General features: G+C 74.2%; 35 protein-coding genes. 16 read left to right on the plus strand and 19 right to left on the minus strand.

The features are described from left to right. Positions 1–303: 303 nt before the first annotated feature. The 4 genes from ACIA79_RS32760 to ACIA79_RS32775 all read right to left on the minus strand — a co-directional run bounded on the left by ACIA79_RS32760 (position 304) and on the right by ACIA79_RS32775 (position 3,828). On the minus strand, positions 304–678 hold the full coding sequence (locus ACIA79_RS32760; protein WP_026278069.1) for an RNA polymerase-binding protein RbpA: 375 nt from the start codon (positions 676–678) through the stop codon (positions 304–306). A gap of 255 nt (positions 679–933) precedes the next feature. Then, complete coding sequence (locus ACIA79_RS32765; RefSeq protein WP_399432063.1) at positions 934–2,286, minus strand: MFS transporter; 1,353 nt, start codon at positions 2,284–2,286, stop codon at positions 934–936. 52 nt (positions 2,287–2,338) lie between these two features. Next, the gene (locus ACIA79_RS32770; RefSeq protein ID WP_399432064.1) at positions 2,339–3,103 is read right to left on the minus strand and encodes a glycerophosphodiester phosphodiesterase; all 765 of its coding nucleotides are present in this window, start codon (positions 3,101–3,103) and stop codon (positions 2,339–2,341) included. Further along, the gene (locus ACIA79_RS32775) at positions 3,100–3,828 is read right to left on the minus strand and encodes a YitT family protein (RefSeq protein WP_399432065.1); all 729 of its coding nucleotides are present in this window, start codon (positions 3,826–3,828) and stop codon (positions 3,100–3,102) included. The genes ACIA79_RS32770 and ACIA79_RS32775 overlap by 4 nt, the downstream gene beginning before the upstream one ends. Before the next feature lie 103 nt (positions 3,829–3,931). On the opposite strand from ACIA79_RS32775, the gene ACIA79_RS32780 reads away from it, so the two are divergent. Further along, positions 3,932–5,437, plus strand: coding sequence for a PLP-dependent aminotransferase family protein (locus ACIA79_RS32780; RefSeq protein ID WP_399432066.1), 1,506 nt, complete (start codon positions 3,932–3,934; stop codon positions 5,435–5,437). 164 nt (positions 5,438–5,601) lie between these two features. Here ACIA79_RS32780 and ACIA79_RS32785 read toward each other — a convergent pair whose 3' ends face one another. Further along, positions 5,602–7,182: a hypothetical protein gene (locus tag ACIA79_RS32785; protein ID WP_399432067.1), complete on the minus strand. Its 1,581-nt coding sequence runs from the start codon at positions 7,180–7,182 to the stop codon at positions 5,602–5,604. Between the two features lie 41 nt (positions 7,183–7,223). Next, the gene (locus tag ACIA79_RS32790) at positions 7,224–7,418 is read right to left on the minus strand and encodes a hypothetical protein (RefSeq protein WP_017949565.1); all 195 of its coding nucleotides are present in this window, start codon (positions 7,416–7,418) and stop codon (positions 7,224–7,226) included. 350 nt (positions 7,419–7,768) lie between these two features. Between ACIA79_RS32790 and ACIA79_RS32795 the strand changes: the two genes are divergently transcribed. The 3 genes from ACIA79_RS32795 (at position 7,769) to ACIA79_RS32805 (ending at position 13,724) form a co-directional block, all read left to right on the plus strand. Next, positions 7,769–8,161: an ankyrin repeat domain-containing protein gene (locus tag ACIA79_RS32795; protein WP_399432068.1), complete on the plus strand. Its 393-nt coding sequence runs from the start codon at positions 7,769–7,771 to the stop codon at positions 8,159–8,161. 231 nt (positions 8,162–8,392) lie between these two features. Beyond that, on the plus strand, positions 8,393–9,811 hold the full coding sequence (locus ACIA79_RS32800; RefSeq protein WP_399432069.1) for a HEAT repeat domain-containing protein: 1,419 nt from the start codon (positions 8,393–8,395) through the stop codon (positions 9,809–9,811). Positions 9,812–10,118: 307 nt separating this feature from the next. Then, positions 10,119–13,724 (plus strand): hydantoinase B/oxoprolinase family protein, encoded by a 3,606-nt coding sequence (locus tag ACIA79_RS32805; RefSeq protein WP_399432070.1) that lies wholly within the window; start codon positions 10,119–10,121, stop codon positions 13,722–13,724. Positions 13,725–14,058: 334 nt separating this feature from the next. Here the strand turns inward: ACIA79_RS32805 and ACIA79_RS32810 are convergent, their stop codons facing one another. Genes ACIA79_RS32810 through ACIA79_RS32825 form a run of 4 tightly spaced genes read right to left on the minus strand, consistent with a single transcriptional unit; the run spans position 14,059 to position 17,627 of the window. After that, entirely contained in the window at positions 14,059–14,922 is an 864-nt protein-coding gene (locus tag ACIA79_RS32810) for a biotin-dependent carboxyltransferase family protein (protein ID WP_399432071.1), read from the minus strand. Further along, positions 14,919–15,560, minus strand: coding sequence for an allophanate hydrolase subunit 1 (locus tag ACIA79_RS32815; protein ID WP_399432072.1), 642 nt, complete (start codon positions 15,558–15,560; stop codon positions 14,919–14,921). Before ACIA79_RS32815 ends, ACIA79_RS32810 begins: the two co-directional genes overlap by 4 nt. Further along, a complete protein-coding gene (locus ACIA79_RS32820) occupies positions 15,557–16,321 on the minus strand; it encodes a LamB/YcsF family protein (RefSeq protein WP_399432073.1) in 765 nt (254 codons plus the stop codon). Before ACIA79_RS32820 ends, ACIA79_RS32815 begins: the two co-directional genes overlap by 4 nt. Positions 16,322–16,346: 25 nt before the next feature. Next, entirely contained in the window at positions 16,347–17,627 is a 1,281-nt protein-coding gene (locus ACIA79_RS32825; protein ID WP_399432074.1) for an MFS transporter, read from the minus strand. Between the two features lie 181 nt (positions 17,628–17,808). Here ACIA79_RS32825 and ACIA79_RS32830 point away from each other — a divergent pair, with 181 nt between their 5' ends. The 4 genes from ACIA79_RS32830 to ACIA79_RS32845 all read left to right on the plus strand — a co-directional run bounded on the left by ACIA79_RS32830 (position 17,809) and on the right by ACIA79_RS32845 (position 26,153). Then, complete coding sequence (locus ACIA79_RS32830; RefSeq protein ID WP_399432075.1) at positions 17,809–18,525, plus strand: GntR family transcriptional regulator; 717 nt, start codon at positions 17,809–17,811, stop codon at positions 18,523–18,525. 219 nt (positions 18,526–18,744) lie between these two features. After that, a complete protein-coding gene (locus tag ACIA79_RS32835; RefSeq protein ID WP_399432076.1) occupies positions 18,745–20,271 on the plus strand; it encodes a hypothetical protein in 1,527 nt (508 codons plus the stop codon). A 223-nt stretch (positions 20,272–20,494) separates the two neighbouring features. Continuing rightward, on the plus strand, positions 20,495–21,397 hold the full coding sequence (locus ACIA79_RS32840) for a hypothetical protein (protein WP_399432078.1): 903 nt from the start codon (positions 20,495–20,497) through the stop codon (positions 21,395–21,397). Between the two features lie 31 nt (positions 21,398–21,428). Beyond that, entirely contained in the window at positions 21,429–26,153 is a 4,725-nt protein-coding gene (locus ACIA79_RS32845; protein ID WP_399432079.1) for a hypothetical protein, read from the plus strand. Between the two features lie 150 nt (positions 26,154–26,303). Here the strand turns inward: ACIA79_RS32845 and ACIA79_RS32850 are convergent, their stop codons facing one another. Then, positions 26,304–26,807, minus strand: a complete 504-nt coding sequence (locus tag ACIA79_RS32850) for a hypothetical protein (protein ID WP_399432080.1) — start codon at positions 26,805–26,807, stop codon at positions 26,304–26,306. Positions 26,808–27,198: 391 nt separating this feature from the next. On the opposite strand from ACIA79_RS32850, the gene ACIA79_RS32855 reads away from it, so the two are divergent. The 4 genes from ACIA79_RS32855 to ACIA79_RS32870 are packed head-to-tail and all read left to right on the plus strand — an operon-like array spanning position 27,199 to position 31,646. Beyond that, positions 27,199–30,177, plus strand: coding sequence for a nitrate- and nitrite sensing domain-containing protein (locus tag ACIA79_RS32855; protein ID WP_399432081.1), 2,979 nt, complete (start codon positions 27,199–27,201; stop codon positions 30,175–30,177). Further along, entirely contained in the window at positions 30,174–30,611 is a 438-nt protein-coding gene (locus ACIA79_RS32860; RefSeq protein WP_399432082.1) for a roadblock/LC7 domain-containing protein, read from the plus strand. The genes ACIA79_RS32855 and ACIA79_RS32860 overlap by 4 nt, the downstream gene beginning before the upstream one ends. Before the next feature lie 11 nt (positions 30,612–30,622). After that, entirely contained in the window at positions 30,623–31,051 is a 429-nt protein-coding gene (locus ACIA79_RS32865) for a DUF742 domain-containing protein (protein WP_399432083.1), read from the plus strand. Continuing rightward, a complete protein-coding gene (locus ACIA79_RS32870) occupies positions 31,032–31,646 on the plus strand; it encodes a GTP-binding protein (RefSeq protein WP_399432084.1) in 615 nt (204 codons plus the stop codon). Before ACIA79_RS32865 ends, ACIA79_RS32870 begins: the two co-directional genes overlap by 20 nt. 42 nt (positions 31,647–31,688) lie before the next feature. On the opposite strand, the gene ACIA79_RS32875 is transcribed toward ACIA79_RS32870, so the two are convergent. The 3 genes from ACIA79_RS32875 to ACIA79_RS32885 all read right to left on the minus strand — a co-directional run bounded on the left by ACIA79_RS32875 (position 31,689) and on the right by ACIA79_RS32885 (position 34,323). Continuing rightward, positions 31,689–32,912, minus strand: a complete 1,224-nt coding sequence (locus tag ACIA79_RS32875) for a lipid-transfer protein (protein ID WP_399432085.1) — start codon at positions 32,910–32,912, stop codon at positions 31,689–31,691. Further along, entirely contained in the window at positions 32,873–33,304 is a 432-nt protein-coding gene (locus ACIA79_RS32880; protein ID WP_399432096.1) for a Zn-ribbon domain-containing OB-fold protein, read from the minus strand. Before ACIA79_RS32880 ends, ACIA79_RS32875 begins: the two co-directional genes overlap by 40 nt. 203 nt (positions 33,305–33,507) lie before the next feature. Continuing rightward, entirely contained in the window at positions 33,508–34,323 is an 816-nt protein-coding gene (locus ACIA79_RS32885) for a M15 family metallopeptidase (RefSeq protein ID WP_399432086.1), read from the minus strand. A gap of 44 nt (positions 34,324–34,367) precedes the next feature. Here ACIA79_RS32885 and ACIA79_RS32890 point away from each other — a divergent pair, with 44 nt between their 5' ends. Then, entirely contained in the window at positions 34,368–34,874 is a 507-nt protein-coding gene (locus tag ACIA79_RS32890; protein WP_399432087.1) for an NUDIX domain-containing protein, read from the plus strand. A gap of 154 nt (positions 34,875–35,028) precedes the next feature. On the opposite strand, the gene ACIA79_RS32895 is transcribed toward ACIA79_RS32890, so the two are convergent. Beyond that, entirely contained in the window at positions 35,029–35,238 is a 210-nt protein-coding gene (locus ACIA79_RS32895) for a hypothetical protein (RefSeq protein WP_399432088.1), read from the minus strand. A 189-nt stretch (positions 35,239–35,427) separates the two neighbouring features. After that, a complete protein-coding gene (locus ACIA79_RS32900; protein ID WP_399432089.1) occupies positions 35,428–37,803 on the minus strand; it encodes a glycoside hydrolase family 31 protein in 2,376 nt (791 codons plus the stop codon). A 216-nt stretch (positions 37,804–38,019) separates the two neighbouring features. On the opposite strand from ACIA79_RS32900, the gene ACIA79_RS32905 reads away from it, so the two are divergent. Next, a complete protein-coding gene (locus ACIA79_RS32905) occupies positions 38,020–40,005 on the plus strand; it encodes an acetoacetate--CoA ligase (RefSeq protein ID WP_399432090.1) in 1,986 nt (661 codons plus the stop codon). A gap of 9 nt (positions 40,006–40,014) precedes the next feature. On the opposite strand, the gene ACIA79_RS32910 is transcribed toward ACIA79_RS32905, so the two are convergent. After that, on the minus strand, positions 40,015–41,334 hold the full coding sequence (locus ACIA79_RS32910) for an aminotransferase class I/II-fold pyridoxal phosphate-dependent enzyme (RefSeq protein ID WP_399432091.1): 1,320 nt from the start codon (positions 41,332–41,334) through the stop codon (positions 40,015–40,017). Between the two features lie 47 nt (positions 41,335–41,381). Between ACIA79_RS32910 and ACIA79_RS32915 the strand changes: the two genes are divergently transcribed. Together ACIA79_RS32915 and ACIA79_RS32920 are read left to right on the plus strand one after the other, a co-directional pair. Then, complete coding sequence (locus ACIA79_RS32915) at positions 41,382–42,662, plus strand: MFS transporter (RefSeq protein ID WP_399432092.1); 1,281 nt, start codon at positions 41,382–41,384, stop codon at positions 42,660–42,662. 13 nt (positions 42,663–42,675) lie between these two features. Next, a complete protein-coding gene (locus ACIA79_RS32920; RefSeq protein WP_399432093.1) occupies positions 42,676–43,569 on the plus strand; it encodes a hypothetical protein in 894 nt (297 codons plus the stop codon). Positions 43,570–43,640: 71 nt separating this feature from the next. On the opposite strand, the gene ptsP is transcribed toward ACIA79_RS32920, so the two are convergent. Continuing rightward, entirely contained in the window at positions 43,641–45,311 is a 1,671-nt protein-coding gene (ptsP, locus tag ACIA79_RS32925) for a phosphoenolpyruvate--protein phosphotransferase (protein WP_399432094.1), read from the minus strand. 85 nt (positions 45,312–45,396) lie between these two features. Continuing rightward, the gene (locus ACIA79_RS32930; protein ID WP_399432095.1) at positions 45,397–45,846 is read right to left on the minus strand and encodes a PTS glucose transporter subunit IIA; all 450 of its coding nucleotides are present in this window, start codon (positions 45,844–45,846) and stop codon (positions 45,397–45,399) included. Positions 45,847–46,314 lie beyond the last annotated feature (468 nt).

Below are 46,314 nucleotides of genomic sequence, written 5' to 3' on the forward strand. Positions count from 1 at the left end.
CCGGGGTCGAAACCGCCGCGCGGATCGGTGTTCCACAGCCGGTACGTGCCGTTCCGCAGCCGGGGCCCCGACGGCCCCCCCCCCCCCCCCCAGAACCCCCCGGGGGCCCGCCCCCCCGGGCGCGGCCCCCCCCCCCCCCGGGCCCCGCGCCCCCGCGCCCCCCCCCCCCCCCCCCCCCCCCCCCCCCCCCCCCCCCCCCCCCCCCCCCCCGCGCCCCCGGCCCCCCCCCCCCCCCCCCCCCCCCCCCCCCCCCCCCCCCCCCCGCGGCTCTTGTGTGTTCCGTGCTGGTCGCGGTATCCGCGATCAGGCGGACTTCCGGCTGTCGCGCGGGTGCACGGCGATGTTCATGGCGCCGGACCGCAGGACCGCCAGCCTTTCGGCCAGCACTTCCTCCAGCTCTTCGCGAGTGCGCCGCTCCATAAGCATGTCCCAGTGCGTACGCGCCGGCTTGCCCTTCTTCTCCTCGGGGCCGTCCCCGTCCACCAGGAGTGCCTGGCTTCCGCAGACCTTGCACTCCCACTCCGGCGGAATCTCCGCCTCGACCGAGAAGGGCATCTCGAAACGATGCCCCTTCTCGCATGCGTACTCCACCGCCTGGCGCGGGGCCAGATCGATGCCGCGGTCGGTCTCGTAGCTGGTCACCACGAGGCGCGTGCCGCGAAGAGCTCGCTCACTCATGAATCGTGCCTCCCGGGCTTGTCGCCCACAGGACAGGTGTCGCTGTCGTCGTCATCCGGTCAACGTCCGGTCGGCGGTAAAGATTCCCGTTGCGGGTCATGCGTCGCCCGTCGTGCCGCCCCTTTTTGTACCCACCAGTGCCCGGTTTGTCACATCTGACAGAAGATGTCACCCCGCGTCGTCATTTCTCCGGCGCGCAGTAACGGTCCGCCTGGCAGGCCAAAGGCGTACACTACCGGCCTTTGACGGCCGCGTCTAAATCCGGTCCGGTACGGGGTTTCCCGCGGCGGCCACCGCGCGGCGCACCGGCACCCGCGCCAGCAGCACGAAACCCAGCGCGAAGAAGACCACCAGGGACACGATGGCGTCCCGGTAGCTGCCCGTCAGCTGGTACGCCAGCCCGAACACGAGCGGCCCCAGCCAGCTCAGACCCCGGTCGCTCATCTCGTAGGCCGAAAAGTACTCGGCCTCCTTGCCACGCGGCACCAGATGGGAGAAGAGGGACCGCGACAGGGCCTGGCTCCCGCCGAGCACGAGCCCGATCGCCGCGGCCAGCACGAAGAACCAGACCGGCGCGCCGGCCGGCAGGAAGTACCCGCCCGCGAGGATCAGCGTCCATACGGCCAGCGACCCGAGGATCGTGCGCTTGGCCCCGTAGGAACGCGCCAGCCGCCCCATCCCCAGGGCCCCGGCCACCGCCAGCACCTGCACCAGCAGCACCGCGGTGATCAGCGTCGTCTGGTCGAGGCCGAGCTCCTCCGAGCCGTACACCGACGCCTGGGAGATCACCGTCTGCACGCCGTCGTTGTAGATGAGATACGCCAGCAGGAAGGACAGCGTCAGCGGGTGCCGGCGCATGTCCGCCAGGGTCGCCCACAGCTGGCGCCACCCCGACCCGACCGCGCCCTCGCCGTCCGGTGCCACCCGCCGGTCCCGCAGCCTGCGCAGCGGTACGAGCGTGAAGGCGCCCCACCACAGGCCGGCCGACGCCAGGCAGATCCGCACCGCCTCCGGCTCCGACACCCCGAAGGAGTCGTGGCCCGTGTACAGGACGAGGTCGAGCACGAGGACCAGGGCCCCGGAGGTGTAGCCGAAGGCCCAGCCGCGCGAGGAGACCCCGTCGCGTTCCTCCGGCTCCGCGATCTGCGGCAGGTAGGCGTTGTACAGCGCCATGGACACCGCCAGGGAGGCGTTCGCCACGATCAGCAGGAACGCGCCCAGCAGATAGCGATCCCCCTCCAGGAAGAACAGTCCCGCCGTCGCGGCCGCCCCCAGGTACGCGGCGGTCGCCAGCAGCGGCTTCTTGCGGCCCGTGCGGTCCGCCACCGCGCCCGCCAGCGGCATCACCAGGACGGCCAGGACGACCGACAGGGACACCGCGTACGCGAAGACCGAGCCGGCGCGGACCGGGATGCCGAGCGGGTGGACGAAGCCCTCGGCGTCGGCGGCCGCCCGGGCGACCGAGGTGAGGTACGGGCCGATGAAGACGGTCAGCACGCTGGTCGAGTAGACCGAGCACGCGAAGTCGTAGAAGTACCAGCCCCGCTGCTCACGTCTGCGGTCGTGGCCGGGCTTCCGGGCGTCCTGGCCGGCGGTCTCGGCGGTCATCGCGCGCCCCCCTTGTTCGTCCCCGTGGCGAGGCGACGGCACGGCGGGAACCTCAGACCCACACTCCCCGGTCGGTCAGCACCGTACGCAGCGTCTCCAGATGATCGGTCATGATGCCATCCACCCCCATGTCGGCAAGAGCGGCCATCCGCTCCGGATCGTTCACCGTCCAGACGTGGACCTGGAGCCCCCGCTCGTGCGCGGCCCGGATGAAACGGCGGTCCACCACCCGCACCCCGTTCTGGGTCTCGGGCACCTGGGCCGCCACCGCCCCGCGGCGCAGCGCCGCCGGAATCCCGTACGAGCGCAGCCGCAGCGCCAGGACCCCTGCCACGCCGTACGAGGTGGCCAGGCGCGGTCCCGCCAGCCGCAGCGCCCGGGTCACCCGGCCCTCGTTGAAGGAGCCGACGCACACCCGGTCCCAGGAGTCCGTCCTGCGGACCAGCTCCACCAGCGGTTCGAGGGCGGACTCGGCCTTGATGTCCACGTTCCAGCGGGCCTCGGGGAACTCCTCCAGCAGGTCCTCGAAGAGCGGCAGCGGCTCCTTGCCGGCCACGCGGGCTTCCCGGACCTCGCTCCAGGGCAGGTCGCCGATCCGGCCGCGGGCGTCCGTCACACGGTCCAGCGTCGCGTCGTGGAAGGCGACGAGCCGCCCGTCGGCGGTGGTGTGCACATCGGTCTCGAAGTAGCGGTAGCCGGCCGCGGCGGCCCTCCGGAAGGCCGTCGCGGTGTTCTCCAGCCCGTCCGCCGCCCCGCCGCGGTGGGCGAAGGGTATGAGGGACGGGTGGTCGAGATACGGGTGGCGAACGCGAGTCACCGCCGCAGTATCGCCTGCTCGGGCTTGCCGGAGGCAACCACGGTGCTGCCGGCCGGCCCGGCCGGAGCGCCCGGGACGGTGAAGACCCGCAGGAAGAACTGGGCGAGCGGGCCGATCGCCAGGGCGTACAGCACCGTCCCGATCCCCAGGGAGCCGCCCAGCAGGAACCCGGTGAGGACCACCGTGAGCTCGATGGTGGTGCGGATCAGGCGGAGGGAGCGGCCGGTGAGCCGGTGCAGGCCCGTCATCAGACCGTCGCGCGGGCCGGGGCCGAAGCGGGCGGCGATGTAGAGGCCGGTGGCCACGCCGTTGAGCACGATCCCGCCGGCCATCAGGGAGACCTGGGCGGCCGCGCCGCGCACGTCCGGGACGGACCACAGGGTGGCGTCCATCGCGAAACCGATGACCAGGACGTTGGAGACGGTGCCCAGGCCGGGCCTCTGGCGCAGCGGTATCCAGAGCAGGAGCACGGCGGCGCCCACGATGGTCAGCACGACACCCATGCTCAGACCGGTCCGCTCGGCCAGCCCCTGGTGCAGGACGTTCCACGGCTCCAGGCCGAGTCCGCTGCGGACGAGCAGCGCCGAGCTGATGCCGTAGAGGGCGAGGCCCAGGTAGAGCTGGACCAGCCTGCGCGTGAGATGGCGGGGCGTCGCGCCGGCCACGGTGGCGGCGGCGGTGACAGGACGGATGACGGGCTCCGGTGTGCCGGATGTCGTCGACATGGGTTGTGCCCCCCGAAGTGGTGGTGTGGACTGGCTCATGTCACCCTGTGGCATGGCTTTGGACGCCAACCAGGTCCAATTCGAGGAAGGTGGACTGAATTCCATGACTGAATGGACTTCCGCGGTGGGCGCCGCCCAACTGGCCCGGCAGCTGAACGCCCAGCAGCCGCGGCCGGCCGGCCCGGGCACCCGTAAGCCGCCCGCCTACCGCGCGCTCGCCGACGGCATCCGGCTGCTGGTCCTGGAGGGCCGCGTGCCCGTCGCGGCGCGTCTGCCCGCCGAGCGCGAACTGGCCCTGTCCCTGTCCGTCAGCCGCACCACGGTCGCGGCCGCGTACGAGGCGCTGCGTGCCGAGGGCTTCCTGGAGTCCCGGCGCGGCGCCGGGAGCTGGACAGCCGTCCCCGCGGGCAACCCGCTGCCCGCCCGGGGCCTCGAACCCCTGCCGCCCGAGTCCCTCGGATCCATGATCGACCTGGGCTGCGCCTCCCTCCCGGCGCCCGAGCCCTGGCTGACCCGGGCCGTCCAGGGCGCCCTCGTGGAGCTCCCGCCGTACGCCCACACGCATGGCGACTACCCGGCCGGGCTGCCCGCGCTGCGGCAGATGCTCGCCGACCGCTACACCGCGCGGGGCATCCCGACGATGCCCGAGCAGATCATGGTCACGACCGGCGCGATGGGCGCGATCGACGCCATCTGCCACCTGTTCGCCGGTCGCGGCGAACGGATCGCCGTCGAGTCGCCCTCGTACGCCAACATCCTCCAGCTCATGCGGGAGGCCGGCGCCCGGCTCGTGCCCGTCGCGATGGCCGAGGGGCTGGCCGGCTGGGACCTGCCCCGCTGGCGGCAGGTGTTCCGGGACGCCGGGCCCCGGCTGGCCTACGTGGTCGCGGACTTCCACAACCCGACGGGCGCGCTCGCCGACGAGGACCAGCGGCGCCAGCTGGTGGACGCCGCCCGTTCCGCCGGGACCGTGCTCGTCGTCGACGAGACCATGACGGAGCTGCACCTGGAGGACGGGCTGGAGATGCCCCGGCCCGTCTGCGCCTTCGACCCGGCCGGCAGCACCGTGCTCACGGTCGGCTCCGCCAGCAAGGCCTTCTGGGCCGGGATGCGCATCGGGTGGGTCCGCGCCGCGCCCGACGTCATCCGCTCCCTGGTCGCCGCCCGCGCGTACGCCGACCTCGGGACGCCGGTCCTGGAGCAGCTGGCCGTCACCTGGCTGATGAGCACCGGCGGCTGGGAGGAGGCGGTCGCCCTGCGGCGCACGCAGGCGCGCGAGAACCGGGACGCGCTGGTCGAGGCGGTCCGCAGGGAGCTCCCCGGCTGGGAGTTCGACGTCCCCCTCGGCGGGCTCACCCTGTGGGTCCGCACCGGCGGCCTGTCCGGCTCCCGCCTCGCCGAGGCGGGCGAGCGCGTGGGCGTGCGGGTGCCGTCGGGACCGCGCTTCGGTGTGGACGGAGCCTTCGAGGGCTACGTACGGCTGCCGTTCACGGTCGGCGGCCCGGTCGCCGACGAGGCGGCGGCCCGCCTCGCCGCGGCGGCCCGCCTGGTGGAGTCGGGTGCCACGGGGGGCATCCCCGCGGAGACGCCGCGCACGTTCGTGGCGTGACGGCCGCCGGCCGCGCGTGGGTACGGCCGTGATGTCGCCGCGTCCGTTCGTGGCGTGGGCCGGCCGCGCGCGGAGCACGGCCGCCGAGTCGCCGCGTCCGTCCGTGACCTGGCCTGCGGGGGTGCGAACGGGCGCTTCGGCGGCCGCCGGTGGGTGGGACCCGGTCACCCCGTCGTTTCGTGGCGCCGGCCGGCGATGCGGTCCATCTCCAGCGCGTCGGCCGCCGTCCGGTGCTCCGGGAGCAGTTCCAGGACCGCCTGCCGGTGTGCGTCCGACGTCGCCTCGTCGTACGGGTCCGGCGTCGCCGGCACCTGGAGCCTGAGCACCGGCCCCGTGCCGAGCCGGGCGTAGCCGCGGCCGGGCGGCACGCCGGGGACGGGCGTCGTGTGCGGCGCCCTGCCGAGGACCGCCTCCGCCTCGTCGCGGGTGGCGGGCCCGAGGACGACCCGCGCGCGCGTGTGCGTGCGGACCGCCTCGCTCAGCGTCTCGGCGCCGTCGAACTGCTCGGCCACGACGACCGTCACGTGCGCCGCCCTGCCGTGCCGCAGCGGCACCTGGAGCAGGTCCTGGGGGTCGGGCCGGCCGTCGGCCGCCGCGAGCTGCGCGAGGACACCGGGCCGGTCCATGAGGATCCACAGCGGCCGCTTGGTGTCGCCGGGCACGGGCCGGCCCGCCTGCCGGGCGCGGTTCGCCGCGATCAGCCGCCGTTCCGTCTCGTGCGCCGCCCACTCCAGGCTGGTGAGCGCACCGGCCGCACCGCACTCGACGCCCAGCACACCGGAGCGCCCGGTCAGGGAGGCGTACTCCCCGGTGCCGCTGCCCTCCACGATCAGGATGTCGCCGTGCTCCAGCGCCTGGAGCGCGATCGAGCGCAGCAGCGAGGTGGTGCCGCTGCCGGGCTGGCCGACGACCAGCAGGTGGGGTTCCGTCGAGCGCGGGCCCGTCCGCCAGACGACCGGCGGGGCGTCACGCCGTTCGTCCCCCTCCCACACCGGCATGGTCCGCTGCACGGCGTCGTCGTCCGTGAAGCCGAGCACCGTCTCGCCCGGCGCGGTCACGAACCGCTGCGCCGCGATGGAGGTCGGCAGCGCGGGCAGCACCCGCATCAGCAGCTGGTTGCCCTCCTCGTCCCAGTCGAAGAGGTACTCGCGGCCGCGCCCCGACTTGGCGTGCAGCAGCCGCTCGACGCGGGCCCTGGAGGCCGCCTCCCCGTCCGGGAAGTACGCCGGGTACGCGATCCTCAGCCGCACCGGCCGGCCGTCGCCGTCGAACGCGAAGTCGCTGAAGACCTTGCCCCACTCCCCGCCGTGGAAGAAGAGCGGAGCGGGGTCCTCGGGCACCGAGAAGTGCGGCACCAGGGCCTCGTACAGCGCCTTGAGCCGCTCGGTCTCCGCCTCGTCGGGCCCGGTCCTGACGACCGGGCGTTCCCGTCCGTGCCACGCCGCCGCGCCCATCAGGGAGATCAGGGCGAGGAGCGGGCCGTACGGGAGGAGGGCGACGACCACGACGCAGGCCGCGGCAAGGAACAGCGCGGGACCGCGCCGTTCCTTGGGGGTCGCGGCCCACTTCGCGCGACCTGCAGCGGCCAGCCTCCGCAGACCGCGGGTGACCGTGATCAGCGGATGGAGCACGTCCGAGGCGCCTTCGGCGGCCGTGCGCGCGATCTCCCGGCTCCGCGCGATCCGGTCGCTGCCGCTGCTGAGAACGCGGGGAATCGGGATGCGGGGGAGCGGTCGCCGGGCCACGTCGTACTCCTGTGGGGGTGGAAGAGGGGTCGCGGGCGGCGTCAGAACTTGATCCCGCCCAACAGGCTCGCGAGGCTCGCGCCGCCCGCCGTGATGCTCGGGGCGATGGCGGTGCCCGCGAGGTAGAACCCGAAGAGGGCGCAGACGAGGGCGTGGGAGGCCTTGAGCCCGTCCTTCTTGAAGAAGAGGAAGACGATGATGCCGAGCAGGACCACGCCGGAGATGGACAGGATCATGAGTTTCTCCTGGGTGAGGGGACAATCACCTTGAGTACTTCCAGCCTCACAGCAAGTATCTATGCGGCAAAAGGTGCAATCGGGTGAATAAGCTGAGTTTTCACTTGAATGGCGGATGCCGGATTCCCGCCGCACCCCGATGTGACGCGCAGGCGCGTGCCCGCGACCCTCGGCCGACGCGGTCCGGGTGATCTTTGCCACCGAGGGGCCGGGTCATGCCCCGGCACGGGCAGTACCCTGTCGGTTCACTCGCACGGCGGCCCTCGCCGTGCGTACCGGCCCTCCCGGGTCCCTGCAGGTCAGCGCGGCCGGCGCGGCCCGGGTCAACAAGGTGAAAGGCGGTCCGTCCGATGAGTGAGACCCCGGACCCCGAGGTGATCGAGCTGGCGTCCAAGGTGTTCGACCTGGCGCGCCACGGTGACGCGGACGCACTCGCCGCGTACGTGGACGCCGGTGTGCCCGCGAACCTCACCAACGACAAGGGCGACTGCCTGGTGATGCTCGCCGCCTACCACGGCAACGCGGACGCGGTGACCGTCCTGCTGGAGCGCGGCGCCGACCCCAACCGCGTCAACGACCGGGGCCAGACCCCGATCGCCGGAGCGGTCTTCAAGGGTGAGGACGACATCGTCCGCGCCCTCCTGGCCCACGGCGCGGATCCGGAGGCAGGCACTCCGTCCGCCGTGGATACCGCGAGGATGTTCGGGAAGGCACACCTCCTGGAGCTGTTCGAGTCCCGGTGAACGGGCACTGAACTCCAGGTGGGAGCGGCACGGTAAATGTGGTCGCGGTGGCGAAATGGCTGGGTCATCATGACGTCGGGCCTGCAGGAGGCCACCGACGAGAGGCAGAGGAAGATGGTCGACACCAAGCGGAAGACGACGGGCGGCTCCACATGTTGCTGCGCGGCCTAGGCACCCACCGGTCCCCGGGATCCCGGGGTTGCGTCGACAGCTTGATGTGAGGCATTTTCCATGTTCGATCCAGTCATAGCGCCGAGCGGCACCTTGCTCGGCCTGCTGCAGAGGGGCCGCGGCGACGGCACGCTGCACGCGCTCGCCGCGCCGCGCACCGAGGCCCTCGCCGCCCTCGACCACTGCGTTCTCCACGACCCCCGCCAGGACTGGCAGGTCGAGAACCGCTCCCTCTACTACGCACGCCTGTACCTGGATCTGCACGGCGCGCTCGACGCCATCGAGGCCCACCTCTTCTGCGCCGAGGACCACCTCGACACGGACGAGTCACGCACCGGGCTCGCCCTCGCCGTACTCGGCCACCTCGCCTCGTACGGCCGCGAGGACGCCCTCGCGCTGCTGCGCAGGTACGCCGCCACCGGAGCCAACTGGGCCTGGGCCCTCGACGAGCTCGCCCTGCGCGACGACGACTCCGCGCTGCGCACCCTGGCCGTGCCCGTGCTCGCCCGCTTCCCGGCCACCCCGGCGGGCGACGCCGAGCTCGCCGTCGCCGTACGCGATGCCTTCGAGCCCCGTCCGTGGCGGCTGTGGGCCGAGGACCGGCGGGACGCCGTCGGCGCCCGGGTCCGCGCCGCTCAGGAGCGCGGCTGCTTCGACCGCTGGCAGCGCCAGATGCGCCCCAGCGGGCCCCGCCCCGGCTGGAGCGTGCGAGCGGTCTTCGACTGGGCCCAGGAGGGCCTGGACCGGGGCGCCGTGCTCCATGTGCCGGCCGCCCGCTGCCTGAACGCCGTCGCCGGCCCCGAGGACCGGCCCCTGATCCTCGAAGCCGCCCGCAGCGGATCCGACGGCGCCCGCTGCGCGGCCCTCCACTACCTCGCCGAGGTGCAGGACCCCGCAGTCCTGGACCTGATCGAGGCGGCCGCTGCCGCCGGCTCCCGCACCGTCGCCGAGGCCGCCGTCGCCGCCTTCGAGCGGATGTGCGGCGAGGCGGCCGTCGACCGTGCCCGCGGCTGGGTGCACCGGCCGGACGCGCTCGGCGCCTCGGCGGCCGGCGTGCTCGCCTGCCGGGGCGGCGCCCAGGACGCCGGCCTGGTGCTGGGAGCCCTGCGCGAGGCCGTACGGGCCGAGGGCCCCGACGCGCCCTCGCTCTACCCGCTCGTCGACGGGACCGGCCGGCTCGGCATCGCCTGCGCGGCGCCCGTCCTGCGTCACGTCTACCGGGAGACCGCGGCCTCCCAGCTGCGCGGGCGCACCGCCCGCGCCCTCGCCGCGACCGACCCCTCCTTCGCCACCGGCTTCGCCGTCGAGTGCCTGTGGGACTGCGAGGAGACCACCCGGGAGATCGCCGCCCTGCACGCCGAGACCGGTGACGTACGCGTCGCCGAGCGGCTGCGCCGCCTCGCCGCCGACCCGGCCGAGGAGGACGAGGTGCAGACGGCCGTCCGCAGCCGGATCGGCCCCGACATGCCCGCGGTCTGATCTTCCGGAGCCGGCCGCCCCGGCTCGTCGCGGCGCCGCGACGGCCCCCGCCGCCACGACCGGCTTCCGGGCGGTGACCGGCGGCCGCGCCTGGTTCGGCCGGTCCGGCCGGCGGGCGCCGCGCGGGCGCCCCGGCCCCCGGGCCGCGGAGCGCGCGGGGTGTGGAAGCGCGCCACGGGGCGACGGATACGGGGCGACGGGTCCGGGGCCGGAGGTGAGGAACGCGCGGGACGGGGCGCGCGGGGGTACCGGGCGACCGGCTCCCCGTCCCCGCGCCCGGGAGCCCTCCCGGCGCCAGAATGGGGGAGTGAACGGGCTCTGGGAGTTCTGGATCGACCGGGGCGGCACCTTCACCGACATCGTGGCCCGCCGCCCCGACGGGAGCCTGCTCACCCGCAAACTGCTCTCCCACGACCCGGAGCGCTACCGCGACGCCGCCGTCGCCGGGATCCGGCTGCTGCTCGGGACCGGCCCCGGCGAACCCGTGCCCGCGGACCGTATCCACTCCGTCAGGATGGGCACGACGGTCGCCACCAACGCCCTGCTGGAGCGCCGGGGGGAACCGACCGTCCTGCTCATCACCGAGGGGTTCCGCGACGCCCTGCGCATCGCCTACCAGAACCGGCCGCGCCTCTTCGACCGCCGCATCCTGCTCCCCGAGACGGTGTACGACCGCGTGATCGAGGTGCCCGAACGCCTCGACGCCCGCGGCGAGGTCGTCCGTCCGCTCGACCCGGCCGCCGTGCGCGCACACCTTCGGGCCGCCCGCGCGGACGGCCTGCGCAGCGCCGCCGTGGTGCTCCTGCACGGCTACCGCCACCCCGGCCACGAGGTGCGGGTCGCCGAGGCGGCGCGGGAGGCGGGCTTCACGCAGATCAGCTGCTCGCACGAGGTCAGTCCGCTCATCCGGCTCGTGCCGCGCGGTGACACCACGGTCGTCGACGCGTACCTGTCGCCGATCCTGCGGCGGTACGTCGACGAGGTCGCCACCGAACTCGCCGGCGTGCGGCTGATGTTCATGCAGTCCAACGGCGGGCTGCGGGAGGCCGCGCACTTCCGCGGCAAGGACGCCGTGCTGTCGGGCCCGGCGGGCGGCGTCGTCGGCATGGCCCGCACCTCCCGGCAGGCGGGCTTCGACCGGGTCATCGGCTTCGACATGGGCGGCACCTCCACCGACGTGTCGCACTACGCGGGTGAGTTCGAGCGGGAGCTCGGCACCGAGGTGGCGGGGGTGCGCATGCGGGCGCCCATGATGAACATCCACACCGTCGCGGCGGGCGGCGGCTCGGTCCTCCACTTCGACGGCCGCCGCTACCGGGTCGGCCCCGACTCCGCCGGCGCGGTCCCCGGACCGGCCTGCTACCGGCGCGGCGGCCCGCTGACGGTGACCGACGCCAACGTGATGCTCGGCCGGGTGCAGCCCGCCCACTTCCCGGCGGTCTTCGGCCCGGACGGGGACCAGCCGCTCGACGCCGAAGTGGTCCGCGAGCGGTTCACCCGACTCGCCGCGACGGTACGGCGCCACACCGGCACCACCCCCACCCCGGAGGACGTCGCGGCCGGCTTCCTGGAGATCGCCGTCCTCAACATGGCGAACGCCGTCAAGAAGATCTCCGTACAACGCGGCCACGACATCACGCGGTACGCCCTCACCAGCTTCGGCGGCGCGGGCGGCCAGCACGCCTGCGCGGTCGCCGACGCCCTCGGCATCGACACGGTCCTGGTCCCTCCGCTGGCCGGAGTGCTGTCCGCGTACGGCATCGGCCTCGCCGACGCCTCCGCCATGCGGGAACGCTCCATCGAGGCGGAGCTCGACGAGGGCACCTGCGCGCGGGTGCGCGAGGCGTGCGACGCACTCGCCCGGCGGACGAGCGGGGAACTGCGCGCCGAGGGCCTGCCGGACCACGCGATCAGCACCCGCGCGCGCGTGCTCCTGCGGTACGCCGGGACCGACGCGAGCCTGCCGGTCCCGCTCGGCTCCGCGCAGGACATGAGGTCGGCCTTCGAGGCGGCCCACCGCGCGCGGTACGCCTTCACCACGGACAAGCCCCTGGTCGTCGAGGCGGTCTCGGTGGAGGCGGTCGGCACGGCGGGCCCCCACGGGCCGGCCGGCGCCGCACAGGCACCCCGCGACGGCGCACCGGAGCGGCACGCCACGGTCGGGATGACCGTCGCCGGGAAACAACGGGACGCCCCGCTGTACCGGCGGGAGGACCTGCTGCCCTCCGACACCGTCGCCGGCCCGGCCGTCATCGCGGAGCCCGACGCCACGACCGTCGTCGACGACGGCTGGCAGGCGTCCGCGACCGGCACCGGGCACCTGCTGCTGACCCGGTCCCGCTCCCGGCCCGGCCGCACCGCGGTGGGCACGGACGTGGACCCCGTCCTCCTGGAGGTCTTCAACAGCCTCTTCATGGCCATCGCCGAACAGATGGGCGTGCGCCTGGAGAACACCGCCCACTCCGTCAACATCAAGGAACGGCTCGACTTCTCCTGCGCCCTCTTCGACGCCGACGGCAACCTCATCGCCAACGCCCCCCACATCCCCGTCCACCTCGGCTCGATGGGGGAGTCCATCAAGGAGGTCCTGCGCCGCAACCGAGGGGCCCTCCGGCCCGGAGACGTGTACGCCGTCAACGACCCGTACCACGGCGGGACGCACCTGCCCGACGTGACCGTCGTGACGCCCGTCTTCGGACCCTCCGGAGACCTGCGCTTCCTGGTCGCCTCCCGCGGCCACCACGCCGAGATCGGCGGCATCACGCCCGGCTCCATGCCCGCCTTCAGCCGCACGGTCCACGAGGAGGGCGTCCTCTTCGACAACTGGCTGCTCGTCCGGGACGGCCGGCTGCGCGAGGACGAGACCCGGCGCCTGCTCACCGAGGGCCCGTACCCCTCCCGCGACCCCGGCACCAACCTGGCCGACCTGCGGGCGCAGATCGCCGCCAACGAGAAGGGCATCGAGGAACTGGGCCGCATGGTCGACCAGTTCGGCCTGGACGTCGTCCACGCCTACATGCGGCACGTCCGGGACAACGCCGCCGAGTCCGTACGCCGCATCGTCGCCGATCTGCGCGACGGTTCGTACCGTTACGAGACGGACGGCGGCGCGGTCATCCAGGTCGCCGTACGCGTCGACCGGCAACGCCGCAGCGCGGTCATCGACTTCACCGGCACCTCACCGCAGCAGCCCGGCAACGCCAACGCCCCCACGTCCGTGGTCATGGCGGCGGTGCTGTACGTCTTCCGGACGCTCGTGGACGACGACATCCCGCTCAACAGCGGCTGCCTGGAGCCGCTGGAGGTAAGAGTGCCCGAAGGGTCCATGCTGGCGCCCGTCCACCCGGCGGCGACGGTGGCCGGCAACGTCGAGACGTCGCAAGCGGTGACCGGGGCGCTGTACGCCGCGCTCGGCGTGCAGGCGGAGGGCTCGGGCACCATGAACAACGTCACCTTCGGCAATGACCGCGTGCAGTACTACGAGACCGTGGCCAGCGGCTCCGGGGCGGGCGACGGGTTCGACGGAGCCGACGCCGTCCAGACGCACATGACGAACTCCCGGCTCACCGACCCCGAGGTCCTGGAATGGCGCCACCCGGTCCGGGTGGACGCCTTCGCGGTACGGCGGGGCAGCGGCGGCCCCGGCCGGTGGCGCGGCGGCAACGGCGTGGTCCGCCGCATCCGGTTCCTGGAGCCCATGACCGTTGCCCTGCTGACCGGGCACCGGCGCGTCCCGCCGTACGGCATGGCGGGCGGCGCTCCGGGCGCGCTCGGCGAGAACAGGGTGGAGCGCGCCGACGGTGCCGTGGAGCCGCTCGGCGGCGTGGACATGGTCGAGGTCGGCCCCGGGGACGTCCTGGTCGTCGCCACCCCCGGGGGCGGCGGCTTCGGGCATCCGGCCGTGGACACCTGACCGTCCCCGGTGGCCAACCGGCTCCGTGGTGACCGGTCGTGCCCAGCGGTCGATCGGCCCGGCGACTGGCCGTGCCCCGCGGCCGTTGGCCCGGCGGCGGTCGGCCGGCCCCCGGTGGCCAATCGGCTCGGTGGTGGCCTGGTCACGCCTGCGGCTGACCGGCCCTGCGGTGGACCGGCCGCGCTCGGAGGCGTACCGCCTCCGTGTTGACCGATCGGCCCGGCGGTGACCGGCTGCCCCCGCGGTGACCGAATGCGCCCGGTACCGGCCGGCCCGCGGCGGTCGGGGCCCCGCGGACTTCGTGGCGGAAGCCGGGCACCGTCGCAGGCGCGGCTCACCCCAGGGGCACGAACCGCACCGGTGTCCCCGGTGCCGCCTGCGCCGCCGCCGCCAGGTCGCCGCCCCGGACGACGGCCACCACCGGGTAGCCACCGGTCGTGGGGTGGTCCGCCAGGAACACCACCGGCCTGCCGTCCGGCGGGACCTGTACCGCGCCCGTCACCATGCCCTCGCTGGGCAGTTCGCCGGGGACGGCACGCTCCAGCGCCGGCCCTTCGGTGCGCAGCCCGATCCGGTTGCTCGCGGGAGACACCCGGTACCCGCGCGTGGCGAAGGTCCGCAGCGCCGCGGCCGTGAACCAGTCGTGGCGCGGGCCCAGCCGTACCCGCAGGACCAGCTCCCGCGGGGGAGCGGGCCAGGGCGCCGCATCGAACCCGGCCGCGGCGCACGGCGACGGCCCCAGCGGCAGCACGGCGCCGTCGCGCAGCGGTGCCGGGCCGAGGCCCGACAACAGGTCGGTGGAGCGGCTGCCCAGGACCGGCTCGGCCGCCACACCACCGGCGAACGCCAGATAGGAGCGCACGCCCCGCACCGCCGCTCCCGCTTCGAGCACGGCGCCCGCCGGAACGCGCACCGCGGCTCCCCAGGCCACCGGCCGGCCGTCCACGGTGACGGGGCACGGCGCACCGCCCACCGCGATCGTCACGGCACAGCGGGGACGCACCGCGCAGCCGTTGACCGTGGTCTCCAGGACGGCCGCGTCGTCCGGGTTGCCGACCAGCCGGTTGACGAGCCGGCTCGCGTACGGATCGAGGGCTCCCGACCGCGGCACGCCCAGGTGCGCGTGGCCGGACCGCCCGAGGTCCTGCACCGTGGTCAGCGCCCCGGCCCGTACGACCGCGAAGGCACGGTCGTTCATCGCCGCCCCACGCTCCGCGCCGCAGGACCCTCGGGCACGAACCGCACCCGCGTCCCCGGCGACAGCAGCGCGGCCGGCTCGCGCGCCGGGTCCCACAGCACCGCGTCCGTCGTCCCTATCAACTGCCAGCCGCCCGGCGACGAGCGCGGGTAGACGCCCGTGTACGTGCCCGCCACCGCGACCGAGCCCGCGGGGACGGCCGTGCGCGGCGTGGAGCGGCGCGGCACCTCGTACCGCGCGGGCAGTCCGGTCAGGTAGCCGAAGCCGGGCGCGAACCCGCAGAACGCCACCCGGAACTCCACCCCCGCATGGATGCGGGCCGCCTCGTCGGGTTCCACGCCCCACAGCGCCGCGACCACCGCCAGGTCCGGCCCGTCGTACCGGACCGGTATGTCCACCACGGGCTCCGCGCGCGCGTGCAGCGGTTCCACCTGCCACCCGCTGACCAGCGCGGCGAGGCGCCCGGGGTCCTCCACCCCGTCGAGCAGCACCGTCCGGGCCGCCGGCACGATCTCCCGTACGGCGGGCAGCGCACCGGACGCACGGCGGCGCAGCAGCTCGGCGTGGAACGCCTGCGCCTCCTCACCGCTGCCGAGCTCCACGAGCAGGGCCCGTTCCCCCACCGTCAGGGTCCTCATGCGAAGGCCTCCACCCGCACACCCGCGTCCTCCAGCCGGGTGCGGACCCGGCGGGCCAGGTCCACCGCGCCCGGCGTGTCCCCGTGCAGGCACAGCGAGCGGGCGCGCACGGCGATCGACCGACCGCACCGGGAGGTGACCACACCGGAGCGCGCCAGCGACACCGAACGCTCCACGACGGCCTCCGGGTCGGTGATGACGGCCCCTTCCTCCCGGCGCGGCACGAGGGTGCCGGCGGCGGTGTACGCCCGGTCACCGAACGCTTCCGTGACGACCGGGAGTCCGGCGCTCTCCGCCCTCTCGTGCAGCCGCGAGCCGGGCAGGCCGAGCAGCGGCAGCCGCTCGCCCGCCAGCAGCACACCGTCCACCACGGCCTGCGCCTGCTCCTCGTCGTGCACGACCCGGTTGTAGAGCGCCCCGTGCGGCTTCACGTACGACACGCGCGCTCCCGCGGCGCGGGCGAACACCTCCAGGGCACCGATCTGGTACGCCACTTCGGCGGCCAGCTCGTCGGCGGGGACGTCCATGGAGCGCCGCCCGAAGCCGGCCAGGTCACGGTAGGAGACCTGGGCGCCGATCCGGACGCCACGTTCGGCCGCGAGCGCGCACACCCGCCGCATGGTGGCGGCGTCACCGGCGTGGAAACCGCAGGCGACATTGGCGCTGGTGACGACCGACAGGAGTTGCTCGTCGTCCGTGAGCCGCCAGCGGCCGAAGCCTTCGCCGAGGTCCGCGTTGAGGTCGATCGAGACCGGGGTCATGGTGGTGTGTCTCCTCCGGAGTGCGTCATGCGAGCTCCCGGCCGCGGGTCTCGGGCAGTCCGAGCAGGGCCAGTACGGCGATGCCGTACCCCACCGCGCCGAAGACCAGCGCACCGCCCACGCCCCAGCTGTCCGCGAGGAAGCCGACCAGCGTCGGGAAGAACGCGCCCACCGCGCGACCGGTGTTGTACGTGAACCCCTGCCCGGTGCCGCGCACCGCCGTCGGGTACAGCTCGGCGAGGAACGAACCGAACCCGCTGAAGATGGCCGACATGCAGAACCCGAGCGGGAAGCCGAGCACCAGCAGCAGTCCGTCCGCCCCGGGAGGGATGTTGGTGTAGGCGACGATGCACAGCGCCGAGAGCACGGCGAAGATCACGATGTTGCGCTTCCGGCCGAGCCGGTCGGTGAGGTACCCGCCCGTCAGATAGCCGAGGAAGGCGCCGGATATCAGGAAGGTCAGATAGCCGCCCGTGCCCACCACGGTGAGACCGCGGTCGTTCTTCAGGTACGTCGGCACCCAGGTGGCCAGCGTGTAGTAGCCGCCCTGGACGCCGGTGGACAGCAGCACCGCGAACAGCGTCGTGCGCAGCAGCCCGCCGCGGAAGATGGCGGAGAAGGAACCGCGCTCGTGGCTCGCTTCGCGCACCGCGGCGACGTGCGGCGCGTCCTGGACGTTGCGGCGGACCCAGATGACCAGAAGGGCGGGCAGGGCCCCGGTCCAGAACATCACGCGCCACGCGGTGTCCGCGTCGAGGAAGTGGAACACCAGCGTGTAGACGATCACGGCGAGCGCCCAGCCGGCGGCCCAGGCGCTCTGGATCCCGCCGAGCGTTCGCCCGCGGTGCTTGGCGGAGGCGTACTCGGCGACCAGGATCGCGCCCACGGCCCACTCGCCGCCGAAGCCGACTCCCTGGAGGGCGCGGAACACCAGCAGCGTCTCGTAGTTGGGGGCGAAGCCGCAGAGGACGGTGAACAGCGCGTACGTGATGACCGTGATCATCAGCGCTTTCACCCGGCCGATCCTGTCGGCGAGGATCCCGGCGAGCACGCCGCCGACCGCCGAGACGACGAGGGTGACGGTGGTGAGCAGTCCGGTCTGGCCGCTGTTCAGGCTGAAGTAGGCCGAGATGGCCACCATGCTCAGCGGCAGGGTGAAGAAGTCGTAGGAATCGAGGGCGTAGCCGCCGAACGCGCCACCGAAGGCGCGCCGTCCGCGTGGTCCGAGCGCGCGCAGCCAGGCGAACGCGCCGCTGTCCTCGGGCAGTTCGCCCAGGGTGGCCTGAGGGGTCCGGGTCGTACTCATCTGCACCTCGCAAGGGGGGAGGCAGGCGTGAGTGAGGGGGCGTGGAGCGGGAGTCGTGCGGTGTCGCCAAAGTAGGGGATTGTTGAACGATCCGACAAGGGGGTTGTCCTCACGTTCTTCCTTCGGGTTTTCCTTCTACGATGAGCCGCGAGGCGCGGGTGACCGACGAGAAGAGGGCGTTGTGGGTACGACGGGCTCCGAGGCCGGCGGGCTGGCGGACGACCGCGCCCTCCTGGGGCGCACGAGCACGGCCGAGCGGGTCGCCGACATCCTGCGCACCCGGATCGCGGAAGGCTTCTTCCGTCCCGGCGCGCGGCTCTCGGAGGACAGCATCGCCGGCGCGCTCGGTGTGTCCCGCAACACCCTGCGCGAGGCGTTCCGACTGCTCACCCATGAGCGGCTGCTCGTCCACCAGCTCAATCGCGGCGTCTTCGTCCGCGTCCTGGCGGTCGAGGACGTGGTGGACATCTACCGCACCCGGCGCCTGGTCGAATGCGCCGTGGTGCACGGGCTGGGCAAGCCGCCGTTCGCGCTCGACGCACTGATCCGGGCGGTCACGGGCGGGGAGCGGGATGCCCGCGAGGGCGACTGGAAGGGCGTGTCCACCGCCAACATCCACTTCCACCGCGAGCTGGTGGCCCTCGCCGGCAGCGCCCGCACCGACGAGCTGATGCGCAGCGTCCTCGCCGAACTGAGGCTCGCCTTCCACATGGTGGACGACCCGCAGGCGCTGCACGGTCCCTATCTCGTACGAAACCGGGAGATTCTGGACGCCTTGAGTGCGGGGGAGCGCGAGAAGGCGGAGCACCTTCTCGCGGACTACCTCGACGATTCACGCGACCAGTTGGTGGAGGTCTACGCGCACCTCCTCGGCGACGGCTCCGGCCGCGACGGCTGACGGCTGACAGCCGACGGCTGGCGGATCCGCTGCCCCGCCCGGCCCGCCCCCGCCCGGCCCGCCCCCGCCCGGCCCGGCCGCACCCGACCCTCCACCCCCTCCGCGCCCGGGACGCACACCGCGGCGCACGGCATGCGGGCGCGGTGTACGGAGCGGCTCCCGGCGGGGCCATCTGCGCCGTTTCGACCGTTGTCGGTGCGAGGACCTAATCTGTGCACCGTGACTTCGCCTGCCTCGACGGAATTCGTTCCGCCCCAGCTCAGCGCGGGGCCGCGACCCGCTCAGGGCCCGGCCGCCGACGAGGGGCTGGCGCGGCGCCTGCGCGCGCTCGCGTGCACCGCGCCGCTGCACGACCTGGACGCCCGCAAGGCGAACCTGGCGGGGGAGTACTCGGTCTACGGCATGGCGGAGGTCGCGCTCGCCGCGATCGACCTCGTCACGCTCAACATGGACTTCGACACCGGCGCCGACCACGAGCAGATCGTGGCCCGGCTGCTGCCGAGGGTCGCAGCCCAGGCTCCCCAGCGGCCCGCCGCCGAGCACGAGCGGGTCGCCCGCTGGGTGCTGGAGAACCTGATCAACGTCGGAAGCGTGGACCGTGGCTTCCGCGCGGTGTACGGCACCTTCGGGCCCGACGGCACGTACGTCCGCCGTGACTACGACTTCAAGCTCCTGGAGGAAGTCCCCGGCTACGGCGGCAGCGTCTACCTCCGCACCACCGACGAAGCGGTCAACGTCCTCGTCGGCGCCCTCGACACCGACGTCACCAGCGCCCAGATCGCCGCGGAGGTGAAGCTGGAGGTGCTCATCAGCCGCGGACGCCTCGCCGACGCGCAGCTCGCCGCCGAGCAGGCGCGGTACCGCACCGTGCAGTACGCCGAGACGCTCCGCAAGACGCTGGAGGCCACCCGGCGCAACGTCCGCGCCGTCGACTGGCTCCGCGCCGTGCCCGACATGATCGACGAGGCGCTCGCCCACGTCGCCGACCGGTACCGCCACGAGAACGCGATCCTCACCAACATCCGCAAGGCCCGCGACGAGGCCGTGGACCAGGAGCACAAGCGGCGCGCCGCCGAACTCGTCGACATCGTCAAGGACTGCATCCGCCGGCACACCCAGCTCCAGTCCCGGCTGCTGGAGGCCGGCCCGCTGTTCCGCGCCGAGCAGGACCGGCAGGCCTTCGCCACGCCCACCGCGCGGGCGGGCCTCGACCTGTACGGACAGCTGGTCGCCCCGTTGCTGCCGCTCCCCGTCGAGCAGTCGATCCGGGTCACGGACGCGTACTTCGCCCGCGGCACCGGACTGCGCACCCCCGCGTCCGTACGCCTCGGTGACCTGGTCGATCTGCTGCTCACCCCGCCGACGGAGCGCGAGCACCTGGGCGCCGAGATGCCCGAGCCGGACCTGATCGCCACGCCCGACGACAGCCGGTTCAGCGAGGAGCAGCTCGCGACCGCCATGGAACTGCTCGACCTGGAGCACGACGCCCCCCGCCGGCTCTCCGGACTGCTCGCCGAGGCCCGCCTGCGCGACCCCGAACTCCCCTACCTGGTCGCCCTCCTGGCCATCCACGCCGCCAGCCCGCCGGTGGGGACGGCCTACCGGCAGGGTGAACAGCGCCTGCTCTTCGCCGTCGACGACGGCACGGAACTGGACGACCCGGAGTTCGGCGGCGCCGACCTGATAGTCGGTACGGCCCTGCTGGACGCGGCGGGCATGGCCGCGGACCGGAAGGACGCGACATGACCCCACGGCCCCCCGCGCGAGCCCCGCGGTCGTCGCTCCGCGCCCCACGGCACCCCGCCCGGCGGTCCGCGCCGCCCGTCCCGGACCACCCCGCGCCGGCCCCGCGGCGCCCCGCGCCCGCCCCGCCCCGCGCCCTCCGTGCGCACGCGGATGCCGACGCGGCAGTGACCGCACCGGCGAGCCCCGCACCCCGACCGACCCCCCGCAGCAAGGAGCCCCAGCCGTGAGCGACCACCACGCAGAGCACGCCGACGCGTGGAGCGAGCCCGAGGCGCCGCAGGTCTCCGAGCACACCGCGGGCGGGGCCGTCACGCCCGCCGACGCCGCCGACGCCGCGCGGCTCGTCTCCTTCGGCCTCCAGCCCAAGCTGCTGCCGGCCCGCGACGCCGAATACGCCGACCTGCTGCGCCGGTACCGCGAGGAGCCGGCCTTCGCACGGCTCGCCGACGCCGTCGCGACCGGCCTCGGGCTCATCGTCCTGGAGGTCTCCCCCCGCGCCGGAATGGCCGTCACCGCGGGCGAGGACTCGGTCTTCGCCGTCCGCATGGGCGACTACGCCCGCCGCGCCTCCACCGACTCCGCCGACCGCTTCCTGCACGGCCTGGCCCACCTCGCCGTCGCCGCCATGGCCTTCCCGCGCCCCGAGGACCTCGCCGACGACGGCTACATCGGCCGCATCACCGTCAACGGCGTGGACGCCTTCGTACGCCAGGCGTGCCGCCGCCTGGAGGAGCGGGCCGAGCAGCAGGGCGAGAACACCGACCCGGCCACCGACGCCCCCGGGCTGGAAGCCGCCTGGCGGATCTACGCGCGGCGCAGCGCCACCGGCGCCACCAAGGACGCCCGCCGGCTCGCCGGCTCCACCACCGGCATCATCGGCAAGGCCGTCGCCTTCCTGACGGAATCCGGCTTCCTCCAGCGCACCGGCGACGAGGGCGGCGGCTCGTACCGCACCACCGCCCGCTTCCAGCTGCAGGTCCGCGACATGGCGGGCAGCGCCGCCATGGCCGAGCTCCTGGAGCTCGGAGTCGTCCCGGTGAGCGACGGATCCGCCACGCTCCTCCCGCCGCCCGACGGCGACGACCTGGAGCTGGCCGCCGACGCCGGCCTGCCCTTCCACGCGTAACACGTCAGCACACGACTGAGAGTCCGCCGCCATGTACGAGCTGTCCCGGGTCCGCCTCTACTCCATCGGGCCCGCCGGTGCGCGCTACGCCGACACCGTGCTGGACCTGCGCGGAGTGGGCGCGCCCGTGCCCCACCCCGCCCCCACCCAGGCGGAGTTCTTCGAGGAGGAGCCGGTCGGCCCGCCGCGCCGCCCCGCCCCCGCGGGCGTGCTCTTCCTGGAGAACGGCGGCGGCAAGTCCGTCCTCCTGAAGCTGATCTTCTCGGTGATGCTCCCCGGCCACCGCAACACCCTGGGCGGCGCGAGCTCCGGCGTGCTGCGCAAGTTCCTGCTCGCCGACGACTGCGGGCACGTCGCCCTGGAGTGGCAGCACACCCTCACCGGTGAACTCGTCGTCGTCGGCAAGGTCAGCGAGTGGCGCGGACGGCAGGTCTCCAACGACCCGCGGAAGTTCGCCGAGGCCTGGTACTCCTTCCGCCCCGGCCCCGGGCTCAGCCTCGACTCGCTTCCCGTCGCCGAGTCCACCGCGGTCCGCCCGCCCGTCGAAGGCGCCTCCGGCGCCCAGGGCCGCCGCCGCACGATGAAGGGGTTCCGGGACGCCCTCACCGACGCCGGCAAGGCGTACCCGCACCTGGAGGTGTACTGGGAGGAGATCCACGACCGCTGGAACGAGCACCTGGGCGACCTCGGCCTCGACCCCGAACTCTTCCGCTACCAGCGGGAGATGAACGCCGACGAGGGTGAGGCCGCCGGGCTCTTCGCGGTCAAGAAGGACTCCGACTTCACCGACCTGCTGCTCCGCGCGGTCACCGACACCCGCGACACCGACGGCCTCGCCGACCTGGTCGGCGGTTTCGGCAACAAGCTGGGCCGGCGCGCCGAGCTCACGGCCGAACGCGACTTCACCGCCGGCTCCGTCGACCTCCTCGGCCGGATCGTCGAAGCGGCCGACACGCGCGCCCGCGCGCGCGACGTCCACGCGGGCGCCGAGCGCCGCACCCGTACCCTCGCCCGCCGCCTCTCCGCCCGCGCCGCCCGGGAACGCGGCCGCGCCGCCGAACTCGCCGAGCAGGTCACCACCGCCGCCCACGCCGTGACCGAGGCCGAGGAGACGCGCGCCCGCGCCTCCCGCATCGCCGCCGAACTGGCCTACCGCCACGCCTCGCTGGCCCTCACCGCCGCCGAGAAGGGCGCTGCCGCGCAGCGCCGCGAGCTCATCGACGCCCGCACCCTGCACTCCGCCTGGCAGGCCACCGAAGTCGTGCTGCGCCACCGCTCCGCCGCCGACCGCTCGGCCCGCGTGTCCGCGGCCATTCGCGAGGCCGAGCGGGACGCCGCGCCCGCGCTCGCCGCCCGCGCCAAGGCCGCCGCCGACCTCGTACGGGCGCTGCACGCCGCCGCGGAGGACGGCGAGCGGCACGCCGACGAGGAGGAGGAGCGCTCCGCCGCTCTCCAGGAGGCCGCCGAGACCGCCCACCGCGACGCCACCGCCGCCGCCACCGAGGCCCAGCGCGCCCGCAGCGAGGCGGGCCACCTGCGCCAGCGCCTCGCCGAGGTCGAGCAGGAGACCGCCGAAGCGGTCCGCGCCGGATGGCTCGACGACACCGCCCCCGACGCGGACCCCGCTCGCGCCGCGCTCGCCGCGAGCGACGCCGAGAAGACCACCGTCGCCGCGTGGGACGCGGCCCGTGACGCCGCCCGTGCGGCCGCCGACCGCGCCCGTGACGCCGCCGCCACCGAATCCCGCGCCGAACTGGCCGCCGCCCGCGCCGCCGACGCCGCCCAGGCCGCCGAGAACGCCTACCAGGCCGAGCGCCGCGCCGCCGCCTCCATCGCCGCGGAGGAGCGCCTCGCCGAGCTGCTCAGCCTGCCGTCGGCGCCGGTGTCCCGGGCCGCCGTCCCGGCGCCGCGCCGCGAGGACACCGCCGGCGGCGAGGACCGCCCCGCCGCCGACGGCAGCGCTCCGGCGGACACCGCCCCCCACCCGCACGGCGAGGGGACCGGCACCACCCGTCCCGCCTCCCACGGCCCGCTCACCGCCGAGGAACTGGACCGCTGCGCCGACGAGCTGCGCGACCTCCTCGACCAGGGCATCGCCTCCGCCGAGCGCAAGCTCTTCGAGCTGCGTACCGCCGCCGCCGACGACTCCCGCATCCTCGGAGCCCTCGGCGACGGCGGTCTGCTGCCGCCCGGCCCCGACGTCCTCGCCACCGTCGAGTACCTCGGCGAACAGGGCATCCCGGCCCTCCCCGGCTGGCGGTACCTGGCCCAGGCGGTCGACCCCGCCGACCACGCCGCGGTGCTCGCCGCCCGCCCCGAGCTGGTGGACGGTGTGGTGATCACCGACCCCGTCTCGTACGCCCGGGCCCGCGAGGCCCTCGCCACCGCCGCCCTCCTGCCGCGGTCCGCAGTCGCCGTGGGCACCGCCGCCGCGCTCCTCGCGCCCGTGCCGGGACACACCGACGGCGACACGGACGTCTTCCTCGTACCGCCGAACCCGGCCATGCACGACGAGCACGCCGCCGACGAGGAGCGCCAGGCCCTGCGCGCCCGCGCAGCCGCCCGCGACGAGGAGATCCGTACGCTCGCCGCCCGCCTCACCGCCGACCGGTCCCTCGCCGCCCGCATCGGCTCCTGGCGCGCCGACTGCCCGCCCGGCATGCTCGCCGAGCTGGCGGAAGCCGCCGCCACCGCGCGCGAGGCGGCCGAAGCCGCCGAGGCCGCCCTGGCGGAAGCCCGTACCGTACGGGCCGAGGCCGAGGAGGCGGCCGCCGACGCCGCCCGGGTGCGCGACGAGCGGCAGGAGGCCGCGCAGCGGGCCCGGCGCGCCGCCGATGCCCTCGCGGGCCTGGCGTTCCGGCTGCGCGAGCGGGCCGGCTGGCAGGCGCGCCTGCGGGAACTGGCCGACGAGGCCGCCGAGTTCGAGGCCCGCGCGCAGACCTGCCTGGAGCGGGCCCGTGCCGCGGACGAGGACCGCCGTGCCGCCCAGCGCGCCGCCGACGACGCCCACCGCACCGCCCGCGCCCTGCGGGCCGAGCGCTCGGAGATCGCGGGCGCCCCGGAGAACCTCCCCGACGACGCGCCCGATGACGCCCCGCGCGTTCCGCTGGCCGCCCTCCGCGAGGCCTACCGCGCCGCTTCCCAGCTGTACGAGAAGGTCGGCGTCGGGGCCGACCTGCGCGCGGAGCAGGCCCGCGCCGAAAGCGACGAGAGCGCCGCCCTCGCCGAGCTCGACCGGCTCACCAACAAGGTCCGCACCCGCGCCGAACAGCTCCTGCAGAGCCCCGACGGCGCCGACGGCCCGTCCCGCCAGGCCGCCGCCGCCCGCGCCGAATCCCTGGTGCAGATGCTGGAGTCCCGCGCGTCGGAGGCCAGCGAGAAGCTCGGCCGGCTGCGCGGCGAGGCGGAGCGGCTCGCCCCCGCCGACGGCGAGGCGCACACCGAGCTCCCCGAGGAGCTGATCCCCACCGACGCCGACCACGCGCAGGCCCTTCTGCGCTCCGCCACCACCGACCTGGCGGCCCGCACCGACGCCCTGGAGGCCGCCCGCACGAGCCACGCCCGGCTCCTCCAGGCCCACCGTGCCGCCGAGGACGCCGCCGGCGGCTTCGACGAGACGGCGGCGCTCCTGCGCGACCTGCTGCGGGAGCACACCGAGGAGGAGCCCGAGGCGCCCGAGCCGTACGCCGGCAGCCTGGCGGAGGCGCGGCAGTCCGCCACCGAGGCCCGCCGTTCCCTGCGCGGTTGCGCCGCCGACCTGTCGGCCGCGGAGTCCGCCGTACGCGAAGCGTGCGACGTCCTCGTCCGCCACGCCAACTCCACCCGCTACGAGCAGGTGCGCACCCCCGCCCGGCAGCAGATCCGCGAGCTGCCCGCCTCCGCCCTGCCGGAGCACGCCGCCAAGTGGGCCGAGGCCTTCGCGCCCCGGCTGCGCGTGCTCACCGACGAGCTGGCCCAGCTGGAGCGCAACCGCGACTCGATCGTCGACCGGCTGCGCGGCCTGGTGGAGTCGGCGCTCACCACCCTGCGCTCGGCGCAGCGCCTGTCCCGCCTCCCCGAGGGCCTCGGCGAGTGGTCGGGGCAGGAGTTCCTCCGGATCCGCTTCGAGGAGCCCGACCAGGCGACGCTGACGGAGCGGCTCGGCGAGGTCATCGACGAGGCCACCCGCGCCGCCGTCAAGAAGAACTCCGACATCCGCCGCGACGGCATGTCCCTCCTGCTGCGCGGTGTGCAGGCCGCGCTCCAGCCCAAGGGCGTGGCGGTGGAGATCCTCAAGCCCGACGCGGTGCTGCGCGCCGAGCGGGTACCGGTGGGGCAGATGGGCGACGTCTTCTCCGGCGGCCAGCTGCTCACCGCCGCGATCGCCCTGTACTGCACGATGGCCGCGCTGCGCAGCAACGACCGGGGCCGCGACAAGCACCGCCACGCCGGCACGCTGTTCCTCGACAACCCCATCGGGCGCGCCAACGCCACGTACCTGCTGGAGCTGCAACGGGCGGTCTCCGACGCCCTCGGCGTCCAGCTCCTCTACACGACGGGTCTGTTCGACACGACCGCGCTGGCCGAGTTCCCGCTCGTCATCCGCCTGCGCAACGACGCCGACCTGCGGGCGGGACTGAAGTACATCAGCGTCGAGGAGCACCTGCGCCCGGGACTGCCGCAGAAGGCCCAGGAAGGGGAGACGGCCGTGCACGGCGAGATCACCGCCACCCGGATGTTCAAGCGCACCCCGGTCCCGGCGGGCACGACCGACTGACCCCGCCCGCCCGCACGGCCCCCGCCCATCCCGCCCCGGAGCAGGGGCCGTGCGCGAGGCCGGGCGTGCCGCCGCCGGGCCGTCGGTGAGGCCGTGCGCGCCGTGACGCCGGGCCGTGCGCGAGGCCGGGCGCGACGCGGCGCCGGGGGCTCAGGCGCGCGACAGGCTGCTCGCGCCCCGGCGCTCCCGCTGCGTGCCGGTCCCGTCCTCGGCCCGTATTCGTACCGCCTGGCGCGCTTCCCGGGCCTCCACACGGGCGGTTCGCCGCTCCCGGCGCCGCTCCCGCCGCAGTTCCCGCGCCGTGCTGCTCGGCATGGACACCACGCCGTGGCGCTGCTTCCACACCTGCCGGGTCACCCACACGTCCGCCGCGGCCCAGGTGGCGACCACCGTGCTGGCCACGCTGCTGAGCACCATGGGGAAGGCCAGCCACGAACCCGCGAGCGTGCACAGGAACGCGACCGTCGCCTGTATGAGCGTCAGCGAGGCGATGAGCACGGCCCGCACGGCCGCCGCGCGGACCGGATCGGGCAGGCGCCGCCGCGCCGCCGGCTCCTCCACCCACAGCTCGCGCCGCTGCCGCGGCTCATCCCGCCGCTCCCACGCGTCGTACCCGTCCCGCTCGTCCCGCTGCCCACGCCGATTCGTCGCCATCGAAAACGCCACTCCCCACCAACGACCGTCTTCAGGTTGGCTGCCCGTCTTCGTGCGCTTTACGCCGACAGTCCCGACAGTCCCACGCCTCCCCGTATTCGTAGACGTACGACGGCCGGAGAAGATTCCCCGCGACACACAATTCCAGCCAACCGTTACCGCCGGGAAAGTGACGCCTCGCCAGCTGTCATCCCGCAGCGCCCGGATTGCCAACTCCCCGAATACCAGGACAACTCATGATCAACGTTTCGACCTGCGGCTGAAAATCGCCCGGACGCACCTTCGTGATGCCTGTGGTGCAGTAGTAGGCTCGCGCCGTTTGTTGATGTGTTGATGTGTACACCCGCGCCGGACGGAAGCCTCACCGGTCGGGTCCGAGGTGGGGGAGGCCATGCGCTTTCGCGGGAAGTCGATCCGCAGGAAGATCGTGGCGTTGCTGCTCGTGCCGCTTGTCTCCCTCACCGGCCTGTGGGGATTCGCGACACTTCTGACCGGCCGTGAGGCCAATCAACTCCTCGACGTCGGCTACATCATCGAAAAGGTCGGTTACCCCCTCGAGGACACCGTCCGCGTCATTCAGAAGGAACGCCGCCAGACCCTCGTCTACCTGGCCGATCCCCGTGCCTCCGACGCCCTTCCCGCGCTGCGCCGCGACCGCGCCGCCACCGACCGGGCGATCGCCCGGATCCAGGCCAACGCCGGTGAATCCGGTGTCGCCGACGCCATGCAACCCCAGGCGTCCCGCCGGCTGAACGGTCTCCTCGACGCCTTCGACGGCCTGGCCGCGCTGCGCCGCTCCGTCGAGAACCGCGCCGTCGGCCGGATGGAGGCGCTTGAGTTCTACAACCGGCTCGTCGACCCCTGTTACACCTTCCTGCTCAATCTCCACGCCCTGGAAAACGTGGAGATGGACAAGCAGGGCCGCGCCCTCGTCGGTATCGTCCGCGCTCGCGAGGCGCTCTCCCGCGAGGACGCCCTCGTGGCCTCCTCCCTGATCAGCAGGCGCATCACCGCCGAGGAGATACGCGCCGTCTCCGACCTCGTCGCCCAGCGCCGGCTCTTCTACGAGGTCAACCTGGAGCTCATGCCGGCGTCCGAACGCGAGATCTTCCGGCAGTACTGGCACAGCCCCGCCACCGCACCATTGCGGGACGCCGAGGAGGCGCTCATCGCCGCCGGCGCCACCACCGCCCCCAAGGCCGTCCAGGCGGCCCAGTGGCAGGAGAGCGTCGCCCCCGTCCTCGACCACCTCGCCACAGCCAACACCGAGGCGGGCGACCGCTACCAGGACCGGGTGCGGCCGGCCGCGTACAGCGTCCTGCTCAAGGCGGGCGTCGCGGGCGTCCTCGGCTTCGTCGCCCTGCTCGTGTCGATCGTCGTCTCCGTACGCATAGGCCGCGACCTCGTCCGCGACCTGCGCCGCCTGCGCAAGGAGGCCCAGGAGGTCTCCGGGGTCCGGCTGCCGAGCGTGATGCGCCGGCTCGCCGCGGGCGAACAGGTCGACGTCGGGACCGAAGTGCCGCACCTGGAGTACGACAAGGACGAGGTCGGGCAGGTCGGCCAGGCGCTCAACACCCTCCAGCGCGCCGCCGTGGAAGCCGCCGTCAAACAGGCCGACATGCGCCGCGGCGTCTCCGAGGTCTTCGTCAACCTCGCCCGCCGCAACCAGGTCCTGCTGCACCGCCAGCTGACCCTCCTGGACACCATGGAGCGGCGCACGGAGGACACCGAGGAACTGGCCGACCTGTTCAAGCTCGACCACCTCACCACCCGCATGCGCCGCCACGCCGAAGGCCTGGTGATCCTCTCCGGAGCGGCCCCCTCCCGGCAGTGGCGCAAGCCGGTCCAGCTCATGGACGTGGTACGAGCCGCTGTCGCCGAGGTCGAGGACTACGAGCGCATCGAGGTGCGCAGGCTTCCGCGCATCGGTGTCGGCGGACCGGCCGTCGCCGACCTCACCCACCTGGTCGCCGAACTCCTGGAGAACGCCACGGTGTTCTCACCGCCGCACACCGCGGTCCAGGTCCTCGGCGAGCCGGTGGCCAACGGTTTCACCCTCGAGATCCACGACCGCGGACTCGGCATGACCCCGGAGGCACTGCTCGACGCCAACCTCCGCCTCGCGGAGACGCCGGAGTTCGAGCTCTCCGACACCGACCGGCTGGGCCTGTTCGTGGTCAGCCGCCTCGCCCAGCGCCAGAACGTACGGGTGTCGCTCCAGCCGTCGCCGTACGGCGGAACGACCGCGGTCGTCTTCATCCCGGCCGCGCTCCTCACCGAGGCGCCCGAGGCGCAGGGCACGGACTTCCGGCTCGACCGCAAGAGCGGAGACCGCAGGAGCGTCGCCGACGGCAGGAGCGCGGACCGCACGGGCCTGGAGCGATCGGGCCCGGACCGTGGGGGACCGGAGCGTGCGGGTGCGGGCCGCTCCGGCCCGGACCGCCGCGCCGGGGACGGACCGCCGCGGCGCCCGGCGCTGTCCCAGGTGCCGTCCGGGCTGTCCGCCACCGGCCCGTCCGTGCTGGACGGTCCCATCGAACTGGAACCGCCGGTCGACGTGCTCGGCTTCGACGAGCGGCTGGGGGACCTCGACGACACCGAGAGCGAGCGCGGCGGGCTGTTCCGCCCGAGGACACCGCTGCGCCCCGTGTCCGGCCGCCCGGCCGGCTCCGACGAGGCACAGCACCAGCAGGCCGCCGACCACGACCCGGAGCGCCCGGCCGAACGCCCGCGCGGCGCCACCGTACCGCTGCCCCGCCGCAGGCCCTCGGCCCCGACCCTGATCGCGGACCGCGGCCGGCGCCTGGACGACGGCGGCCGCGCCCACCCGGCCTCCGCCCGGGCCGCGGGACGGCCGGCGGACGAGGGACCGGCCGGCGAAGGCCCGGCAGGCGAAGGCCCGGCGGCCGGGGCCCCGGAGCCCGGGACCCGGAACCGGACGACCCCGTACCGGACCATCCCGTACCGGACCGACCCGGGTCCCGGCATGCCGGACCGGACCGGTCCCGGCCGGAGGCACCCGGACCGCACCGACCCGGCCCCGGCCGCCCCGGACGGCCCCGCCGCCGGAGCGGACCACGAGACGACCCTGCCGCTCGGTGGGCTGCCCCGCCGCGTACGGCAGGCCAGCCTGGCCCCGCAGCTCCGGAGGACCACCGGGCAGCGGGACGGCGAGCGCGACGACCGGCCGGCCGGCGGGGAGCGCGACGCGCACCCCGGCGCCGAGCGGGACGCCGAAGCCGTACGCAACCGCATGGCCGCCATGCAGCGCGGCTGGCAGCGCGGGCGCCGGGAGAACGCCGACGGCGCCGCACCGGCCGCCCACGGCGAGACAGCACCGGGAACGACACCTGAGGGGGACGGTCGATGACCGCACCGAACGCCGCAACAACCCACTCCACCGGCTCGACCGGAGAGCTCAACTGGCTCCTCGACGAACTCGTCGAGCGCGTCGGATCCATCCGCAAGGCCCTGGTGCTCTCCAGCGACGGCCTGCCCACCGGCGCATCCCGGGACCTCAGCCGGGAGGACAGCGAGCACATGGCGGCCGTCGCCTCCGGCTTCCACAGCCTCGCCAAGGGCGTCGGCCGCCACTTCGACGCCGGCCGCGTGCGGCAGACCGTCGTGGAGCTGGAGGACGCGTTCCTCTTCGTCACGGCGGCCGGAGACGGCAGCTGTCTCGCGGTGCTGGCGGACGCCGACTCCGACGTCGGTCTCGTCGCGTACGAGATGACGCTGATGGTCAAGCGGGTGGGGGCCCACCTCGCGACGGCTCCGCGGTCCGGTCTGCCCACCGGAGGGTGAGTGGGGATGCGATGAGTGACGCAGCAGGCCAGCAGAGCCGGCACCGAGTCCGGGACCGCCACGAGCCGCACCACTGGTTCGACGACGACGCGGGCCCGGTGGTCCGCCCCTACGCGATGACCCGCGGCCGCACCAGCAGCGCCACCCGTCACCACCTCGACCTGATCGCGGTGGTCGTCCCCGAACCCGCGGCCGACGATCCCGGCCGCGACCAGACGCTCTCACCCGAGCATGTGGAGATCGTCGAGCGCTGCAGCGACCTCCCCCAGTCGATCGCCGAGCTCGCCGCCGGACTGGATCTGCCTGTCGGCGTGATCCGGGTCCTGGTGGGCGACCTCGTCGAGGACGATCTCGTCCACGTAACCCGTCCCGTTCCGCCGGCCGAACTGCCGGACGTGAGCATTCTGCGTGAGGTGATCAATGGCCTTCGGGCGCTCTAGCTCCCGCCGCGGCAAGCGGCCGGTGGTCGAGCCGGTGACACTGAAGATCCTCGTCGCGGGCGGCTTCGGCGTGGGCAAGACGACCCTGGTGGGCGCGGTCAGCGAGATCCGGCCGCTGCGCACCGAGGAGACCCTCACGGAGGCCGGCCGGCCGGTCGACGACCTGCACGGGGTGGAGACCAAGTCCACCACCACCGTCGCCATGGACTTCGGGCGCATCACCCTGCGCGAGGACCTGGTGCTCTACCTGTTCGGCACGCCGGGCCAGGACCGCTTCTGGTTCCTGTGGGACGAGCTGGCGCAGGGCGCGCTGGGCGCGGTCGTGCTCGCGGACACGCGCCGCCTCGACGACAGCTTCGCCGCCATCGACTACTTCGAGCGGCGTGGCATCCCCTTCGCGGTGGCCGTCAACTGCTTCGAGGGCGCTGCCCGGTTCCCCGCGGGGACGGTACGGGCGGCGCTCGACCTGGACCCCGAGGTGCCGCTGCTCATGTGTGACGCGCGGGAGCGCGAGTCGGTCAAGGAGGTGCTCGTCGCGGTCGTGGAGCACGCGCTGACCCTCGCCGACCGGCAGCGCGAGCCGGCCGCCACCTGACGGCCACGGCAGCCGGGGCCTGCGGACACACGGCCTAGCGGCTCAGCGGACGGTGACGACCGCCGAGCCGTGCCCGAAGAGGCCCTGGTTGGCGGTGATCCCGACGCGCGCCCCGGGAACCTGCCGGGCACCCGCCGTCCCGCGCAGTTGCCAGGTCAGCTCGCACACCTGGGCGATGGCCTGGGCGGGCACCGCCTCACCGAGGGACGCCAGACCCCCGCTCGCGTTGACGGGGAGGCGCCCTCCGAGCGCCGTGACACCCTCCCGGACCAGCGTGGCGCCCTCGCCCTCGCCGCACAGCCCGATGGCCTCGTACCACTCCAGCTCCAGCGCGGTGGACAGGTCGTACACCTCCGCCAGGGACAGGTCCCCGGGCCCGATCCCCGCTTCCTCGTACGCGGCCGCCGCGATCGACGCCCGCAGGGACGAGGTGCCCGGTGCCAGGCCGGCGGCGGAGTCGGTGGCGATGTCCGGCAGGTCCAGTTCGGTACGGGGATGGACGGGCGTGACGGTCGAGACGGCACGGATCCGGACCGGGTCCGCCACCCCGCGCCGCCGCGCGTACGCCAGGGAGGACAGCACCAGCGCCGCCCCGCCGTCGGAGGTCGCGCAGATGTCGAGCAGGCGCAGGGGATCGGCGACCACGGCCGAGGAGGCGACCTCGGCGGCGGTGACCGGCGTGCGGTAGCGGGCGTACGGGTTGAGCGCGCCGGCGGCCGCGTTCTTCACCTTGACCAGCGCGAAGTCCTCCGGGGTGTCCCCGTGCACGGCCATGCGCCGTCGTGCCCAGAGCGCGAAGTACGCGGGGTTCGTGGCCCCCAGGACGCGGAACCGCAACCAGTCGGGGTCGTCCGGCCGGTCGCCGCCGGCCGGTGCGAAGAAGCCCTTGGGGGCGGAGTCGGCACCCACCACGAGCACCACGTCCGCCAGCTCCGCGAGGATCTGCGCCCGCGCCGTCGCGATCGCGTGGGCGCCGGACGCGCATGCCGCGTACACGCTGGTGACCGGGGCCCCCTGCCGGCCGAGCGCCCGCGCGAAGGCCGCGCCCGCCACGTACCCCGGGTATCCGCCCCGCACGGTGCCGGCGCCGACCACGGACCGGATCTCCCGCCAGCCGACCCCGGCGTCGGCGAGCGCGGCGCGGACCGCGACCGTCCCGTACTCGGTGAAACCCCGGCCCCACTTGCCCCACGGATGCATGCCCGCCCCGAGGACGGCGATGTCCTTCACCGGGCCGTCACCGGCCGCCAGTGCCAGGTGGTCCACACCGTCCCGGCATCCTCGTGCAGGACGCCGGGGACGACCTCCACCTCCATGCCGACGGCGAGATCGGCCACCCCCACACCCGGCGCGGCATGCCCGAGCACCACCATGGCTTCCGCCTCCAGCTCCACGGCGACCAAGGTGTAGGGCCGCCACACGACGTCCGGGTCGGACACATACGGCGCGGGGGGCCGGTAGCGGCCGTCCGTGTACGACCAGACGCGCCCGCGCCGCGACAGCGGAACCTCCAGCATCCGGCCCCCGCCCTCGCACGCCGGATTGCGGCAGTGCACGTCCTCCCGCGGGAAGCAGACCGCGGAACAGGCCGAGCAGCGCGTGCCCAGCAGCCGGAAGTCCTTCTCGCCGCTGTCGTGGGTGAACCATCCGGTCACCACGGGTGTGCGTGTGCGCGTCACGGCCCCTCCCGGCATCCCGAGAACTGACGTAGCGTCAGATGGTCAGTGTGCCACGGACCCCGCCCCGCGGGCAGGGGCCCGCACGAGGGAGCAACCGGACCCGGCCGGGCTGCGTCGAAGTGGAGGGAGCGGGCGCCCGGGTCCCACGGGGGTGGCCCCGGCCGCCCGCTCCACCGCCGCGGTCAGTGACCGGCCACCGAGCGCCGCGCCACCGGGAAGTCGAAGTACGTGTCCGGGAAGGGCTCCGGCTTGTACGTGAAGTGCCACCACTCCTCCGGCAGGTTCACGAAGCCCTGCGCGGCGAGCGCGTCCTTCAGCAGCCGGCGGTTCGCGCGCTGCACACCCCCGACCCGGGGGTCGTCCGTGTGCGACAGCGTGTCGAAGCAGTCGAAACCCGTCCCCATGTCCACGGAGTTGTCGGGGAACCGCTCCTCCCGAGGCGCGGAACACGACACCAACGGCTCGCCCGGCACGTACGGACGCGTCGGCCGCGCGGGCAGTGCCACGATCGTCACGTCGACCGTCGAGCCCCGGCTGTGCCCGGACTTCGCCGCGATGTAGCCGTCCGCGAACAGCCGTGTCTTGTCCACCAGCGGATAGAACTCCGCCTTCATCCTCTCGTCCCGCAGATCCCCGGCCCACCGCACGAAATGGTCGACGGCCCGCTGCGGCCGGTAGCAGTCGTACACCTTCAGGGAGTACCCCTGCCGCAGCAGCCGGACCTGCGCGCGGTGCAGCGCCCGCGCGGCCGGCCGGGTCAGGATGCACAGCGGCTGCCGGTACCCGTCCACCGGCTCACCGACGAAGTTGTGCGCCGTGGTGTAGCGCATCTCCTGGAGGATCGTCGGATCCACGGAGCGCAGAGCCACGAACTGCTGCGGCGCCTTCGGCTCGGACGCGGCCTGCGCGACGGGCGACGTCACCGTTGCCGTCACCGCGCAGACGAGAGCGGTGCAGACGGTCGCGACGGCGCGTACGGCGGAAGCAAGTCTGGTCATGGGCACCGTCTACCAGCCCCGACGGCGTCGGTACAGTCCGCCCCGTGAAGGACACCCACTGCACCGCGTGCGGCGCGGCCCACCCGCCCTCCGCCGCCTGGCCCCGCACCTGCGCCTCCTGCGGCGCCACCGCCTACCGCAACCCCCTGCCGGTGGCCGTCGCGCTCCTCCCGGTCACCGGCGCGCGCGGGGCGGGGCTCGTCGTCATCACCCGCGCGATCGAGCCCCACCGCGGCGGCACCGCCCTGCCCGGCGGCTTCATCGACCACGCCGAGGACTGGCGGGACGCGGTGGTACGGGAGTTGCGGGAGGAGACCCGTATCGAGGCCGCCGCGGCCGAGGTCCGCCTCGCCGACGTGATGAGCTCGCCCGCCGGTCACCTGCTGGTGTTCGGTCTGCTGCCCGCACGCCCCGCCGGCGGCCTGCCCGCGTCGGCCCCCACGGACGAGACCGCCGGCCACCACATCCTGCACGCACCGGCCGACCTGGCCTTCCCGCTGCACACGGAGGCGGTCCGGAGGTGGTTCGCCGGCCGGTACGGCGAGCGCTGAACCGCCGCGGGGCGGCGCACACGACGGCCCGCACCCCCGCGGCGGCCGCCCGCCGCCCGGCCCGCGGATGCGTCCGGGTGGCGTGCGGTCTGCCGGCAGAGCGGCGGCGTGGGGGCGACATGCCGTCCGCCGCCGGAAGCGGGTGCCGTCGCGGCTACCAGCGGTCCAGCGACCGCAGAGCCGCCTCGTCCGCACCCCGGTCGGCCGACAGCGCCGGGTCGCTGCCCGTGTTCCCGTACTCCTGCACGGAGTAGTTGCCGTTCTGGGTGTGTACGCCCCGGTCGCCCACGGCCGCGGCATCGGCGGCGGCGGCACCCAGAGCGGCCGCGGCGATCCCCGCGGTCGCCAGAACCTGCTTGATCATGGCTCATCCTCTCGTCGAGCGACCCGGCACCCGGTCGGCCGGACCCGCTCTGCGTAACGTCCCGGCCGCACCCCACGTGCGCCGCGTTCACCCGAATGCCCCCACTCCGGCCGCCGTGCGGACCCCGCGCCGCCGTGCGCCCTTGCGGAGAGCCACCGCCGGTGAGGGGTGCGCGTCCGGCCCGCCGCCTCAGCCCCGCTCCGGGTCCAGCCCCCGCACCCGTACCCGCCGGTCCTCCACCGGTACCGCTCCGGCGTCCGTCACCCGCTCCACGCGGACCCCGCCGTCCACCAGCCGGGTCGTGTAGCGCTCGACCTCGGCGTGGTCCCAGCCGTCCCCCGCGTCGCGCACCACCAGGCCGCCGCCCGTGCGCCCCGGGGCCGGGGCCCACACCTCCAGCTCCCCGGAGCCCTCCGCGTCGCCCCGCACCGGCAGCACCGCGCCCGCGCGGGCCAGCACCGGGATGCGCGACAGCGGCGCGTCCAGCAGCACCTGCCCCGGGCCCTCGTACGCCCGGCCCGTCACCGTGTCGTACCAGCGCCCGCGCGGCAGCCGCACCGCCCGCCGGTCCATCCCGCGCGCCAGCACCGGCGCCACCAGCAGCGCGTCACCGAGCAGGAACGCGTCCTCGCAGTCGCGCAGCGCCCGGTCGTCGGGAGCCCCCCACCACAGCGGCCGCACATAGGGAGCCCCCGTGAGCCGCGCCAGGTGCGCCAGCGTGACGAAGTACGGCCGCAGCCGTTCCCGCTCGTCCAGCGCCACGCGCGCGTGCTCCAGCACCGCGGGCCCGAACTCCCACGGCTCGCGCCGCCCCGCGTCGATCGCCGCGTGCGTACGGAACAGCGGCAGCCACGCACCCAGCTGGAACCAGCGCAGGAACAGCTCCGGCGACGGGCTGCCGTCGAAGCCGCCCACGTCCGGCCCCGAGTACGGCACCCCGCACAGGCCCAGCCCCAGTACCAGCGACAGCGAAGCGGACAGCCCCGGCCAGCCGGTGGACACGTCGCCCGACCAGGTCCCGCCGTACCGCTGCATCCCCGCCCAGCCGGACCGGGAGAAGAGGAACGGCCGCTCGTCCGGGCGCAGCCGCCGCAGCCCCTCGTAGCCCGCCGCGGCCATCGCCAGCCCGTAGACGTTGTGCGCCTCGCGGTGGTCCCCGCCCCGGCCCTCCAGCGCGTGCCGCGCCGAGCGGGGCAGCGTCATGTCCCCGAAGGGCGCGAAGGACACCGGCTCGTTCATGTCGTGCCACACCCCGGAGAAGCCCTGCGTGAGCCGCTCCTCGTACAGCCCGCCCCACCACTCCCGCACCGCCGGGTCGGTGAAGTCGGGGTACACGCACTCCCCGGGCCACACCAGCCCCTGCACCTCCCTGCCGCGCCCGTCCCGGACGAACGCCCCCGACGCCCCGACCGCCCGCCCGCTGTCGTAGACCGCGTTCCCGGGCTCGGCCCGCACCCCGGGGTCGACGATCGAGACGAGCCGCACACCCTGCTCGCGCAGGTCCCGCGCGAGCCCGGGCAGGTCCGGGAACCGCTCCCGGTCCACCGTGAAGACCTGATGCCGGTCGTAGTGGTCGATGTCGAGGTGCAGCGCCGACAGCGGAAGGTCCCGCTCCCGGTACCCGGCGACCACCCGCCGCACCTCCCGCTCGGTGCCGAAGCCCCACCGCGCGTGCTGCGGCCCGAGCGCCCAGGACGGCGGCAGCGCCGGCGCCCCCGTCAGCGCCGTCCAGCCGTGCAGCACGCGCGCGGGGGTTCCGGCCACCACCCAGCAGCGCAGCGGTCCGCCGCTCATCCGCAGCTCGCTCGTCCCCGGCCGGTCGTGCCCGGACCCGGCCCCCTCCTCGCCCTCCCGCAGCGTCACCTGCCCGTCCCAGGAGCTGTCGTGGAACGCCAGGTGGGTGCCCGCGTCCGAGACGACCAGCTGGACCGGCATGGTGATGTAGAGCGGGTCGTCGCCGGGGTCGAAACCGCCGCGCGGATCGGTGTTCCACAGCCGGTACGTGCCGTTCCGCAGCCGGGGCCCCGACGCCCGCCCGCCCAGCCCGAAGAACCGCGCGTCGGCCGGCACCTCGGCGCGCTGCACCCACCGCGCCGGGCCGCCGCTCACCGGCTCCCACCAGCGCGGCGGCAGCTCCCGCCGCAGGACGACCCCGCCCGGCGTACGGACCTCCACGGCCCCGTTGCGCGAGACCGCGATCGTCACCCGCTCGGCGACCACCCGCCAGCCGCCGCCCTTGTCGGGCTCCAGGACGGCCCGCGGGTCGGGCTCGGGCGGGTCCCCCGCCAGCGCGTACGAAGGGAGCGGCTCCGCCCCGTCCCACCCCCAGAAGACCGTGCCGCCCGCCACGAACACCCGAAGCTCGGAACGGGCGAACCGGACGATCCCCCCGCCCGGCAGCGGCTCCGCACCCCGCGCCGGCCCCGGGACCCGCGCCCGCTCGGCGCCCCGGGGCGGCAGCCCCCACGCGTCCGTACGCCGCTGCCGCCACGCCGACCGCGCCGCGCGCAGTCCCCGTACCGTCGCGAACACCTTTACCGAACGCACCAGATCACGACCGTCCATGCCGTTCACCCTGCCAGCACTCCAGGGGCTCGGGAGAGCCGTTCAACTGCCGTTCACCCATGGTGGGACCACATATTCAGTCATCCGACCATGGGCGGCGAACCCTGGTGCGAACAACGTTCACATGGCATCGTCCCTGTCAGCCGCGTCACGCGCACACCCCCGCACGTGCGCGCGACACACGCAGACCCGCGTTACAGCCAGGGAGCAGCCCACATGACTTCAGAGCACGCGCAGACCGAGCCGCTCTGGCAGCCGGACCAGGACCGCATCGCCACCGCCGCGGTCACCCGCTTCCAGGCCTGGGCGGCCGAACGGTACGGCGCCCCGGCCGACGGCGGCTACCCGGCGCTGCACCGCTGGTCCGTCGAGCAGCTCGACACCTTCTGGCAGGCCGTCGCCGAGTGGTTCGACGTCCGTTTCGCCACGCCGTACGAGCGCGTCCTCGGCGACCGCTCCATGCCCGGCGCCCAGTGGTTCCCCGGCGCCACCCTCAACTACGCCGAGCACGCCCTGCGCGCCGCCGCGGACCGGCCCGACGAGCCCGCCCTGCTCCACGTCGACGAGACCCACGAGCCGGCCCCCGTCAGCTGGGCCGAGCTGCGCCGCCAGGTGGGCACCCTCGCCGCCGAGCTGCGGGCCCTGGGGGTACGGCCCGGCGACCGCGTCAGCGGCTACCTGCCCAACATCCCGCAGGCCGTCACCGCCCTCCTCGCCACCGCGGCCGTGGGCGCCGTATGGACCTCCTGCGCCCCCGACTTCGGCGCCCGCAGCGTCCTCGACCGCTTCCAGCAGGTCGAACCGGTCGTCCTGTTCGCGGTCGACGGCTACCGCTACGGCGGCAAGGAGCACGACCGCCGCGACACGGTCGCCGAACTGCGCCAAGAGCTGCCCACCCTGCGCGCGGTCGTCCACATCCCGCTCCTCGGCACGGACGCCCCCGAAGGCACGCTCGCGTGGGACGCGCTGACCGCGGGCGACGCGGAGCCCGTCTTCGAGCAGGTCCCGTTCGACCACCCCCTGTGGGTGCTGTACTCCTCCGGCACCACCGGCCTGCCCAAGGCGATCGTCCAGTCCCAGGGCGGCATCCTCCTGGAGCACTTCAAGCAGCTCGGCCTGCACTGCGACCTCGGCCCCGGGGACCGCTTCTTCTGGTACACCTCCACCGGCTGGATGATGTGGAACTTCCTCGTCTCCGGCCTGCTCACCGGCACCACGGTGGTCCTGTACGACGGCAGCCCCGGCTACCCGGACACCGGCGCCCAGTGGCGCGTCGCCGAGCGCACCCGCGCCACCCTGTACGGCACGTCCGCCGCCTACGTCATGGCCTGCCGCAAGGCCGGCGTCCACCCCTCCCGCGACCACGACCTGTCCCGCGTCCGGTGCGTCGCCACCACCGGCTCGCCGCTGCCCCCGGACGGTTTCCGCTGGCTCCACGACGAGGTCGGGGACGACCTGTGGATCGCGTCCGTCAGCGGCGGTACGGACGTCTGCAGCTGCTTCGCCGGCGCCGTCCCCACCCTCCCCGTCCACATCGGCGAGCTCCAGGCGGCCTGCCTCGGCACCGACCTGCAGGCGTGGGACCCGCAGGGCAAGCCCGTCACCGGCGAGGTGGGCGAGCTGGTGGTCGTCAACCCGATGCCGTCCATGCCCGTGCAGTTCTGGAACGACCCCGACGGCAGCCGCTACCGCGACAGCTACTTCGACATGTACCCGGGCGTCTGGCGCCACGGGGACTGGATCACGATCACCGACCACGGCTCGGTCGTGATCCACGGCCGCTCCGACTCCACCCTCAACCGGCAGGGCGTCCGGATGGGGAGCGCCGATATCTATGAAGCGGTGGAACGCCTCCCCGAGATCCGGGAGTCCCTCGTCATCGGCCTGGAGGAGCCGGACGGCGGCTACTGGATGCCGCTCTTCGTCCACCTCGCCGAGGGAGCGACCCTGGACGAGGACCTCGTGGCGCGCATCAAGCAGACGATCCGCACCGAGCTCTCCCCGCGCCACGTCCCCGACGAGATCATCCAGGTCCCCGGGGTCCCGCACACCCTCACCGGCAAGCGCATCGAGGTCCCCGTCAAGCGCCTCCTGCAGGGCACCGAGCTCGCCAAGGCCGTCAACCCCGGCTCGGTCGACAACCTCGACCTGCTGCGCTTCTACGAGGAGCTCGCCCGCAAGCGGGCGACGGCCATGGAGTGACCCGCCGGCTCAACCGCCGTACAGGGCTTCGGACTCACCGAGCACATCCGCGAAGTCCGAGGCCAGCCGCGCCGCGTCGGACGGCTCGAGCGTCGCCGACGTGATCCGTACCGCCGTGGGCGCGGCGATCCGGAAACGCGCTCCCGCGGCCACCCACCAGCCGCGGGAACGCAGCCCGTTGACGACCGCCGACTCGTCCCGCACCGGCACCCACACGTTCATCCCGCTCTCGCCGCGCGCCGCGATCCCGCGCAGGGCCAGCTCCCCGATCAGGGCACCCCGGCGCTCCCCGTACGCGTCCTGCGCCCGGCCCACCAGCCGCGCCACGTCCTCGTCGGTCAGCAGCCGCGCCACGGTCTCCTGCAGTACGTGACTGACCCAGCCGGACGTCAGCAGCATCCGCCCCTCGTGCCGCGCCAGCGTGGTCGCGTCGCACGCGAGCGCGGCCCACCGCAGGTCCACGCCCAGATGCTTGGACACGGTCCGCACGTGCGCCCAGCGCGGCAGCCCGGCCGCCGCCAGCGCGAACGACGGTGCGCCGGACACCTCCGCGTTGTGGTCGTCCTCGATCACCAGCACCTCCGGGGCATCGGACAGCACGCCCGCCAGGGCGTCCCGCCGCTCCCGCGAGAAGCAGCCGCCCACCGGATTCTGGCCCCGCGGACTGCACACCACCGCCCGCACCCCGGCGCGCAGCGCGGTCCGCAGCGCCTCGGGTGTCATCCCCTCGTCGTCCACCGCCACGGGCACCATGCGCATCCCCAGCGCCGGGACCAGGTCCAGCAGGTGGTGGAACCCGGGGTCCTCCACGGCCACCGAGTCACCCGGTTTGAGCTCGGTGGACAGCAGCCGGCCCACGCAGTCGAGCGCCCCCTGCGCGAAGGTCACGTGCTCCACCGGCACGCCGTCCCGCGCGAACCACGCACGCGACAGCTCCACCAGGGACGCCAGGCGCGGCGAGGCCCTGCGCGACCCGGGCACCGGGCCGACCGGCGACGGCGGCCTCAGCACCGGCAGGAACGCCGGATCCGGATGGCCGCCGGCCAGGTCACGGACCCCCTCGGGCACGCGGGGCGGGCGCCGGGAGCCGACCGACGGCGCCTGTGCCACCACCGTCCCCCCGCGCCCCTTCGTCACCACGATCCCGCGCTGCCGCAGCTCCTTGTAGGCCGTGGCCACGGTCCCGGGGCTGACGTCCAGTTCCTCCGCCAGCCGCCGTACGGGAGGCAGGGCGGAGCCCGGCCGGAGCCCGCCGCCGGCCACGGCCCGCTCGACGGACGCGGCAATCCCCTTGGCCGTCGTACCACTGATCGCATATTGTGCTGCCACGTACTTCACTATGTATCAATACCTAATCCCGAGTCAAGGGGGAACCGGTGGACCAGCACCGACGCCGCGCCGCACTCGCCTTACGCATCCCAGGAGGCCGCGACGGCCGGCGCATGCTCGTCGTCGCCCTCATCGACAAGACCGGCACCGGACTCTGGGCCACCGCCGTCGCCCTCTACTTCACCCACGTCACCGGGATGTCCCTCGCCCAAGTAGGCTTCCTCATCGGCGTCTCCGGAGGCGTCGGCATCGCCGGCGCCCCCCTCGCCGGCCGCCTCGCCGACCGGTTCCCCGTCACGCGCGTCCTCATCGCCGCCCAACTCCTGCGCGCCGCCGCCCTGCTGGCCCTCCTCACCACCCACGACTACGCGCTCCTGCTGCTCTGGTCCGCCGTCGGCGCCCTGCCCGACCGGGCCTCCAACGTCCTCACCAAGCTGTACGCCGCCCGCATCGCCGGCCCCCGGCGCGTGCGCTACCAGGCCTTCAACCGCACCGTCTCCAACCTCGGCTGGTCCCTCGGCGGGCTCGGCGCCGCGGCGGTCCTCACCATCGGCACCGCCACCGCCTACCAGGTTCTGCTCATCGGCAACGTCCTCTCGTACGTCGCCATCGCCGCGCTCACCTTCCGCTGCGCCGAACCCCCCTCACCCTCACGCGTCGTCACCACCGCCGACGCCACCCCGACCGCACCCGCCAAGCCCTCCGACCCCTGGCGCGACCGCACGTTCCTCCTCTACACCGCCACCGAGGCCGCCCTCTTCCTCGACGACGCGATCCTCCAGGTGGGCATGCCCCTGTGGATCGTCCACGCCACCGACGCGCCCGTCGGCCTCGCCCCGCTGCTGCTCGTCCTCAACTCCGTCCTCGTCGTCCTCTTCCAGGTCCCGCTCGCCCGCTTCGGCGCCACCTCCACCGCGGCCCGCAGGCTCCTCATCCCCCTCGCCGGCCTCTTCACCGCCGGCTGCCTCGCCATGGCCGCATCGACCGCCGGCGGCCGGTGGACCGCCATCGCCACCCTCACCGCCGCCGCGATCGCCCTCACCTTCGCCGAGATGATCCACGCCATCGTCTCGTGGGAACTCTCCCTCGTCCTCGCCCCCGCCGACGCCCAAGGCGCCTACCTCGGCGTGCACGGCCTCGCCTCCTCCACCCAGCGCAGCGTCGGCCCGCTCCTCGTCACCGCCGTCATCGCCACGGGCCCGCTCGCCTGGCCCGTCCTCGGCGCGGGCTTCGCCGCCACCTGCCTCGCCCAGCGCCGGCTGGTCCGCGACCGGCTGCCCGCAGCGCCACTGTCAGACCCCTCGGTTACGGTGAGTGAGCACCGATGAACAAGGGGGATTCATGGCACGCACCCGGACCACCGCGACCACGCGACGCGCCCTGCGCCGCGAAGTACCCTGCACCGTCGGCCTGCTGGCCGACGAACAGGACTTCACGGCCATGCGCCGCTACCGCACCTTCACCTTCGACGACCACACGACCTACCTGCACCAGGTCGAAGACCTCCTGCAGAGGCTCGCCTCCCAGGGCGCACACACCAGCGTCGCCCTCTTCGACCCGGAGGACTACGCCGACTACTGCGCCCGCGGCGGCCTCGACCCCGACGACCCCGCCAGCCGCAGCCGCTTCACCGCGGAGGTCGCGGCCACCGGCGCCCGCGTCACCTACAGCGGACAACCGATGGAACTGCTCGTACCCCTCCTCATCGACAAGGCGGTACGCCACTCCACCTGGGAGTACGCCACCCTGCTCCTCGCCGGCGCCGGCGCATGCTCCGTCTGCGGACAGGACGACGCCCACGCCGCCCTCGACCGGGCGACCCGCCTGCTCCACCGCCTGCTCCAGGCAGCCGGCTCCGGCACCCACCACGTCGTCTGCAGCGTCCCCACCCAGGGCGAGCACCTCATGGCCGTCCTCCACGCCGAACGCACCGGCACCGGCCCCACCGAGCTCGACCCGTCCGAAGGCGCGGAGTTCACCACCGTCCTGGCCGCCGGCATCGCATGCGAAAGCCCCGGCGGACTCGTCCTGCGCACCACCACCCCGGGCGCTCCCGACCGCGTCCACGGCTGGCGCCTGGACCGCGGCCGCGTCCTCCCGCTCAGCGCCGCCGAGGTCTTCGACGCCTACTGCACCGACGCGGACACCGGCGAACCGGTCGCCCCCGAGCACAACGTCGAGTACCTCGCCGGCTTCGACATCACCGGCGACGACGACCCGCCCACCCATCACTGACCACGCACACGGCAGGAGGGGCTTCCCCGCCACCGCGGGAAAGCCCCTCCACACCTCGGCGAGGCATCACCTCACTCGCCGGACAGCACCGCCTGCGCCGCCAGCCGCGCCTCCTCGGCCGTGTCCGCGGCACGCGCCGCCGCGGCAGCACGCTCGCACTGCGCCAGCGTGTGCTTCGCCAGCGTCGCCCGCACATACGGGATCGAAGCGGCACCCATCGACAGCGAGGTCACACCCAGACCCGTCAGCACACACGCCAGCAGAGGATCGGAGGCAGCCTCGCCGCACACACCGCAGCTCTTGCCCTCGGCCCGCGCGGCCTCGGCCGACAGTGCCACCAGATCCAGCAGCGCCGGCTGCCACGGATCCTGCAGCCTCGACACCGCACCCACCTGCCGGTCGGCGGCGAACGTGTACTGCGCCAGATCGTTCGTGCCCAGCGACAGGAACTCGACCTCCTGCAGGATCGAGCGCGCCCGCAGCGCGGCGGACGGAATCTCCACCATCGCCCCGAACTTCGCCTGCAGCCCCGCCTCACGGCACGCGTCGGCGAACGCCTTCGCGTCAAGACGGTCGGCCACCATCGGCGCCATGACCTCCAGGTACACCGGCAGCCCCTCGGCCGCCTTCGACAGCGCCGACAGCTGCGTCCGCAGCACCTCCGGGTGGTCCAGCAGCGTCCGCAGACCCCGCACGCCCAGCGCCGGGTTCGGCTCGTCCGCCGGCGTCAGGAAGTCCAGCGGCTTGTCCGCACCCGCGTCCAGCACCCGCACCACGACCCGGCCTTCGGGGAACGCCTCCAGCACCGCGCGGTACGCCTCGACCTGCTTCTCCTCGGAGGGAGCCCGCCTGCTGTCGTCCAGGAACAGGAACTCCGTCCGGAACAGGCCGACACCCTCCGCCCCGGCCTCCACGGCGGCCGGCACATCGGCAGGCCCGCCCACGTTCGCCAGGAGCGGCACCTTGTGCCCGTCCGACGTCGCCCCCGGACCGGACGTCGCCGACAGCGCCGCCTTGCGCTCGGCAGCCGCCCGCTCCAGCTCGGCCCGCCTCTCGGCGCTCGGCTCCACGAACACCTCGCCCGTGCTGCCGTCCACCGCGATCACGGTCCCCTCGGCCAGCTCGCCGGCGCCCGGCAGCGCCACCACGGCCGGCACACCCAGCGCCCGCGCCAGGATCGCGCTGTGGCTGGTCGGACCGCCCTCCTCCGTCACGAACCCGAGCACCAGCGTCGGGTCGAGCAGCGCCGTGTCCGCCGGAGCGAGGTCCCGCGCGATCAGCACGTACGGCTCGTCACTGTCCGGCACACCCGGCATCGGCACACCCAGCAGCCGCGCCACGATCCGGTTCCGCACGTCATCGAGGTCCGCGACCCGCCCCGCCAGGTACTCGCCGGCACCCGCGAGCAGTGCCCGGTACGCGGCGAACGCGTCGTACACCGCCCGCTCCGCCGTGCTGCCCACAGCGATGCGGCGCTCGACATCGGCCATCAGCTCGGGGTCCTGCGCCATCATGGCCTGCGCCTCGAGCACGTGCTGTGCCTCGCCGCCGGCCAGATTGCCGCGCGCGATCAGGTCGGCCGCCACCGCCTCGACGGCCTGCCGTGCACGCCCCTGTTCGCGCTCGGCCTCCTCGGCGGGAATCTGCTTGGCCGGCGGCTCGAGGACTGCCGTGCCCATGTGCCGTACCTCGCCGATCGCCACACCGTGGCTGACGCCGACGCCTCGCAGCGTTGTCTCCATTACACCTGTCTCCGATTGAGTGGCGGCCGGAGCCGCCACGGTATGAATGTCCGTCCCGTGGCCGTCCCGCAGGACGGCGCCGACATCACTGCCAGGTGAAGAGCGTGTCCCCGGCCTTCACGTCGCGGTCCTCCACGACCTGGCCGAGCGAGTCGCCGGTGGCCTCCAGGGCCACGACGGGGCAGATCGGAGACTTGCCGGCCGCCTCCACGGCCACCGGGTTCCACCGCACGACGGCCTGCCCGCGCCGGACGGTGTCGCCCTTGCTCACGAGCAGCTCGAAGCCCTCGCCGTTGAGCTGAACCGTGTCGATGCCCAGGTGCGTGAGCACGCCGTGGCCCTCGCCGTCCACGACGACGAACGCGTGCGGGTGCAGGGAGACGATGACCCCGTCGACGGGAGCGACGGCTTCGGACGCCTCACGCACGGGATCGATGGCGGTGCCCGGGCCGACCATCGCCCCGGAGAAGACAGGGTCGGGAACAGCGGCGAGTCCGATGGCCCGGCCGGCGAGCGGCGACGTCACGGTGGTCATGGGGAGCCTCCCAGGGGGCGGAGATTCTGTGTCGCCGTCACTGCCTGTCCCGGACGGCGTACTGTCAGAAGCGTATGTCATGAGATGTCCCGGTTCTGTCCGAGAAGACCTGCTACGCGGCCCTCCGGACAACCGGCACGATTTGCCTCAACTACCGGCTGCAGGTAGGGTCGTACCCCTGTCTGGCCCCGACGCGACACTGAGTCGGAGGTCGACAGCGACCTATCAAGCCGAGATCCTAACTGGTCTACACCAGTGGTCTACACCTCTGCGCCCGCTAGTCGGTGGTCAGAGGGGCCGGAAAAGGCTGGTAGTGTTTGACCCCGCCGGAAAGGGAAACGCGAAAGCGCTCCTCACATTCGGCAGCCCGCTTCAGCGGGTGGCAGAAACGGAAAACGGATCTGCTAAGCTGGAAACACGAAAGACCGAAGGGAAGCGCCCGGAGGAAAGCCCGAGAGGGTGAGTACA

Origin of the sequence: Streptomyces sp. NPDC051310, assembly GCF_044455245.1 — a bacterium.
Lineage (GTDB): Bacteria > Actinomycetota > Actinomycetes > Streptomycetales > Streptomycetaceae > Streptomyces.

Bases quoted from the DNA above. Each gene is read 5' to 3' on its own strand.
- ACIA79_RS32845 (WP_399432079.1), top strand. From the start codon at position 21,429: ATGTACGAGCTGTCCCGGGTCCGCCTCTACTCCATCGGGCCCGCCGGT.
- ptsP (WP_399432094.1), bottom strand. From the start codon at position 45,311: ATGGAGACAACGCTGCGAGGCGTCGGCGTCAGCCACGGTGTGGCGATC.
- ACIA79_RS32790 (WP_017949565.1), bottom strand. From the start codon at position 7,418: ATGATCCTGTCCATCTCCGGCGTGGTCCTGCTCGGCATCATCGTCTTC.
- ACIA79_RS32780 (WP_399432066.1), top strand. From the start codon at position 3,932: ATGACTGAATGGACTTCCGCGGTGGGCGCCGCCCAACTGGCCCGGCAG.
- ACIA79_RS32850 (WP_399432080.1), bottom strand. From the start codon at position 26,807: ATGGCGACGAATCGGCGTGGGCAGCGGGACGAGCGGGACGGGTACGAC.
- ACIA79_RS32870 (WP_399432084.1), top strand. From the start codon at position 31,032: ATGGCCTTCGGGCGCTCTAGCTCCCGCCGCGGCAAGCGGCCGGTGGTC.
- ACIA79_RS32775 (WP_399432065.1), bottom strand. From the start codon at position 3,828: ATGTCGACGACATCCGGCACACCGGAGCCCGTCATCCGTCCTGTCACC.
- ACIA79_RS32860 (WP_399432082.1), top strand. From the start codon at position 30,174: ATGACCGCACCGAACGCCGCAACAACCCACTCCACCGGCTCGACCGGA.
- ACIA79_RS32895 (WP_399432088.1), bottom strand. From the start codon at position 35,238: ATGATCAAGCAGGTTCTGGCGACCGCGGGGATCGCCGCGGCCGCTCTG.
- ACIA79_RS32865 (WP_399432083.1), top strand. From the start codon at position 30,623: ATGAGTGACGCAGCAGGCCAGCAGAGCCGGCACCGAGTCCGGGACCGC.
- ACIA79_RS32765 (WP_399432063.1), bottom strand. From the start codon at position 2,286: ATGACCGCCGAGACCGCCGGCCAGGACGCCCGGAAGCCCGGCCACGAC.
- ACIA79_RS32920 (WP_399432093.1), top strand. From the start codon at position 42,676: ATGGCACGCACCCGGACCACCGCGACCACGCGACGCGCCCTGCGCCGC.
- ACIA79_RS32820 (WP_399432073.1), bottom strand. From the start codon at position 16,321: ATGACCCCGGTCTCGATCGACCTCAACGCGGACCTCGGCGAAGGCTTC.
- ACIA79_RS32900 (WP_399432089.1), bottom strand. From the start codon at position 37,803: ATGGACGGTCGTGATCTGGTGCGTTCGGTAAAGGTGTTCGCGACGGTA.
- ACIA79_RS32905 (WP_399432090.1), top strand. From the start codon at position 38,020: ATGACTTCAGAGCACGCGCAGACCGAGCCGCTCTGGCAGCCGGACCAG.
- ACIA79_RS32800 (WP_399432069.1), top strand. From the start codon at position 8,393: ATGTTCGATCCAGTCATAGCGCCGAGCGGCACCTTGCTCGGCCTGCTG.
- ACIA79_RS32825 (WP_399432074.1), bottom strand. From the start codon at position 17,627: ATGAGTACGACCCGGACCCCTCAGGCCACCCTGGGCGAACTGCCCGAG.
- ACIA79_RS32810 (WP_399432071.1), bottom strand. From the start codon at position 14,922: ATGAACGACCGTGCCTTCGCGGTCGTACGGGCCGGGGCGCTGACCACG.
- ACIA79_RS32815 (WP_399432072.1), bottom strand. From the start codon at position 15,560: ATGAGGACCCTGACGGTGGGGGAACGGGCCCTGCTCGTGGAGCTCGGC.
- ACIA79_RS32885 (WP_399432086.1), bottom strand. From the start codon at position 34,323: ATGACCAGACTTGCTTCCGCCGTACGCGCCGTCGCGACCGTCTGCACC.
- ACIA79_RS32855 (WP_399432081.1), top strand. From the start codon at position 27,199: ATGCGCTTTCGCGGGAAGTCGATCCGCAGGAAGATCGTGGCGTTGCTG.
- ACIA79_RS32930 (WP_399432095.1), bottom strand. From the start codon at position 45,846: ATGACCACCGTGACGTCGCCGCTCGCCGGCCGGGCCATCGGACTCGCC.
- ACIA79_RS32795 (WP_399432068.1), top strand. From the start codon at position 7,769: ATGAGTGAGACCCCGGACCCCGAGGTGATCGAGCTGGCGTCCAAGGTG.
- ACIA79_RS32760 (WP_026278069.1), bottom strand. From the start codon at position 678: ATGAGTGAGCGAGCTCTTCGCGGCACGCGCCTCGTGGTGACCAGCTAC.